This is a genomic window from Streptomyces sp. NPDC058457, from assembly GCF_042720695.1.
Classification (GTDB): domain Bacteria; phylum Actinomycetota; class Actinomycetes; order Streptomycetales; family Streptomycetaceae; genus Streptomyces.
Genome location: NZ_JBHXLU010000069.1, coordinates 1 through 57,671 on the forward strand (window position 1 = coordinate 1; position 57,671 = coordinate 57,671).

43 protein-coding genes, 1 tRNA gene, 1 pseudogene and 1 riboswitch (1 of these 46 running past the window's edge) are annotated in these 57,671 nt (G+C 71.6%); of the genes and pseudogenes, 15 read left to right on the plus strand and 30 right to left on the minus strand.

The features are described from left to right. Positions 1-111: 111 nt before the first annotated feature. The 4 genes from ACFWPS_RS38305 to ACFWPS_RS38320 all read right to left on the minus strand — a co-directional run bounded on the left by ACFWPS_RS38305 (position 112) and on the right by ACFWPS_RS38320 (position 3,357). Complete coding sequence (locus ACFWPS_RS38305) at positions 112-786, minus strand: hypothetical protein (RefSeq protein ID WP_383714260.1); 675 nt, start codon at positions 784-786, stop codon at positions 112-114. A 52-nt stretch (positions 787-838) separates the two neighbouring features. After that, positions 839-2,746 carry a hypothetical protein gene (locus tag ACFWPS_RS38310; RefSeq protein WP_383714263.1) on the minus strand — a complete coding sequence of 636 codons (1,908 nt, stop codon included), beginning with the start codon at positions 2,744-2,746 and terminating at the stop codon, positions 839-841. 101 nt (positions 2,747-2,847) lie between these two features. Then, complete coding sequence (locus ACFWPS_RS38315) at positions 2,848-3,066, minus strand: hypothetical protein (protein ID WP_189268007.1); 219 nt, start codon at positions 3,064-3,066, stop codon at positions 2,848-2,850. 75 nt (positions 3,067-3,141) lie between these two features. Beyond that, positions 3,142-3,357, minus strand: coding sequence for a hypothetical protein (locus ACFWPS_RS38320; RefSeq protein ID WP_150134605.1), 216 nt, complete (start codon positions 3,355-3,357; stop codon positions 3,142-3,144). A 230-nt stretch (positions 3,358-3,587) separates the two neighbouring features. On the opposite strand from ACFWPS_RS38320, the gene ACFWPS_RS38325 reads away from it, so the two are divergent. The 5 genes from ACFWPS_RS38325 (at position 3,588) to ACFWPS_RS38345 (ending at position 9,749) form a co-directional block, all read left to right on the plus strand. After that, positions 3,588-3,992, plus strand: a complete 405-nt coding sequence (locus tag ACFWPS_RS38325) for a helix-turn-helix domain-containing protein (RefSeq protein ID WP_383714266.1) — start codon at positions 3,588-3,590, stop codon at positions 3,990-3,992. Between the two features lie 153 nt (positions 3,993-4,145). Further along, positions 4,146-4,397, plus strand: a complete 252-nt coding sequence (locus tag ACFWPS_RS38330) for a hypothetical protein (protein ID WP_383714268.1) — start codon at positions 4,146-4,148, stop codon at positions 4,395-4,397. Between the two features lie 462 nt (positions 4,398-4,859). Continuing rightward, positions 4,860-5,987, plus strand: a complete 1,128-nt coding sequence (locus ACFWPS_RS38335; protein WP_383714271.1) for a tetratricopeptide repeat protein — start codon at positions 4,860-4,862, stop codon at positions 5,985-5,987. Between the two features lie 4 nt (positions 5,988-5,991). Beyond that, complete coding sequence (locus ACFWPS_RS38340) at positions 5,992-9,204, plus strand: CHAT domain-containing protein (protein WP_383714274.1); 3,213 nt, start codon at positions 5,992-5,994, stop codon at positions 9,202-9,204. Then, the gene (locus ACFWPS_RS38345) at positions 9,201-9,749 is read left to right on the plus strand and encodes a hypothetical protein (RefSeq protein ID WP_383714277.1); all 549 of its coding nucleotides are present in this window, start codon (positions 9,201-9,203) and stop codon (positions 9,747-9,749) included. The genes ACFWPS_RS38340 and ACFWPS_RS38345 overlap by 4 nt, the downstream gene beginning before the upstream one ends. Positions 9,750-9,994: 245 nt before the next feature. On the opposite strand, the gene ACFWPS_RS38350 is transcribed toward ACFWPS_RS38345, so the two are convergent. Beyond that, positions 9,995-10,077: transfer RNA gene (locus tag ACFWPS_RS38350), tRNA-Leu, on the minus strand. A 471-nt stretch (positions 10,078-10,548) separates the two neighbouring features. Here ACFWPS_RS38350 and ACFWPS_RS38355 point away from each other — a divergent pair. Then, entirely contained in the window at positions 10,549-11,322 is a 774-nt protein-coding gene (locus ACFWPS_RS38355) for an ABC transporter ATP-binding protein (protein WP_189268011.1), read from the plus strand. Beyond that, on the plus strand, positions 11,322-13,850 hold the full coding sequence (locus ACFWPS_RS38360; RefSeq protein WP_383714280.1) for an ABC transporter permease: 2,529 nt from the start codon (positions 11,322-11,324) through the stop codon (positions 13,848-13,850). Before ACFWPS_RS38355 ends, ACFWPS_RS38360 begins: the two co-directional genes overlap by 1 nt. A gap of 69 nt (positions 13,851-13,919) precedes the next feature. Here ACFWPS_RS38360 and ACFWPS_RS38365 read toward each other — a convergent pair whose 3' ends face one another. The 15 genes from ACFWPS_RS38365 to ACFWPS_RS38435 all read right to left on the minus strand — a co-directional run bounded on the left by ACFWPS_RS38365 (position 13,920) and on the right by ACFWPS_RS38435 (position 32,476). Continuing rightward, the gene (locus ACFWPS_RS38365; protein WP_383714283.1) at positions 13,920-15,218 is read right to left on the minus strand and encodes a class I SAM-dependent methyltransferase; all 1,299 of its coding nucleotides are present in this window, start codon (positions 15,216-15,218) and stop codon (positions 13,920-13,922) included. 253 nt (positions 15,219-15,471) lie between these two features. Beyond that, entirely contained in the window at positions 15,472-16,851 is a 1,380-nt protein-coding gene (locus ACFWPS_RS38370) for an NAD(P)/FAD-dependent oxidoreductase (protein WP_089102266.1), read from the minus strand. A gap of 468 nt (positions 16,852-17,319) precedes the next feature. Continuing rightward, positions 17,320-18,267 (minus strand): exopolyphosphatase, encoded by a 948-nt coding sequence (locus tag ACFWPS_RS38375; RefSeq protein ID WP_383714286.1) that lies wholly within the window; start codon positions 18,265-18,267, stop codon positions 17,320-17,322. Positions 18,268-18,667: 400 nt separating this feature from the next. Beyond that, complete coding sequence (locus tag ACFWPS_RS38380) at positions 18,668-19,186, minus strand: DUF501 domain-containing protein (RefSeq protein WP_383714288.1); 519 nt, start codon at positions 19,184-19,186, stop codon at positions 18,668-18,670. A 70-nt stretch (positions 19,187-19,256) separates the two neighbouring features. Beyond that, positions 19,257-19,733 (minus strand): septum formation initiator family protein, encoded by a 477-nt coding sequence (locus ACFWPS_RS38385; protein WP_383714290.1) that lies wholly within the window; start codon positions 19,731-19,733, stop codon positions 19,257-19,259. A 109-nt stretch (positions 19,734-19,842) separates the two neighbouring features. After that, positions 19,843-21,129, minus strand: a complete 1,287-nt coding sequence (gene eno, locus ACFWPS_RS38390; protein ID WP_089102262.1) for a phosphopyruvate hydratase — start codon at positions 21,127-21,129, stop codon at positions 19,843-19,845. A 378-nt stretch (positions 21,130-21,507) separates the two neighbouring features. After that, on the minus strand, positions 21,508-22,188 hold the full coding sequence (locus tag ACFWPS_RS38395) for a transglycosylase family protein (RefSeq protein ID WP_383714293.1): 681 nt from the start codon (positions 22,186-22,188) through the stop codon (positions 21,508-21,510). A 4-nt stretch (positions 22,189-22,192) separates the two neighbouring features. After that, positions 22,193-22,367: riboswitch (cyclic di-AMP (ydaO/yuaA leader) on the minus strand. Positions 22,368-22,576: 209 nt separating this feature from the next. Then, the gene (locus ACFWPS_RS38400; RefSeq protein ID WP_383714295.1) at positions 22,577-23,560 is read right to left on the minus strand and encodes a transglycosylase family protein; all 984 of its coding nucleotides are present in this window, start codon (positions 23,558-23,560) and stop codon (positions 22,577-22,579) included. A gap of 207 nt (positions 23,561-23,767) precedes the next feature. Beyond that, complete coding sequence (locus tag ACFWPS_RS38405) at positions 23,768-25,024, minus strand: cytochrome P450 (RefSeq protein WP_383714298.1); 1,257 nt, start codon at positions 25,022-25,024, stop codon at positions 23,768-23,770. Next, positions 25,021-25,956, minus strand: coding sequence for a nucleoside triphosphate pyrophosphohydrolase (locus tag ACFWPS_RS38410; RefSeq protein WP_383714369.1), 936 nt, complete (start codon positions 25,954-25,956; stop codon positions 25,021-25,023). The genes ACFWPS_RS38405 and ACFWPS_RS38410 overlap by 4 nt, the downstream gene beginning before the upstream one ends. Positions 25,957-26,201: 245 nt before the next feature. Further along, positions 26,202-26,849, minus strand: a complete 648-nt coding sequence (locus ACFWPS_RS38415; protein ID WP_383714301.1) for a SurA N-terminal domain-containing protein — start codon at positions 26,847-26,849, stop codon at positions 26,202-26,204. 159 nt (positions 26,850-27,008) lie between these two features. After that, positions 27,009-27,833, minus strand: a complete 825-nt coding sequence (locus ACFWPS_RS38420) for a glycoside hydrolase domain-containing protein (RefSeq protein ID WP_383714303.1) — start codon at positions 27,831-27,833, stop codon at positions 27,009-27,011. A 100-nt stretch (positions 27,834-27,933) separates the two neighbouring features. Further along, positions 27,934-29,421, minus strand: coding sequence for a serine/threonine-protein kinase (locus ACFWPS_RS38425; protein ID WP_275539771.1), 1,488 nt, complete (start codon positions 29,419-29,421; stop codon positions 27,934-27,936). 38 nt (positions 29,422-29,459) lie between these two features. After that, positions 29,460-30,080, minus strand: a complete 621-nt coding sequence (locus tag ACFWPS_RS38430; RefSeq protein ID WP_383714305.1) for a hypothetical protein — start codon at positions 30,078-30,080, stop codon at positions 29,460-29,462. Between the two features lie 203 nt (positions 30,081-30,283). Beyond that, positions 30,284-32,476 (minus strand): N-6 DNA methylase, encoded by a 2,193-nt coding sequence (locus ACFWPS_RS38435; RefSeq protein ID WP_383714307.1) that lies wholly within the window; start codon positions 32,474-32,476, stop codon positions 30,284-30,286. A gap of 182 nt (positions 32,477-32,658) precedes the next feature. On the opposite strand from ACFWPS_RS38435, the gene ACFWPS_RS38440 reads away from it, so the two are divergent. The 3 genes from ACFWPS_RS38440 (at position 32,659) to ACFWPS_RS38450 (ending at position 36,498) form a co-directional block, all read left to right on the plus strand. Beyond that, complete coding sequence (locus ACFWPS_RS38440; RefSeq protein ID WP_383714309.1) at positions 32,659-33,372, plus strand: hypothetical protein; 714 nt, start codon at positions 32,659-32,661, stop codon at positions 33,370-33,372. Positions 33,373-33,493: 121 nt separating this feature from the next. Continuing rightward, a complete protein-coding gene (locus ACFWPS_RS38445) occupies positions 33,494-35,377 on the plus strand; it encodes a M48 family metalloprotease (protein ID WP_383714310.1) in 1,884 nt (627 codons plus the stop codon). After that, the gene (locus ACFWPS_RS38450; RefSeq protein WP_383714313.1) at positions 35,374-36,498 is read left to right on the plus strand and encodes a hypothetical protein; all 1,125 of its coding nucleotides are present in this window, start codon (positions 35,374-35,376) and stop codon (positions 36,496-36,498) included. Before ACFWPS_RS38445 ends, ACFWPS_RS38450 begins: the two co-directional genes overlap by 4 nt. 25 nt (positions 36,499-36,523) lie before the next feature. On the opposite strand, the gene ACFWPS_RS38455 is transcribed toward ACFWPS_RS38450, so the two are convergent. Next, entirely contained in the window at positions 36,524-37,243 is a 720-nt protein-coding gene (locus tag ACFWPS_RS38455) for an HNH endonuclease family protein (protein ID WP_383714315.1), read from the minus strand. Between the two features lie 280 nt (positions 37,244-37,523). On the opposite strand from ACFWPS_RS38455, the pseudogene ACFWPS_RS38460 reads away from it, so the two are divergent. Then, positions 37,524-38,287 (plus strand): annotated as a pseudogene (locus tag ACFWPS_RS38460) (SDR family NAD(P)-dependent oxidoreductase). A gap of 62 nt (positions 38,288-38,349) precedes the next feature. On the opposite strand, the gene ACFWPS_RS38465 reads toward ACFWPS_RS38460, so the two are convergent. The 4 genes from ACFWPS_RS38465 to ACFWPS_RS38480 form a co-directional block, all read right to left on the minus strand. Beyond that, positions 38,350-38,706 (minus strand): MerR family transcriptional regulator, encoded by a 357-nt coding sequence (locus tag ACFWPS_RS38465; RefSeq protein ID WP_383714317.1) that lies wholly within the window; start codon positions 38,704-38,706, stop codon positions 38,350-38,352. 36 nt (positions 38,707-38,742) lie between these two features. Continuing rightward, entirely contained in the window at positions 38,743-42,300 is a 3,558-nt protein-coding gene (gene mfd / locus ACFWPS_RS38470; RefSeq protein ID WP_383714320.1) for a transcription-repair coupling factor, read from the minus strand. 429 nt (positions 42,301-42,729) lie between these two features. Continuing rightward, a complete protein-coding gene (locus ACFWPS_RS38475) occupies positions 42,730-45,309 on the minus strand; it encodes an ABC transporter permease (protein WP_383714322.1) in 2,580 nt (859 codons plus the stop codon). Beyond that, positions 45,306-46,094 (minus strand): ABC transporter ATP-binding protein, encoded by a 789-nt coding sequence (locus tag ACFWPS_RS38480; RefSeq protein WP_383714326.1) that lies wholly within the window; start codon positions 46,092-46,094, stop codon positions 45,306-45,308. The genes ACFWPS_RS38475 and ACFWPS_RS38480 overlap by 4 nt, the downstream gene beginning before the upstream one ends. A gap of 487 nt (positions 46,095-46,581) precedes the next feature. Here ACFWPS_RS38480 and ACFWPS_RS38485 point away from each other — a divergent pair, with 487 nt between their 5' ends. The 3 genes from ACFWPS_RS38485 (at position 46,582) to ACFWPS_RS38495 (ending at position 50,291) form a co-directional block, all read left to right on the plus strand. Beyond that, on the plus strand, positions 46,582-48,075 hold the full coding sequence (locus tag ACFWPS_RS38485; RefSeq protein ID WP_383714329.1) for an MFS transporter: 1,494 nt from the start codon (positions 46,582-46,584) through the stop codon (positions 48,073-48,075). Between the two features lie 189 nt (positions 48,076-48,264). Further along, a complete protein-coding gene (locus ACFWPS_RS38490) occupies positions 48,265-48,684 on the plus strand; it encodes a DUF485 domain-containing protein (protein WP_383714331.1) in 420 nt (139 codons plus the stop codon). 26 nt (positions 48,685-48,710) lie between these two features. Beyond that, positions 48,711-50,291: a cation acetate symporter gene (locus ACFWPS_RS38495; RefSeq protein ID WP_383714371.1), complete on the plus strand. Its 1,581-nt coding sequence runs from the start codon at positions 48,711-48,713 to the stop codon at positions 50,289-50,291. 183 nt (positions 50,292-50,474) lie between these two features. Here ACFWPS_RS38495 and ACFWPS_RS38500 read toward each other — a convergent pair whose 3' ends face one another. The 5 genes from ACFWPS_RS38500 to ACFWPS_RS38520 all read right to left on the minus strand — a co-directional run bounded on the left by ACFWPS_RS38500 (position 50,475) and on the right by ACFWPS_RS38520 (position 57,064). Next, a complete protein-coding gene (locus ACFWPS_RS38500; RefSeq protein WP_383714334.1) occupies positions 50,475-51,362 on the minus strand; it encodes a cellulose-binding protein in 888 nt (295 codons plus the stop codon). A gap of 157 nt (positions 51,363-51,519) precedes the next feature. Next, positions 51,520-52,077 (minus strand): dihydrofolate reductase family protein, encoded by a 558-nt coding sequence (locus ACFWPS_RS38505; protein WP_383714335.1) that lies wholly within the window; start codon positions 52,075-52,077, stop codon positions 51,520-51,522. Between the two features lie 91 nt (positions 52,078-52,168). After that, positions 52,169-53,107: an RNA polymerase subunit sigma-70 gene (locus ACFWPS_RS38510; protein ID WP_383714338.1), complete on the minus strand. Its 939-nt coding sequence runs from the start codon at positions 53,105-53,107 to the stop codon at positions 52,169-52,171. Between the two features lie 103 nt (positions 53,108-53,210). Continuing rightward, positions 53,211-56,069, minus strand: a complete 2,859-nt coding sequence (locus ACFWPS_RS38515) for an SUKH-4 family immunity protein (protein WP_383714341.1) — start codon at positions 56,067-56,069, stop codon at positions 53,211-53,213. Positions 56,070-56,077: 8 nt separating this feature from the next. After that, entirely contained in the window at positions 56,078-57,064 is a 987-nt protein-coding gene (locus ACFWPS_RS38520; protein WP_383714343.1) for an HNH endonuclease, read from the minus strand. Between the two features lie 298 nt (positions 57,065-57,362). Between ACFWPS_RS38520 and ACFWPS_RS38525 the strand changes: the two genes are divergently transcribed. After that, positions 57,363-57,671, plus strand: the 5' portion of a protein-coding gene (locus ACFWPS_RS38525; protein ID WP_383714345.1) for a YwqJ-related putative deaminase. The gene runs 228 nt beyond the window's last position; 309 of the gene's 537 nt are visible here — the first part of the coding sequence; the start codon lies at positions 57,363-57,365; its stop codon lies beyond the right edge, outside the window.

Sequence of the window (57,671 nt, forward strand, 5' to 3'; positions counted from 1 at the left end):
CCCCGTTACATTGGAGGGGGGTGTCGGGACGGGGTTCATGGCCCGCGGCCGGCCGCGGGGCCCGGGGGTGGGGGCCGCGGGCCCGGCGGCCTGTGCACGGGGTCGGACGGGTCAGTGGCCCGGCCAGCCGTCCAGGTGGCGGTGGAGGGTGACGTCCTTCTGCGGGTCGCCCTTCGGCGCGTTCGCGACCGCGTCGTGCAGGACGGCGGTGACCTCGGCGGCGAGCCCGTCGGCCTTCGTGCGCAGATCGGCGGCGGGCAGGGTGGAACGGGTCAGCTCGTCGAGCCGGCGGTGGATGTCGTCGAGCTTGCCGCGGGTGGCGTCGTCGAAACGCAGCGCGGTCGGCGTGGAGACCACGAACTGGTAGGCCCCGGCGAGGGTCTGACAGCCCGTGCACTCCTTGTTGGCGGCGTCGCTGAGGTTCACGGCGTTCAGGTGGGTGTGCTCCCCGGCGACCGTGACGATCTGGAAGGAGAGGGCCACCGAGCGGCAGTGGTCGTCCGCCGAGCAGCCGGCCGAGACGGCGTTGGCCTGGTTGCGCACGCCGGTGGCGTTCACCGTGCCGAACTGGCGGACCGTGAAGGAGTCCCTGGCCTGGGTGTGGTGCCCGCGGTCGGCGTGGCTGAAGACGTGGTCGGAGACGACCGCGGCGTGCGGGGCGGCGGTGGCCGCCTGCGCGGGTACGGCGGTGGCCGCCCCGGCGACCCCGGCGGCGAACAGGCCGATCCGGACGGCCCGCCGGGTGAGCGGACCTGGGGTGGTACGGGTTTTTCGGTGACTGCTCATGGAGTGCTCCTGTGCTCCGGTGCTGCTGCGGTAAGTGGTTGGCCGCCGCTCGTCAGGACGTGACCGGTGCCGGGCTCGGCGGGTCGCTGGCCGGCGGCGGGGACGGGCTGGGTGTCGGGGACACCGGGACGCTCTCCGACGGGGTGGGCGTCGGGGACTCCGGCACGCTCGCCGGCGGCGAGGACACCGGTTCGGTGACCGGTCCCGCGCTGGTCGGCGCCTGCGATGCGCTGGCGCCCTGCCCGGGACGGCCCGACACCGAGGCGGAGGGCGACGCCGAGGCGGACGCGCCCGGCGACGCCGCCCCGGCCGAGGGCGCGGCGCTCGCCCCGGCCGAGGCGGCCGGCACGCCGGACACGGTGTCCGAGGGCGCACCGGAGTCCTTCGGCCCGTCCGGGGTCGAGGCCTGCCGCGCCGGCGGCGGTTCCTCGGTCGGCACCCCCGGCTGGAGGATCGGTGCGATCGGCGGCTGCTTGGGCAGCGGCTTCGGGGTCACCCCGGACATCCAGGCGTAGCTGAGCCCGGTGAGCCCGGCGAGGGCGAGGGCGCAGATGGCCAGCCGAAGCCGGGGGCGGCCCGCCGTGGAACGTTTCGCGGCCCGGATGATGCGGCCGCCGATCTTCACGGACAGATAGACGACACCGGCCATCGGGCACAGCAGCATCACGCAGCCGATCGTCCCGACCAGGCCCTCGACTATCTTCCCGTCCACGAAGGCCGAGCCGGTGCCGAGGAGTTGCTCGGTCAGCGAGCGGGTCATCGTGGTGAGGATCCGCGGCAGGTTCCACAGCGCGTACCCGAGTTCGCCGATGATCAGCGGGACCATCGTGAGCACCCAGGTGGCGACGATGGCCCGCGCCGACTTCTTCAGCCCGGCGACCTCCTGGCGGGCCCGGTCCCCCCTCGGCCCCGGTACCAGGCCCAGCAGGATCGGCTTGATCTTGCCGTACAGGTCCGGGACCCCGGCCAGGTCGCCGAGGATGTAGTAGCCGTCCAGCCGTACGGCCGGCATCAGCTGTTCCATGATCTCGAAGTGCCCGAGATACACCGTGGCCAGGAAGAACTGTGCCCCGGTGGCGAAGTAGGCGCCGACCATGGCCAGCATGAAGACGACGTTGAAGTAGACGCCGCCCAGGTCGGTGCGGAGCCGGCCGGCCCGCCCGATCCGGTAGACGTCGGTGACGTCGGTGTACATCGAGGGCCAGATGAGGAAGAGCCCGCACCCGATGCAGCCGGGGCGGGCTCCGCCGTATCTGCACGCGGAGGCGTGTCCGAACTCGTGGAAGACGAGGGAGGCCACGGTGAGCACGAAGACGACGAGGATCAGGACCGGCTGGTCGAGCACCTCCAGGACGGGCTCGATCGCCCCGAAGAACCCGAACAGCCAGACGTCCATGGCGACGGCCGAGCCCAGCACCAGCGCGACCGCGGCCGGCCGGTGCAGCCACGCCAGCGAACGCGCGATCTTCGCCGTACGCCGTTCGTTGAAGATCACCCGGTGGCCCTTGAGGGCGAGCAGCAGGTCGGAGCGCGGGGCGTCGACCTCGTCGTCCTCCTGGCCCTCCGGGACCGTCACACCCAGCGGTTCCAGCTTCTTCTCGACGAGGAAGCGGATGTTCTCCCCGCTGACCTCGCGACCGAAGCGGGCGCTGACCCGGTGCGCGATGGCCTCGGCATCGCGGACGCCGTCGACCGACGACGCCACCAGGTACAGCAGCCTGGACAGCTGCACGACCTGCCCGTCCCCCCGACGGGCGATGTACTTGGGCTCGGTGAAACCCGACCCCTGGTACTCACCGTGCAGCCGCAGCCCCGCGCTCAGCCTCGGGGCCGGCGGCGGCTGGTCGACGACCGGCAGGGTGCCCGTCGCCACCTGCTCGTAGGTCACCGGCCAGCCGCCGGGTCCGGGCACCGGGCCCGTGTCATACAGTGCGGCGGCCCCGTCTCCGAGCACCGTCATATGTGGTCTCCCCCCGAGTCCCCATGGTGTTCCGCCCGGTGTTTCCCCCCCGACAGCCGGGGGCGCCACCGCCGGGGCGACGGCGGTGGCGCCCCTGGGAACTACTGGGTGACGCTGATCGTCTGCGCGGCCGACGACTCGGCGGACGACCAGGCGGAGTGGTCGTTCAGCGCGGCGGACTGGTTGGACGCGTCGATGTTCGCGATGTGCTTGGTGACGTTGACCGTCTTGCCGAAGCTGAACTTCAGGCGGCCGAGGGCCTCACGGCCCGGCAGCAGCTCGGCGGACTCGTTCTCCAGCTCGTTCATGTCCATGCTCATGACGGATGTCCCTTCGTTTCGTGTGCGATGAGGTTGAGGTCGATCTCGGTGCCGGCGCCGTGCGCCAGGGCGGTGCTACTGGGTGACGCTGATGGTCTGACCGGCGCCGGAGTCGGCCACCGACCACGACGAGTGGTCGTTCAGCGCGGCGGACTCGTTGTGGGCGCTGATGTTCGCGACGTGCTTGGTGACGTTGACCGTCTTGCCGAAGCCGAACTTCAGCCGGCCCAGGGCCTCACGACCCGGCAGCAGCTCCGCGGACTCGGCCTCGAGCTCATGGGCGTCCATCATGATCTTTTCCCCCTCAGGGATAGACATTTCCGATCGGACCGAGTCAGGTTCCCCCCGGACTCTGTCCAATCTGGTCGGACGTGCTGTCCAACGAGATTGGACACTAGGCCCTCGGGAACCCGCCGCGCAACCCCTTCTGAAAATCACCCTCTCGGCCTATCGCCGACCCGCCCGTAGAATCGGCCGCGACATGGCGGACTCCGCAGGTGGCGAGCAGGAAGTGACGGTCAGTGGCCAACGCACTGCAGCAGTTGATCCGTGAGCACCTCGACCGCAAGGGCTGGTCCTACGGCGACGTGGCGCGGCGCGGCGGCATCCCCCGCTCCACCGTGCACCACCTGGCCACCACCGACCGCGTGGTCCGGATGCCCCAGGCGACCACCCTGGAGGGCCTGGCCAAGGGGCTGGAACTCCCGCTGGAGGCGGTGCGCCGCGCCGCCGCCGAGGCCTGCGGGATCCACGTGTACGACACCTCGCCGGCCGCGGACCAGGGCCGCACCGCCGGCGCCGCCGACCCGGAGGTCGCACTGCTCATCGCGAGTGTCCAGAAGCTGTCGGCCGACGACCGCCGGCACGTCACCGCGCTCGTCGAGTCCCTGCTGGACCGTTCCTCCCGCCCCGCCGGGGACAAGTGACCGGGGCCGGACCACTCCCGGACGTTCTTCCGTCAAGTCGGAAAAAGAATCCGACTCCGCACGAAACCGTGAAGATCCAGGGCTAGTCTCTCGATCTGCCCGGGCCGCGAGAGCCGCACGACCACGGGCTCTCAGGGGGAAGATGTGTTGTTCGTGCACGGCGGACCCGCAACGGCCGTGGTCCGGAAACCCGACGGTGAGTCCGTCGTCCTGCTGTCCGGGGAACTGCCCGAGGTGCTGACCGACGCCTCGGTGACCGAGCTCCTGGACCTGGCCGCCGCCATCCTGGACCCGGGCGAACTCGCCCTCTTCGAGGAGTGCCTGCGCACCCTGCGCCGCAACGGCATGCGCGCGGGCCGCCGCATCGAGGCCGACGGGGCGGTCCTGACCGTCTACGAGGGGTGAGTCGACGCCGCCCACGAAAGACGCGGGAAGTGCCCGGAATCGGACTTGAACCGGCAGCCGGAGAAGCCCCCTGGAGGACCTTCCGTCCGAGCTGGGACATCTGACCGTCCGCATGGTCACGGCCAAGTCCGATGAGCGGAAGACGTTCTGGGGCACCTACGGGCCCTCGCCCCCGTCCGAAGTCGCGGCCTGCCGACGCACATCACCGTGTGCGCGCACGGTCTCGAGGAAGCCGACGTGCCAGCTCACAGGCAGGTGCACGAAACGACGTATTTATGGATCTCCGGTGTCCACCAGCCGATAGAGTTGCTAAACGACGCAACGGAGCGACCAGGAAGCGCCCGCTCGGCTGGGGTCATCCGCAGCCCCGGACGACACCTGACTCGGCTGTTGCAGTTGCCCGATGTGAGGTTCGTCGAGGGGGCCGGGGTGTCCGAACCAGGGCTTGATCTGATGTGGCTCATGGACGATCGGGATCGCACCCAGGAGAACCTCCGGCTGCTGGGCCAGGTCGATCACGCCGTCCCCGAGGAACTCGACCGCATTCTGGCTTCGCTGTCCGCCGAAGCCTCCACCGGATTACCTTCCGCGGTGCATCTGCTTGCGGTGGGGCTGGCGTCCGCCGGGCGCATGGACGAGGCGATCGCGGCCTTCCGCTCGGCCATCGAGCGCGCTCCCGATCGCCTCGAGTTCCGGCTGAACCTCGCAGTGGCTTACGTTCGCGTCGGTCAGGTCGACCTGGCGGCGGCCACGCTGGACCGAACGGCGGCGCTGGTCGACGCCGGTCAGGTCCGCCTCACCGGCGCGGACCAGGAGCAGATCCGTCGGGCGGTGCAGCGCAGGCGCGACGAACTCGCCGCGTGGGTGCGCTGGCGGGACGATCAGGTGAGGCTGACCCGGTTACGCGTCGGCATGCTGCGTGAGCGTCTCGCTCACGGTGAGGGCACTGCGAACGACCGGGTTCAGCTGGCAACCGCGTTGCTGAGGTCACGTCATGACTCCTCGACGGAGACCCTTGCGGAGGCGGCCGCCGTCCTGGAGGCGGTGCGCGCCGTCGAGCCGCGCCATGTCGAGGCCCTGGAGAGACTGGCCCACGTGTACGCGCTGCTGAACGACGACCGGTGCGATGTGGTGCTGCGCGAGTTGGAAGCCGTGGAGCCGAACTCGGCGGTACTGCGCGCGTTCACGGTGAGCGATCAGGACGCGGCGCACCACTTCAAGACCATGCGTGCCCGGGCCACGGCACTGTTCGAGCTCACCATCACCAGAGGTCCGGAAACCGAGGCCGCGCTCACCGAGTTGCGGGCCATCGTGCGGCAGGCGCCGGAAAACCGGGAGTACCGGGGCTTGCTGATGTTCGCCGAGCACGTCAACGGCAACGTGGCCCAGGCCATGGCGCTGGCCGAACTGCAGGACGCCCGGACCGACCTGTCGCATGCGGAGCACTTCAACCTCGCGCAGGTCTTCTGGGGCCAGGACGAGGCGCAAGGCCGGCGACATCTCACGGCCGCCTACCAGAAGGCATCCAGCGCCGAAGAGCGGCGAGACGTCGAAGAGATGCTTGTGCATCTGAGTGAACGACGGCGCTGACCGCATGGAGACCAAGGAGGCCGCGCTGGTCCGTGCGGCTGTGGCGGCCCAGGACTTGGACGAGATCGAGGCTCTGCTGCGTCGCGCGGTGCCCTTCGACGGAGGCGGGGTACTCCGCGAACTGGCCGCTCGGGAAGAGGAGTGCACCCTGACGGGCCGTGTCGCCGAGGCCCGACTCCTGGCGTACCTCCGTCCGGTCATCGAAAAGGCAGTACGCGCCTACGGCTTCCTCGCACCCGAGGTGTGGCACATCGACTCGCTCGATGCCTGGATCGACCACGCGGTCACACTGCCGTCCCTGCTCGACATGTTCCTCTCCGCCCGCGGCCATCGCGAGCTGTTCGGCAGTCACGGGTTCTCCCTGGCGCATCAGCTGGTGTTCGGCACCGGTGCCCAGCCGCGCAGCGACAAGCATGTGATGGCGGTGGTGGCGGTCGGTTTCGCGGCCGGTGACTTCGCAGACCGGGAGGTGGCCCGGCTGCTGTGGGCGGCCGTCAGCCGGAGAGCGGGCCGCATCGTCCACGCCCAGCGGCACATCGCGCGGGCGCGCGAGGGGCTCGGGCACGTGGCGGACGGTGAGGCGCGCCGCGGCGCGTACTTCTACCTGGCCGTCTCCTGCCACTCCGTGGGAGACCTGGATACCGCGATCGAGGCGTACACCTGCGCGCTGGACCGCGACGACGCGAGCCGGGACGTGGTCGGACGATACGCACTCGCCCGCTGTCTGCGCACGGCCGGCCGCACCGGCGAAGCCTTGGCCGCCCTGGGCGGTGTCGACTTCGACGCCCGGCAGCCGGGACCGCTTCCGGAGCACGAACTCCGCGCGCTGCACCTGCGTGGCACGCTTCATGAGGACGCGGAGGAATACGACGTCGCAGTCGCCGATCACGAGACGGCTGTCCACATGGCCCTTGCCCTGGGCGACCAACACCGCGAACTGCAGGCGCGGTTCTCGGCCTCCGGCGCCCTGAGCAAGGCGGGACGGCACCGCGAAGCGGTACGCGCGGCGGAGACAGCACTGCTGCGCGCCCGGCTGTGGGCAGACCCCCTGCGGCTCGCCGACGCTCACAACCGCCTCGGAGCCGCCCTGCTCGCCAAGGGGGACAAGGCCGCGGCGCGGGCCCAGTACGTCGCGGCGATGAATTGCCGTGGCGGTGTCGGGCCAGAGGGCGCCGGGGTCAGCGAGGCGATGAGCCTCTTCGGCCTCGGCGACACGGAGAAGGGCTCGGAAGACAATGACGGCACGGACGTCCTGTACCGGGCAGCGCTGGAGCACATGCGGTACGGCACCGATGCGCTGACGGGACTGACTCACTTCCTCCCGCGAGTGGTGCGGCCGGACCGTTCCCTGCCGGACGAGTACCTGTCCACGCTGCGCGCCGCGCTCAGACAGTCTGCAGCGAGTGGAAACTCATGGTCGTACGACAAACTGGCAGCCGTCCTCGCCGACCACCAGGCCGCCACCGGCCGGCGCACCCGGGCGATCGCCCTGCGGCGCGAACTGCTCGCGCGGGCCGAGGAGTTCGCCTCGCAGAGCTCCGCCGCGATCCGGGAGCGGAGCAAGCTCGCCGAGTTGCTCGCGACCGAGCCCGACGGGTGCCAGGAGGCGTTCGATCTGCTGTGGCACGCCCGGAACGCGCTCGACGAACAGGTGGACCAGACCCGGGTCGCGCAGCGCCGAAGCGAGATCCTGGCCCCGCACCTGCGCATCTACGACCTGCTCATCCATCTACTGGCTCACTCCGACGCGCCCCTGGCACTGCCTGACGCCCGAGACCGCGACGCCCTCGCCTTCGATCTGCACGAGGAGGCGAAGTCGCGCAGTTTCCTCGGCGACCTGTCCCGGGGAACCGTACCCGCCCCCACGGGGGTACCGCCCTCACTGCTGCGCCGCGAAGCGGATCTCCTCGTTGCCGAACGCCGACTGCAGCAGGCGCAATGGGTTCCCGGCACCCGGTCCGGCCGCACACGTTTCACTCGTCTTGAGGAGGTCCACGCGGAACTGACGGAGATCTGGGAGAAGGTGTACCCCTTCGCACCGGAGTACGTTCGTCTTCGCCGCGCCCAGCCCGTCGATCTGCCCCGCGCCCGGGATCTGCTCAGACGGTACGCACCGGACGGCGGCATGGCCCTCGTGTCGTATTTCGTCGGCCGCGACGAGACCACCTGTTTCGTACTACGGTCGGACGACGAGCGACTGCGGATCCACCGGATGGCCGTGGCGGACGGACAGCTGGCCCGCGTAGTGGATCAGCTGCGCCTGGCCTTCAACGGCGACCCGACCGCCTTTCCCCCGGTGGCGCCCCTGCGGGGCAGGCATCCCGAACGCCGCAGCCTCGCCTTCCTCGACGCCGTCGGGCCCGAACTCCTGTCGTTCACGGCACACATCTCCGGGCTGCCCTTGGTAGGCATCGCCCCGCACGGGCCGCTGCACCTCCTCCCGGTGCACGCCTTGCCCACCGGCGGCGGCGCCCGTCTGATCGACAGCGTGGCGACCGCGTACTGCCCGAGCCTGAGCACCCTGGCGCAGGTCATGGCGCGCGGGCGGACCGGCGACCGCCCTGACGCGAACGCGTTCGTCGCCGGCGTGGCCGCCCGGGAGGACAATGACCACGCCCTGTTCGAGCACGACGACTCCCTGCTCACCGCCGCGGGCTGGCCGGTGCGCTCGGTCTCGGGCACCGATGCCACGCGGGCTGCCGTCCTGGCCGGCCTCGCCGAAGCCGATGTGGCCCATCTGACCTGCCACGGCCACTTCGACCGGAGCGACCCACTCGACTCCGGACTGCTGCTCGCCCGGGGCGGTGCGAGGCCGAGCAAGGATGTCCGACGCCTGTCCGTGGCCCAACGCCGCGAACAGATGCTGACAGTGCGTGACCTCGCAGACGTCCGCACCCCGCTCCAGCTGCTGGTGCTGCGCGCGTGCTCGGCGGGAAGCCTCGGCCGGGAGAACACCGGTGACGAGTTCAGCGGGCTGGTGCGGGCTTTCCTGCACGCAGGCGCCGTCGGCATCATCGCCCCGATGTGGAACGTCGACCAGCACAGCTCGCACGTCTTCCTGACGCGCCTGTACCAGGAGCGGCACCGGCACCCCGGTCTGCCGCTGTGGCAGCTGTTACGGCAGACGCAGCACTGGATGCTCGGCCGCGACGACCAGCCCTGGCTGGCCCATCCCTACCACTGGGCGCCGTTCACGCTCGTAGGAGACTGGAGATGACCGTGAATCCTATCGACCAACTCGACGACCGCAGCACGCTCCTGGCCGTCCAGTACCTGGCAGAGGACCTGCAGGGCGGCAGGCCGACTGTCGTCCAGAGCGAGGCGGAAGCACGACACGTGCTGTCGTCCCTGCTCGCGCAGGCGGACATCCCGAATGCCTCTCCAGACGACCTCCTTCCGTCCCAGGACGTCGCACTGGCGGCGGCGCGGAGGGCGCTCGTGGCACTCAACGACGACGCCATCACCCACACACTGACCGCAGGACTCCTCGCGGAGCCCCCGGAGGACGAGCAGATGAGCGTCGAGGCGGCGCTGGCTGCCACGGCGGTCCTTGCCCTCCTGATCACCTGGCTGCAGACGAAGGTGGTACTCCGCATCCGTCGCAAGGGCGGCAAGACCGAGGTGGACTTCACGATCGACAAACAGGCCACAGACGGCCAAACCCTCAGGGAGATCGCGACCGCACTGGGCGCAGTGCTCGGGCTCCCCACCTCTGTCGATCCGTCAACGCCCGGCTCAGACCAGGAGAATGCACCCCGGTAAGCCATGCCCCCTGTCGTGTTGGCCCTCCGCCGTCTCGCAACACGCTTCGGAGCGTACACAGCCCGCAGGTCACCGCCGCTGGCGGGCGGTACAGGCACCTTGAGGTGCTCGTGTTTGTTCTCGCGGGGGGACCTGATGCCGAATCGGCACGGTATGGACCCGTGATCTCGCCGTGTCCCCGCGACACGAAAGAGAATGAGCACCTTCCGGCCGCTTTGGCAGGTCAGGTGCTCTTTTGCGGGAAGTGCCCGGAACCGGACTTGAACCGGTACGCCCGCGAGGGGCAGCGAGGTTTAAGCTCGCCGTGTCTGCATTCCACCATCCGGGCAGGCCATGGGCTCCGCTACGAGATTCCGACCCTATCGGGAGGCGTCCCCCGAACAGCGGACGGGCGACCCGATGTTGTCTTATTTTATTGACGTCTGAGGGAGCATCAGCCCCCGGAACGAGCCATCCGCACTTGCCAATAGCGTTACGCGCGGTGGGTGACCGCGTACACGGAATGACGGAATTTCACCGTCCGAACAAGGGGGCTCCACCCGTTCTCGACGAATGGGAACGCCCGATTCCGGATCATCAGGAACGTCAGGTTCCGGATCGCCGGGGGCGTCGGCCGGGTCCGGGCGGATGGTCCGGCCGGCCTCGGGGTCGGCCGTCATCCCCAGGTATGACTCGGCGCCCCCGCGGTCCGACCCGAGTCGCCCCCGGAACCGGAACTGCGGCTGACTACACGGGCCCGTACGGCCGGGACGATGGTGCAGTCCCCATGAAGCCGTCGTCCCGACAGGAGCACCCTTCCGTGTCCACCACACCCATCGCCGACCGGCGGACCACCTCCGTGGCCGCACGTGCCACGGACCTCTCGAAGATCTACGGCCAGGGCGAGACCCAGGTGGTCGCCCTGGACCGGGTCACCGTCGAGTTCCGGCAGGCCGAGTTCACCGCGATCATGGGGCCGTCCGGCTCCGGCAAGTCCACGCTGATGCACTGCGTGGCGGGCCTCGACACCTTCTCCTCCGGTTCCGTGCGGATCGGCGACACCGAGCTGGGCTCCCTCAAGGACAAGCAGCTGACCAAGCTGCGCCGGGACAAGATCGGCTTCATCTTCCAGGCGTTCAACCTGCTGCCGACGCTGACCGCCCTGGAGAACATCACGCTCCCGATGGACATCGCGGGGCGGAAACCGGACAAGCAGTGGCTGGACTCCGTCATCCAGATGGTCGGGCTGCGGGACCGGCTCGGCCACCGGCCCTCGCAGCTCTCCGGCGGCCAGCAGCAGCGCGTCGCCGTGGCCCGCGCCCTCGCCTCCCGGCCGGAGATCATCTTCGGCGACGAGCCGACCGGAAACCTCGACTCCCGCTCCGGCGCCGAGGTGCTGGGCTTCCTGCGCAACTCGGTGCGGGAGCTCGGCCAGACCGTCGTCATGGTCACCCACGACCCGGTGGCGGCGTCGTACGCGGACCGTGTCGTCTTCCTCGCGGACGGCCGGATCGTCGACGAGATGTACCGGCCGACCGCGGAGACCGTGCTCGACTTCATGAAGCAGTTCGACGCGAAGGGCCGTACCAGCTGATGTTCCGCACCGCCCTGCGCAACGTACTCGCGCACAAGGCCCGGCTGCTGATGACCGTGCTCGCCGTCATGCTCGGCGTCGCGTTCGTCTCCGGCACCCTGGTCTTCACCAACACCATCTCGGACGCCTTCCAGAACAGCTCCGCCAAGGGCTTCGAGGGCGTCGACGTGGCCGTCCAGGCCAGGTACCAGGACTCCGAGGGCGACACGCTCGGCAAGACGCCCGACCTCACCCAGGCCCTGCTCGACAAGGCGGCGAAGGTCCCCGGGGCCGCCACCGCCACCGGCGTCGTCTCCGGCTTCACCGCGATCGCCGACAAGGACGGCAAGCTGATCGGCGGCGGCTGGCAGTCCGAGGGCGGCAACTACTGGGGCGCCAAGGACACCCGTTACCCGCTGGTCAGCGGCCACGCGCCGAGCGGGAAGAACGAGGTGCTGATCGACTCCAGGACCGCCGGGCGGGCCGGCTACAAGGTCGGCGACACGGTGCGCATCTCCGTCGACGGCCCGGTCCTCACCCCCACCGTCGCCGGCATCTTCACCACCGACGACGGCAACGTGGCGGCCGGCGGCAGCCTCGCCCTGTTCGACACGGCGACCGCGCAGCAGCTGTTCGGCAAGAAGGGCGCGTACGACGAGATCGACGTGACCGCGAAGTCCGGTACCGGCCAGACCGCCCTCAAGTCCCAGCTGGACCAGGCCCTGCCGAAGAAGCTCGTCGAGACCACCACCGGCCACAAGCTCGCCGACGACCAGGCGAAGGCCATCTCCGCGGGCATGAGCGGCCTGCGCTCGGGTCTGCTGGTCTTCGCCGGCATCGCCCTGTTCGTCGGCACGTTCATCATCGCCAACACCTTCACCATGCTGGTCGCCCAGCGCACCAAGGAGCTCGCGCTGCTGCGGGCGGTCGGCGCCTCCCGCCGTCAGGTCACCCGCTCGGTGCTGATCGAGGCGTTCGTGGTCGGCGCGGTGGCCGGCGTGACCGGTCTGGTCGCCGGTATCGGCATCGGCGCCGGACTGCGCTCGCTGCTGGGCTCGATCGGCGCGACCGTCCCGGACGGCCCGCTGGTCGTCACCGCCGGCACGGTCGCGGCCGCGCTCGCCGTCGGCGTCGTCATCACCATGCTGGCCGCCTGGCTGCCCGGCCGCCGGGCCGCGAAGATCCCGCCGGTCGCCGCGATGAGCGCCCTGCACTCCGCCCCGACCACCAAGTCGCTGGTGCTGCGCAACACGGTCGGCGCACTGTTCTCGGCGGCGGGCGTGACGGTGATCCTGGCGGCGACCACGATGAGCGGCTCCGACGGCCAGGCGCCGATGGGTCTGGGCGCCGTCCTCCTCATCGTCGGTGTCTTCGTGCTCACCCCGCTGCTCTCCCGTCCGCTGATCGCGGCCGCGGCCCCGCTGCTGCGCGGGTTCGGCGTGGCCGGCAAGCTCGCCCGCCAGAACTCGGTGCGCAACCCGCGCCGTACCGCCGCCACCGCGTCCGCGCTGATGATCGGCCTGACCCTGATCACCGGCATGACGGTGATGGCGGGCAGTCTGCAGAAGTCCATCGACAAGATGGCGAGCGCGGCGATCCGCGCGGACTACGTGGTCTCGATGGCCAACGGCAACGCCCTCTCCCCCGGCGTCGCCAAGAAGGTCGCGGCCACCGACGGCGTCACCGCCTCCAGCCCGCTGAGCAACGCGGCCTCCCGAATCGACGGCAAGACCGAGTTCCTGACCGGCGTCAACGGCTCGGCGATCGGGAAGCTGACCGACCTCACGGTGGACAGCGGCACCTTCAGGGTCGGCGGCTCGGACGTCGTCGTGGACGACGACACGGCCAAGTCGCACGGCTGGAAGGCCGGTTCCGGCTTCACCGTGCACTACGAGGACGGGAAGGCACAGCGGCTGACGGTCGCCGCGGTCTACGAGGGCAACCAGCTCATCCGCGGCATCATGCTCGACAGCGCCGTCCTCACCCCGCACGAGACCGACCCCGCCGACATGCAGGTCATGGTCAAGACGGCGGACGGGGCGTCGAGCGCGACCAAGGACAAGCTGGAGAAGGCCCTCGGCTCCAACCCGGCGATCAAGGTCCAGGACAAGCAGGACCTGTCGAACTCCATCGCGCAGGCGTTCACGCTGATCCTGAACATGGTCTACGGCCTGCTCGCGATGGCGGTGATCGTCGCGGTCCTCGGGGTCATCAACACCCTGGCCATGTCGGTGTTCGAACGGTCCCAGGAGATCGGCATGCTCCGCGCGATCGGCCTGGACCGCAAGGCGGTCAAGCGGATGGTCCGCCTGGAGTCCCTGGTCATCTCCCTCTTCGGCGGGGTGCTGGGCATCGGCCTGGGCGTGTTCTTCGGCTGGGCGGCCGGTCAGCTGGTCGGCGCGAAGATGCCGACGTACGAACTGGTGCTGCCCTGGACCCGGATGGCGGTCTTCCTCCTCCTGGCCGCCACGGTCGGCGTCCTGGCGGCCCTGTGGCCGGCCCGCCGCGCGGCGAAGCTGAACGTGCTGGCGGCGATCAAGTCCGAGTAGCGGGCGGCGCGCGGCAGCAGGTACGGCGAAGGGGCCCCACAGCGAGCGTGGGGCCCCTTTCGGGTGCCGTCAGCTGTTCCAGGTGCGGGTGCGCAGCGGCAGCCCGGAGGCACCCGACTCCGGGGTCCGGACGGCCAGCACCTGGTTGACGCCGATGCGGTTGTGTTCGAAGCCGAGGGCGGAGGCGGCCATGTACAGCCGCCAGACGCGGGCCCGGCCGGGGCCGGCCAGCCGCATGGCCCGCGGCCACTCGGCCTCCAGGTTGACCACCCACTGGCGCAGGGTGCGGGCGTAGTGCTCACGGATCGACTCCACGTCCCGCACCTCGAACCCGGCCCGCTCCAGCTGGGTGACGGTGGTGCCGATCGGGGCGAGCTCGCCGTCCGGGAAGACGTAGGCGTCGATGAACCCGTCCACGTGGTACGTCGACTCGTCCCGCTGCGGCCGCCGTGCGATCTGGTGGTTGAGCAGCCGCCCGCCGGGCTTCAGCAGCCCGTACAGGTTCTCCGCGTACTCCAGGTACCGGTCGGCCCCCACGTGCTCCGCCATCCCGATCGACGAGACGGCGTCGTACGGCCCGTCCCGGACGTCCCGGTAGTCCTGGACCCTGATCTCCACCCGGTCCGTCAGACCCTCGTCGGCGACCCGTTTACGGGCGTACGCGGCCTGCTCCTGGGAGAGGGTCACCCCGACGACGCTCACGCCGTGCTCGCGGGCCGCGTGGATCGCCATGGAGCCCCAGCCGCAGCCGACGTCGAGCAGCCGCCGACCGGGGGTCAGGCCGAGCTTGGCGCAGACGAGTTCGAGCTTGTCGCGCTGGGCGGTCTCCAGCGTGTCCGCGTTTTCGACGGCGCCCCAGTATGCGCACGAGTACACCATCGACGGCCCGAGGACGATCTCGTAGAAGTCGTTCCCCACGTCGTAGTGGTGGCTGATGGCCCGCCTGTCGCTGTGGCGGGTGTGCAGGTGGCTCCGTCTGCGCACCTCCTCGCGGGGCGGGGCGGGCGGAACGGGCGGCCCTGCGAGCTTCAGCAGCTCGCCCACGGCGGCCCGTACGGCGGGCTCGCGCAGGGCCTGGAGGACCGTACGGCCGTCCTCCCCGCGTTCCCAGATCAGACCGGAGATCGCGGCGAGGGCGCTGTAGAGGTCGCCCTCGATGTCCAGGTCCCCGGCGACCCAGGCGCGGGCCAGGCCCAGTTCGCCCGGCTTGAACAAGATGCGGCGCAGGGCGCGGCGGTTGCGCACGACCAGCGTCGGCGCGTTTGGCGGTCCGGCCTGCGATCCGTCCCAGGCCCGCAGCCGCACCGGGAGCGGAACTCCCAGTACCTGCTCGGCAACACTCCTCAGCCGCGACGCGGCGTCGGCCATGGCGCACACCTCCAAGACGTCTATCCCGGATGCCGGTTACCACGTAAACACCGTGAGGGCAGCAGCACAGTCCCGCAAAGGAGTTACGACTGGGCAAAACCGTTGTATGCACCACGCACTGCCCGGCACTGCTCCCAGTTCTACTGCCCGCCCGTTGCCGCCCTGTTGCCCCCGCGCCCGAAAACGCCGAAGGACCTCCCGCACCACGGATGGCGGGAGGCCCTTCGGATGGTTCAGCGACCGTTGACCGGGGTCAGGAGGCCTTGGCCTTCTCCTCGGCCTTCGGGGCGGCGACCGGCGCAGGCTTGGCGGCCTCGTAGAACTCCTCGCGGGGGTTCTCCATGGCACCCAGGGACACGACCTCGCGCTTGAGGAACATGCCGAGGGTCCAGTCGGCGAAGATGCGGATCTTGCGGTTCCAGGTCGGCATGGCCAGACCGTGGTAGCCGCGGTGCATGTACCAGGCGAGACGGCCCTTGACCTTGATCTTCGTCTTGCCCAGGACGATCATCGCGACGCCCTTGTGCAGACCCAGACCGGCGACCGCGCCCTTGTTGGCGTGGCTGTACTCCTTCTGCGGGAAGCCCCGCATGCCGGAGACCACGTTGTCGCCGAGAACCTTGGCCTGACGCAGCGCGTGCTGCGCGTTCGGCGGGCACCAGGCGTTCTCCACACCGGCCTTGCGGGCGGCGACGTCCGGCACCTGGGCGTTGTCGCCCGCGGCCCAGATGTAGTCGGTGCCCTGCACCTGGAGGGTCGGCGCGGTGTCCACGTGACCGCGGGGGCCGAGCGGCAGGCCGAAGCGGGCCAGCGCCGGGTTCGGCTTCACACCCGCCGTCCAGACGATCGTGTTGGAGTCGACCTCGAGGCCGTTCTTCAGCACGACGTGCCCGTCGACGCAGGAGTCCATCGAGGTGGAGAGGTAGATCTCCACACCGCGGCTCTCCAGGTGCTCCTTGCCGTACAGGCCGAGCTTGGGGCCGACCTCGGGCAGGATCTTGTCGGCGGCGTCGACGAGGACGAAGCGCATGTCCTCGCGGGACACGTTCTTGTAGTACTTGGCCGCGTCGCGGGCCATGTCCTCGACCTCACCGATGGTCTCCGCGCCCGCGAAGCCACCGCCGATGAAGACGAAGGTGAGCGCCTTGCGGCGGATCTCCTCGTCGGTCGTGGAGTCGGCCTTGTCCAGCTGCTCCAGGACGTGGTTGCGCAGCCCGATGGACTCCTCGATGCCCTTCATGCCGATGCCCTGCTCGGCGAGGCCGGGGATCGGGAAGGTGCGGGAGACCGCGCCGAGGGCGATCACCAGGTAGTCGAAAGGCAGCTCGTACGACTCGCCCACCAGCGGCGCGATCGTGGCGACCTTGCGGTCCTGGTCGATGGTGGTGACCCGGCCGGTGAGGACCTCCGCCTTCGGCAGCACGCGTCGCAACGGGACGACGACATGCCGAGGGGAGATGCTGCCGGCGGCGGCTTCGGGGAGGAAGGGCTGGTAGGTCATGTACGACCGGGGGTCGACGACCGTGACGGTCGCCTCGCCGTAGCGCATCTTCTTGAGAATGCGCCGAGCTGCGTACAGGCCTACGTACCCACCGCCTACTACGAGGATCCTGGGACGCTCCGTGGTGCTCATGGCATCGAGTATCCACCCGCCCCAGGGGGGCCGCTCGTGCGCCCCTTCACAAGCTTCCACAGGGCCCGTGCTACACTCCGCCGCTCACGTGACGCAGGTCATGGTCAACAGCGGGAACCCACTTCCGATACGACCCGTTGTCAATGCCGCGTGAGCTGCCTCTCCAGGCTTCCGGGGGCACCGTGAGGGCACCCGATGTCACCCTCAAGAGCACCTCCCGGAACACCCCCTGGACGCCCTCCTGAGCACGCTCAAGGGCCCGTTCGGCCCCCGAACGGGCCAATGGGGCCCCTTGGACCCCTCACCTGCACCGAATTCCTTGTGAAGAACTTCACGAAGTTTCCCGGCGGGGTGTCGTGGCACGGCGTGTCACCTGCCGTTCCGGGTGCTCACCCGTCGTTTCACGTGCTCATCCGAGGCGCCGGAAGTCACCTCCCGACGCCGGAAGTCACCTCCGGGCGACGGGAGTCAGCTCTGGGCGACGGACCAGGCGATGCCGTCGAGGATGTCGTGCTCGCTCACCACGACCTCCGTCGCACCCACCCGTTCCATGATCGACTGGAGGACGAGGGCGCCGGCCCCGATGACGTCGACGCGGCCGGGGTGCATGGAGGGTACGGCCGCCCGCTCGGCGTGCGTCGACCGCAGCAGCCACTCGGTGATCTCCCGGACCCGGGGGTAGGGGATGCGGGAGTGGTGGATGGCGGCGGAGTCGTACTCCGGCAGGTCCTGGTGGATGGCGGAGAGCGTGGTGACGGACCCGGCGAGGCCGACCAGGGTGTGCGCCTCGCGCAGCGGGACGGTCTGCTCGGCGAGGTCGAGGGCACGCTCGATGTCGGCCCGCATCGCAGCGATCTCCGCCTCGGTGGGCGGGTCGCTGACATGACCCTCGTGCACGAGGTGCCGCTCGGTCATCCGCACACAGCCGACGTCCACGGAGCGCGCGGCCCGCACGTGCTCGTCCCCGACGACGAACTCGGTCGAGCCGCCGCCGATGTCCACGACGAGGAACGGCTTGGCGAGGTCGTCGCGTCCCGCCAGCTCCTTCGTCGCGCCGGTGAAGGAGAACTCGGCCTCCTGGTCGCCGCTGATGACCTCGGGCTCGACGCCGAGGATGTCGAGCACGCCGCGCACGAAGTCGTCCCGGTTCTCGGCGTCGCGGGACGCGGAGGTGGCCACGAACCGCAGCCGGTCCGCGCCGTACTCCTTGATGACCGCCGCGTACTCCCGGCAGGCCGCGAAGGTCCGTGCCAGCGCCTCCGGCGCGAGCCGCCCGGTCCGGTCGACCCCCTGCCCGAGCCGCACGATCACCATCCGCCGGTCCAGATCGACGAGCTCCCCCGTCTCCGGGTCGGCATCGGCGACGAGCAGCCGAATGGAGTTGGTACCGCAATCGATGGCGGCGACGCGGGTCATGGCGGTGGGTTCCTTGTCTGTTCGTGGCGGCTCGGCCGACCGAGCCGCGCCGACAACCGGCGAATCGACCGAGCCCTGCCGGCAACCATGCAACCGACCGGGCCGGGTCAGGTAGGCACCCTGCTCCAACGACCGAACCAGGCCGGCACCTATTCAATCGACCGAGCCGGGTCGACACCTGCTCCATCGACCGAGCCGGAGCGACACCTGCCCCATCGACCGAGCCAGGTCGGCACCTATTCAATCAACCGAGCCAGATCGGCACCTGCTCCAACGGCCGAGCCGGATCGGCACCTGCCCTGACTACCGAGTCGAGTCGGCACCTATTCAATCGACCGAGTCGGGTGGTGGGTGGGCGAAGGTCTTGGGGGGCCAGGGGGCGGAGCCCCCTGGAGGGTCGTCAGTCGCCGGTGACTACGCAGGCGCCCTTGGCCCACCACTCCGGCAGCATGGCGATCGCCTCGTCGCCGAGCGGGTTCACGCCGGGTCCGGCGGCCAGCGAGTGGGCCACCAGCACGTGCAGGCACTTCACCCGGTCCGGCATCCCCCCGGCGCTCGGAAAGCCCGTCAGCTCCTCGATCTCGTCCCGGCGCCGGATGTAGTCCTCGTGCGCGGCCCGGTACGCCGCCGCCAGCTCCGGATCGCTCTCCAGCCGCGCCGTCATCTCCTTCATCACGCCGTTGGCCTCAAGGGTGCCGATCGCGGACGCGGCCTTCGGGCACGTCAGGTAGTACAGCGTCGGGAACGGCGTCCCGTCCGGCAGCCGCGGTGCGGTCTCCACGACATCCGGCTGCCCGCACGGGCACCGGTGCGCGATCGCCCGCAGTCCGCGCGGCGGCCGCCCGAGCTGCTGCTTGAAGGCCTCGACGTCCGCGTCGGTCGGCTCGGTACGCGGAGTGGAGGGAGGAGCCGTTTCCATGCCTGTCTTTCTGCTCTGCTGCTCTGCTGCTCTGCTGCTCTGCGGCGTTACTGCGCCGCTGCTCTGCTGCTCACTGGTCGGACGCGTCGGACTTGTCGACGCCGTCCCAGACGTTCGCGTACCAGGGCCGGTCGGCCGCCCCGAGGTAGGCGTGCGCCTGCTTGGCGGTACCGGGGGCGATCACGACGTACCCGGTCTCCCCCGGCATCACATAGTGCAGCCGCTGCCGGATCTGCTGCTCGGCGTACGTGTCGTCCTGCCACCGCGCCTTGAGGTTCCGCAGCTGCTCGACCCGCTGCCGGGCCTGCTGCTGCTGGCGTTCGAGCTCGGAGATCTCGGCGCGCTGGGAGACGTACTGCCGCATCGGATAGGCGAGCGCGACGATCATCGTGCAGAGCACGATCGCGAGCAGCGCCGCACGGCCGGTGAGCCGGGAGCGGCGGGCCTGGCGCCTGGTCTGGGAGCGGTAGACCCGGGCCGCGGTCTGCTCGCCGAGCAGCTTGAGCCTGGTCGCGGTGGAGAACCGGTCCCGGTCCTTCACGGCCATGTCCCCGCCTCCCTGGGTCAACCCTGGTACGTGCGTACGTCCCCGGACACGGTACGGGACCGGGTACGGGGACGTACGTACGACTGGCTAAGCCTTAACCCTGTGAGGCTCAGCCCTTGAAGCGCGGGAAGGCGCTGCGGCCCGCGTACACCGCCGCGTCGTCGAGGATCTCCTCGATGCGCAGCAGCTGGTTGTACTTGGCGACGCGCTCGGAGCGGGCCGGGGCGCCGGTCTTGATCTGGCCGCAGTTGGTGGCGACGGCGAGGTCGGCGATGGTGACGTCCTCGGTCTCGCCGGAGCGGTGCGACATCATGCACTTGAAGCCGTTGCGCTGGGCGAGCTCGACGGCGTCCAGGGTCTCGGTCAGGGAACCGATCTGGTTCACCTTCACCAGCAGGGCGTTGGCGGTGCCCTCCTCGATGCCGCGGGCGAGGCGCTCCGGGTTGGTGACGAAGAGGTCGTCGCCGACGATCTGGACCTTGTCGCCCAGCTTGTCGGTGAGGACCTTCCAGCCGGCCCAGTCGTCCTCGAACAGCGGGTCCTCGATGGAGACCAGCGGGTACGCGGCGACGAGCTCCTCGTAGTACTCGGTCATCTCGGCGGCCGAGCGGGACTTGCCCTCGAACTCGTACTTGCCGTCCTTGTAGAACTCGGACGCGGCGACGTCGAGCGCAAGGGCGATCTGCTCGCCGGGGACGTAACCGGCCTGCTTGATCGCCTCCAGGATGAGGTCGAGCGCGGCGCGGTTGGACTCCAGGTTCGGCGCGAAGCCGCCCTCGTCGCCGAGACCGGTGGCCAGGCCCTTCGACTTCAGGACCTTCTTGAGGGTGTGGTAGACCTCGGCACCCCAGCGCAGCGCCTCGGAGAAGGACTCCGCGCCGATCGGGGCGATCATGAACTCCTGGATGTCGACGTTGGAGTCCGCGTGCGAGCCGCCGTTGAGGATGTTCATCATCGGGACGGGGAGCAGGTGCGCGTTCGGGCCACCGAGGTAGCGGAACAGCGGGAGGTCGGACGCCTCGGAAGCGGCGTGCGCGACGGCGAGGGAGACGCCGAGGATGGCGTTGGCGCCGAGCGAGCCCTTGTTGTCGGTGGCGTCCAGGTCGAACATGGCCTGGTCGATCAGGCGCTGCTCGGTGGCGTCGTAGCCGACCAGCTCCGGGCCGATCTGCTCGATGACGGCGAGGACGGCCTTCTCGACACCCTTGCCCAGGTAGCGGTTGGGGTCACCGTCACGGAGCTCGATGGCCTCGAAGGCACCGGTGGAGGCGCCGGACGGAACGGCGGCACGACCCGTGCTGCCGTCGTCGAGGCCGACCTCGACCTCGACCGTGGGGTTGCCTCGGGAGTCCAGGATTTCCCGGGCTACGACGACGTCGATGGACGGCACGAGCATCTCCTTCTTGGGATGTGACGCTGGTTGTGCGGGGCGCACGCGGGCCTTGCCGGCCCTTGCTCAGCCTTGCGACTAGAGCCTAACCGTCCCAGGGCCGTCGGCCGGCACGACCGACCGACCCGTGGACACACAGACGGTACTCATTGTTCACGTGCGGAACAAAGGGGGTCCCGATGAAGAACGGGAGAAGAGCGGGCCAAGAAGGTGACGGCAAAGAGAAACCCCGCCCCGGTGCGTACGGGGGAAAACGCACCGAGGCGGGGGCCCGTGGGGACGGGGGTGGCCCTCACGTGGTCTCCACTATGGGGACCACGGCTGTGTGGGCGCTGTGGTTCAGCTGGGCGCCTCCAGTGCTTACGGCGGCCGCCCCGCGTCCTGCTACTTCAGGTGCAGCTGCTGACCCGGGTAGATGAAGTCGGCGTCGGCGACGATGTCCTTGTTCAGCTTGAACAGCGCCGGCCAGCCACCCTTGACCTTGTGCTTCTCGGCGATCGAGCTGAGGGTGTCACCCTTGACGACCTTGTACTCGCCGTCGCCCTTCTTGACCTTCTTGCCGGCCGGGGTGGTGACGGTCTTGGTCGCGGCCGGACGCTCGGCGGAGCGGGAGGCGGCCTGCGTGTCGGTCGACCGGGTGGTCGTGCCGGCGCTGCTGCTCGACGAGGAGCCGGCGCTGCTGCCGGTGTAGGCGGCGCTGGACAGGCCCGTGCCGCAGACCGGCCAGGCACCCTTGCCCTGTGCGGCGAGCACCTTCTCGGCGATCTGGATCTGCTGCGCCTTGGTGGCCTGGTTGGCCTGCGCGGCGTACTGCGTGCCGCCGTACGCGGCCCAGGTGGAGGCGGAGAACTGCAGACCGCCGTAGTAGCCGTTGCCGGTGTTGATGGCCCAGTTGCCGCCGGACTCGCACTGGGCGACGGCGTCCCACTCGGAGGCGGTGGCGGCGGAAGCGCTGCCGGCCGCCATCAGCGGGGCAGCGACGGCGATGCCGGTGACACCGGCGACAGCGATGGCGCGGACGGCCTTGGACGGACGACGGTGCTTGCCCTTGCCGGAAAACAGCATGGATCGATCCCCTCACCGACGCCTGCGAGGTGAGCTGTCGGGTTCGGGCCGGTTGAGTTGCCCGGCCGCACACCCGTGTGTCGGTGCGCGGCTTCACCCCGAGCCGGATCGGCAGTCTCGACTACCGGTCCCGGCACTTACCTTGGGTCCCCCGCTCCTGCCTACGGCGCTTGACGCGTCGACTGTTCCCGGACGGCCGCTGGCAGGACTCGGCGTTGCGACGGCCGGGGCTCGTGGTGACGAGCGGCCTTGACCGTAAACAGGGCATCAGGTGAATTTCAAAGATGATCAGGGCTTCTGAGACTCATCCCACACTTTCACCAAACCGGACATTTAACTTCTAATCAGGGCGGCCAGGGGACGCCAACTCCCGCCACCTTTCGTCCGTTTAGCTACCGAGTTTCAGGGTCTGACCGGCGCTGATGTCGTTGGGGTCGGCACCGATGGCCGCCTCGTTCGCGGCATAGAGCGCACGCCATCCGCCGTCGAGGTCAAGGGAGTCGGCGATGGAGGCGAGGGTGTCGCCGGCGCGGACGGTGTAGGTGCCGCTGTCATGGGAGGCGTGGCGGCCGGAGGAGGTGGCACTCTGACCGTTTGTCACGCTTTCGTCCGCCGAGCCGCCCCGATGCTTGCCGGCGCTGCTGACGGCCCCCGTGTCGACCAGACTCCAAGAGCCTTCAGCCTGCCCCGAATTGTCCGAGTCGTCGGTCTCGGGGACAACGGGATTCCCACTCGCCTTCGAGGTACCCGAGCCAGAAGATTCCGACTTGTCCGTCTTGGTGGATTTGCTGGGAGTGTCCGTCTTGGAGTCACCGCTCGCACTCGGGGAGGGAGTGGCGGAGTCACCCCCGGAGTCCGCGGCGCCCGAGGAGGAGCCGGAATCGGAGGAGGAGGAAGAAGACGAATCCGACAGCCCGGAGGACGAGTCCGACGAGTCGGAGGAACCGGATGAATCACCCGAGTCGTCGAGTCCCGTGTCGACGTTCACCGAGGCGTCGTCGGACGAGAGCCCGGCGAGCAGCGCACAGGTCCGCCAGGGCTTGGTGCCCTGGTCGGCGAGTATCTTCTCGGCGACCGCTATCTGCTGCGAACGGCTCGCCTGGTCGGGCGTACCGGCGTAGTCCAGGCCCCCGTACTTGCTCCAGTCGTCCAGGGACATCTGCAGGCCGCCGTAGTAGCCGGTGCCGTTGTCGGCGCTCCAGGAGCCGCCGCTCTCGCACTCGGCCACCTGGTCCCAGGTGGAGCCGTCGGCCGCGTGGGCGCTCACCGCACCGAGGAGCGGGATGGCGATGGCGGAGCCGGTCACGCCGGCCGCGACGAGAAGAGCCGGAGCCTGACGGGGGCGACGGTGACGACCGTTCCCGGAGAGCATGCGGAAACCTTTCGAGCGACAGCGGTGACCGGCGCGGCGGGTCCCGCAGGGCGCCGCACTGATGGGTGAACGTATCGGCAGACGATCACTTGTCACAAGTTAATGCCGCGCAGATCACGTGAAGATCACAGACTTGAACGCTAGTCACGTTTTGCCCGTACGGGCCGGTAAGGGCTCGACAAGGGACTCCAGGGCTTCGGCAAGAGCTCAGCGACCTGCGGGCGTGAACTCCACGGGCAGCGTGCGCAGTCCGCGCATGATGAGCCCGCCGCGCCACCGCAACTCCCCTTCGTCCGCCGCGAGTCGCAGGTCAGGTAGGCGGGTGAGGAGGGTGGCGAGGGCGGTCTGGCCCTCCAGGCGGGCGAGCGGGGCGCCGAGGCAGTAGTGGATGCCGTGGCCGTATCCGAGGTGCTGGTTGTCCCGCCGTGAGAGATCGAGGGTGTCCGGCCGGGCGAACCGCTCCGGGTCCCGGTCCGCCGCGGCCAGGACGACCAGGACCGGGTCGCCGGGCGCGATGTGCTGCCCGCCGATGTCGACCGGCTCGGTGGCGAACCGCCAGGTGGCCAGCTCCACCGGCCCGTCGTAGCGCAGCAGTTCCTCGACACCGGTCTCCAGCAGCCCGCGCTCGCCGGCGGCGAGGGAGTCCTGCAGCCGGGCGCGCTGCTCGGGGTGGGTGAGCAGCGCGTACGTCCCGTTCCCGATCAGGTTGACGGTGGTCTCGAACCCTGCGAACAGCAGGATGAACGCCATCGCCGCGGCCTCGTTCTCGGTGAGGTGCTCACCGTGGTCCGAGGCCCGGATGAGCCCGGAGATGAGGTCCTCGCCGGGGGCCGGCTCGGCGGGCAGCGCCTGCCGCTTCCGGTGGATCAGCTCGGCCAGGTATCCCCGCATCTTCTTCACCGACCGCGCGACCCCGCCCCGCGGCCCGCCCCCGTGCCGGATCATCATGCCGGCCCAGTCCCGGAAGTCGTCCTGGTCCTCACGCGGGACGCCGAGCAGGTCGCAGATGGCGTAGATGGGGAGCGGGAAGGCGAACTCGTGGATGAGGTCGGCGGACCCGGAGGCCGCGAACCCGTCGATGAGCCGGTCGGTCAGCTCCTGCACCCGCGGCGCGAACTCGGCCACCCGGCGCGGTGTGAACGCCTTGCTCACCAGCCGCCGCAGCCGGGTGTGGTCGGGCGGATCGATGTTCAGCAGGTGCGTCATCAACTCGGCCTTGCGCTCCCCGGGGATGCCGGTCTTCCCCTTGGCGTGCGCGGGCTCGTCGTGATGCGCCGGGTTCTTGGAGAGCCTCGGATCGGCCAGCGCCTGCTTGGCGTCCCCGTATCGCGTGACCAGCCAGGCCTCCACCCCACTGGGCAGCCTGGTCCGCCGCACGGGCTCGTGCTCCCGCAGCCAGGCATAGGCGGGGTAGGGGTCGGCGGCGAACTCCCAGGTGAAGAGGTCAGGGGCGGCCGCGGTCACTTCTCCACTCCCTCCGTCGCCCGCACCGCGTCCCGGTAGGCCCGGGCCGCCGCCCGCAGTGCCGCCTCCGGGTCGACGCCCTCCGCCTCCGCGCGGGCCGCCAGCGCGAGCAGCTCGTAACCGATGCCCTGCTCCTGCGGCAGCAGCACCTCCAGCCCCGCCGTCCGCACCCGCGAGGCCAGCTTCGCCGCCAGCGCGAGACCCGGCTGCGCCAGGGGTATCCCGTCCGTCACCGACTCGCGCCGCTTCTCTATGGCCTTCGTGCGCAGCCAGTGCTCCTTGACCTCCTCCGGCGTCGCCGCGGTCTCGTCGCCGAAGACGTGCGGGTGGCGGTGGATGAGCTTCGCGACGATGCCTCCCGCCACGTCGTCGATCGAGAAGGGGGCGTCCGGGTCCTCCTCCGCGATCCGCGCGTGGAAGACGACCTGGAGCAGCACGTCGCCCAGTTCCTCCCGCAGTTCGTCGCGGTCGCCCTCCTCGATCGCCTCGACGAGTTCGTACGCCTCCTCGATGCCGTACTTCGCGAGGCCCTTGTGGGTCTGCCGGGACGACCAGGGGCACTCCGCGCGGATCCGGTCCATGACCTGGACGAGGTCGAGGAGGCGGGCACCGGGCAGGTCGTAGGAGGCGGGGAGCAGTTCCAGCTCGGGCATCCGGACGCGGCCGGAGCCGGCCAGGCGGGCCAGGCCGTCCGTCAGGGCGGGCTCGCCCTCGCCCGCCGCGACGACCACCACCGTCCGGCCGCCGGCGCAGGCGTCGACCAGTTCCTGGGCGGTGGGGGCGGCCTCGTCCACGGCCGTCCCGGCCTCCCGCAGGTACGGCAGCTGCGGATGCGCGCCGTCCGCGCACAGCACGCGGTCCGCCGCGCGCAGCGCCTGCCAGGCGGGCCAGGACAGCAGGCCGGGGGCGACCCGGTGGCTGGTGGTCAGCAGGACGACGCGGCCGGCGTCGGGCCGGGAGGTCGGAGCGGGTTCCGGTGCAGGTTCCGGAGCGGGTTCCGGGGTGGTGGGTTCGGGCCTGGTGGTGTTCACGCTCCGAACGTAACGCACCGCCCCCGCCGACCTCGCGGTTTGTCCACAGGGTGGGGGTGATCAAGTGATCGTATGACCGACGCGGAGGTGGCTCCCCCTGGCCTGCCCCCCGCGGCCTGCCCCAGTGGCTTCCCCTGCGCGGCCTCCTACGCCGACACCTGCGTCCCGGCCGACGTGACCTCCCGTACCCACGGCGTCTTGGCGTCCACCCGGCTGCTCTTCTGGACGTCCCAGGCGCCGTAGCGCGGGTTGAGGTCCACGTGGAGTTCCTTGGAGGCGCCGGCCAGAGCCTTCCAGAAGGCCGGCTGCGAGGTGTCGGTGCCGAGCGCCTGGGCGAGCTTCTTGGCCTCCACCTGGAAGCGGAGGTTGTCGTCCAGACGCTTGGGGGCGATGCCGTACTTCTGCAGCCAGGCGGTCTGCAGCGCCGCGGAGCCGCCGGCCTGCTGTTCGAGGCCGGAGCGCATCTCCTCGACCTCCTTGCGGGTGACGTTGACGCCCGCGTCCTGGGCGGCCCGGTGCAGCACCCGGTCGAGGACCATGTTGTACAGGGTGTCTCGGGTGAGGCTGCTGGTGGCGGACAGCACCTGCTGGTACTGCGTCTCGTCCGGCACCGCGGCGCGCTGGGCCTGGCGCACCTCGTTCACGCGGTTCTCCAGCTGCGAGACGGTGATCCGCTGGCCGCCCACGACGGCCGCAGCGCCCGGGTGCGCGTCGCTTCCGCAGGCGGTGAGGAAGGGGGCCGCGGCGGCGATCGCGGCGGAGAGGACGAGCGCGGTGCGACGGCGGCGGTGCAAGGATGCCTCCCGAGGAGATTGTGCGGCGGTGCACAAAGTCTTGCGGTGATCGATGGTAGGCAGTGGGCAAGCTCTGGCCAACCCATTCGACCAACGATTCACAGCCGTATCCGGCACCGCCGCACCACCCTCCGGAAGGGTTTGCGGTACGGATCCCGCTCAGCCCGTGATCGCCACCGGGGCGTCCCAGGCGTCGCGGTCCACGGTGATCGTGTAACCGCCGCGCGTCTCCTTGCTGTTCACCATGTACTGGTGGGCCCGGCTGTGCCCGGTGTACTGGGACGCGCCGAACGGCCAGTCCGTGGTCGTGGTGTTCTTCTGGTCCCACAGCGCGTACCAGAGGTTGCCCGGCAGGTCCGTCTTGTCCGTGGCGTTCGCGATCGCCTTGGCGCTGGAGCTGGTGAAGCCGTAGTAGCCCGCGCGGTACGTCTTCGCGTGGAGTTCCTTGTCGAAGGCGCGGACATACGTCAGCACGGCGTTGTTGCACGACGTGTTCGTCGTGTCGTACGCCTCCATGTCGAGGTAGATCGGGCTGCCCGCCTTCATGCCGAGGGCGGCGGCCTTGGACACGGCGTCGTCCGCCTCGGACTTGCCGACGGAGGCGGCGGTGGCGGCGCTGATCTTCTCGGAGCCGCCGGATCCGCAGGACGGCTGGGCGCCGACGTAGAGCGGGACGAGCTTCCAGCCCGCGGCGGTGACGGTCTTGACCCAGGAGGCGGTGAGGTTGGGCTGGGCGCAGCCGCGGTTCTTCCCGCCGATGTAGACGGCCGCGGCGCCGTAGAAGCCGGTGTTCCAGGCCTTCATCACGTCGGCGGTGGGCGCCTGGCAGGTGTCGAAGGCCCGGCCGGTGAACGTCTTCTGGGCGGGCCAGGTGGTGGCCGCCATGGAGGTCTGCGCGGCGATCCCGGCCCCGGCGACGACGGCGGTACCCGCGACGCCCCAGGTGATGTATCTGCGCTTCTTCGACTGCCGATGGCCGGCCATGCCGGAACCCCCTGTGTGTGCACTGTGCAGGAAAGACCGAGGAAAACGGACCGCAACCTATCAGGAGGCCGGAGCCGGTCGTCTGCCAGGCCGGTGACGGCTAGCCGCGTACCTGTCCCAGCCACTGCAACGTGCGCCGGACCTCCGCCGCCATCGGGTGTCCGGGTCCGTGCAGCCGCTCCAGGTCCATCAGCAGCCGGGCGAGCGTGTCGTGCGCGGCGGGCCGGTCGCCGAGCGCGAGCAGCAGATGCCCGATCCGGCGGCGCACGTCGTGCGCGAGCTGCGGATCGCCGGCCACGTACTGGTTCTCGTAGTACGGCAGCAGCGCGCGGTACTCCGCGAGTGCCGCCGCCGGTTCGCCGAGCTGTTCCAGGCACTGGGCGGTCTCGTAGCGGAAGCGCAGGACCTGCGGGTCGGCCTGGCCCGCCTCGGCGGCGCGTTCCTCGGCGAGCCGGCGCAGTTCGGGCAGCGCGCGCCGGTACTGCCCGTCGTCCATCAGGGTGGCCGCGTACTGCTTGCGCAGGGTGCGTACGACCGTGGAGCGCTCGCCGTGCCGGTCGGCGGCGACCGGCAGGATCGCGCCGAGGATGTCGACGGCCTGGGTGATGCGCCCCTCCCCGAGCAGCCGCTTGACCTCGTCGACGGCGGCGGCGACATCCGGTCTGTCCGGTACGGCGGCCACCGGGGCGGCGGGCCGGGGTGCGGGCGTCCGCGCCCGGTCCGGCCAGGGGGCGTGCGGGCGCAGGAAGGGGCGGGTGGGGTCCAGGGGCGCCCCGGAGGGCATCCCGCGCGGGGGCAGGAGCGACGCCAGGTTCTCGTAGACCTCCTGCGCGGACGCCGGCCGGTGCTGCGGGTCCTTGGCGAGCAGGCGCAGCACGAGGCTCTCGAGCGGCTCCGGGACCTCGGGGCGGATCCGGCGTACGGGCAGCGGCGGCTCGTACAGGTGCCGGTGGAGCACGCCGAGCGCCGTGGAACCCGCGAACGGCACCTCCCCGCTGAGCAGTTCGTGCAGCAGCACGCCGAGCGCGTACAGGTCGGTGTACGGGCCGACCGCGCCGCCCATCGCCTGCTCGGGCGCCATGTAGGCGGGCGAGCCGATCGGGGAGCCGGTGTGGGTGAGGCGGGTGGTGTCCGTGTCCATGACGGAGGCCACGCCCAGGTCGAGGACGGTGACCGTGCCGTCCTGCTTCACCATCACGTTGCGCGGCTTGAGGTCGCGGTGGACGATCGGCACCGCGTGCACGGCACTCAGCACGGCGCACAGCTGCGCGGCCACCGCCACGGCCCACTGCCACGGGTACGGGTCGTGCTCCGCCAGGTGGTCGGAGAGGTCGGCACCGTCCACGTACTGCATGACGAGGAAGAGCTCCTCGCCCTCGCTGCCCGCGTCGTGCACGGTGACCAGCCCGGGGTGGTCGACCTGCGCGGTCACCCGGCACTCCCGCAGGAACCGCCGGCGCAGCTCCTCCGCCTCCGCGCCCGCCACCTTGTCGGGGCGCAGCAGCTTCACGGCCACCCGCCGGTCGAGCCGCTGGTCGTACGCCGTCCACACCTGGCCCATGCCGCCCTGCCCGATGAGCGTGGACAGCTCGTAGCGGCCGGCGACGACACGTCCTGTCGCCACGGTCACCTTCCGCCCTCGTAGTCGCCCTCGTGGCGCCCGTCGTGCTTGCGCAGATAGTCGCTGAGCTCGTCGAGTTCGGCGCGTACCTGCTCGATCCGGGCGGGTGCCGGGCGCTGGGGCGGCGCGGGTATCGGAGGTTGCGGGAGCGGCGGCCGGGACATCGGGGGCACGGTGTGCGGGGGCGGGGTGTGCGGGGGCTGCGCGCCCAGGGGCGTCGTCCCCGTGACATACGGCGAGGCCGCGGGCGGGTAGCCGTACGTCTGCGCCGCGTACGCCTCGCGCTGCCGCTGGAAGTGGCGTACGTCGGCCGCGAGGTAGTAGACGACGGTGGCCAGGAGCGTGCCGAACAGCAGGGTGATCCCCAGGTAGCCGCCGGTGGTGTGCACGTCGTCGCCGGGTTCGACGGCCAGTAGCACGATGCTGAGGATGTCGGCCGCCGACACCGCCACCAGCAGGCCGAAGTCCGCCGATCTGCGGGTCACGACGGCCAGCCGCAGCATCATCACCCACGCCAGGAAGCCGACACTGAACACGCCCATCGCCACGAACACCACGCGCAACAGGACCAGTACCGCGTCGTGCGGCGGCCGCTGCACCGGCTGCGCATGGCCCTGGCCTTGCATGATCGCTCCTGTGTTGCCTGAAGTTCCCTGAAAAGGGCGTACGTGACCGTCCGGCGCCGTCCGCCCGCAGACAACATCGGTCGTGTGATGGTCGCTTCGAGCATATGGCCCGGCACGGACAACCGGTCCGGGTTGTACCGAACCGTTGTCGGACCGACTGCCGGGACGCGCCGGGCATGAATCGATCAATAGGCGATCAGGGATCAGTCGGGCGTGACGGTCCCGTCGGTGAGGCCGTCGTACATTCCGCGCACGAGGTGCTCCCCGAGCCGGTTCGCGTGGCGCAGCGCCCGCTCGAACTCGTCGAGTGCGCGGAAGCGCGCGCCGTAGCGCCGCTGTTCCTCCAAGGGGAGCCGGGGCAGCTGGAGCCGGCGCACGTCCAGCCGGGTCGCGGTGGAGGCATAGCTGCTGGCCTGCCGGTTGTTGGCGGTGCCCCGCAGGAAGCCGGCCAGGAACCACGGGTCGATGGCCGTGCGATCGGAGCGCAGGAGCACAAGGTTGCGCCCCAGGGCGGCGCCCGCCGTCGCATCGTCGATCACGCGCGCCACCGAACCGCCGCCGAGGACCGGTACGACGACGTCGCCCGGCTCGGTCAGCACGGCCTCCTCGTCGCTCTCGGGAAGCGTGCCCGAGGGTGCCGTCGCGGCGAGGACGTCGTGGTCGGTGAGCACGGGCACGCGCGCGTGGCCGCCGTTCCCGCCGGTGCGCAGCACCAGCGCGCCCGCGCGCGCGAGTTCGCCGACCGTGGTGAGCGGCCACCGCGCGGGCGGCGCCTGGCCGGCCGGCGGCGGGGTGAGGTCGGCGGTCAGGCGCAGCGTCACGCCGAACCGTTCGCGGACCGCCGTGAGCTGTTCCGGGCCGTCGGCCACGGCGGCCGGGGGCAGATGGCGGGCGGGGGCGAGGTCCACGTCGTCGTCGAGGAGTTCGATGACCGGCACCGAACGGGCCAGCCCCGGCCGTTCCACCGGCCCCCCGGCGCGCCCGAAGGCACGCCAGGCGTCCAGGACGGCGTCCCGTACCGCCGCCCAGTCCGGACCGCCCCGCCCTTCCCCGGCGAACCTCCCGGTGTCCACGAGCAGCACCTCGGGCGTGGCCGGCGTCCGGTCGGGCCGGCGCAGCACCCACAGGTGCAGCGGGATGCTGTACGGCGGCGCCGCCCCGACCGGGAGCGCGACGAGCGCCCTGAGCGCACCCCGGCGCAGCAGGTCGGCGCGGATCCGGCGCCCGGAACGGCGGGACGCGACGGCCGGCGGCATCAGCAGCACCGCGGTGCCGCCGTCGGCCAGCCGGGCCAGGGCGTGCTGCACCCAGGCCAGTTCCGACTCGGTGCGCGCGGGGAAGCCGTACTCCCAGCGGGCGTCGTAAGCCAGCTCGTCGTGGCCCCAGTTGCGCTCGTTGAACGGCGGGTGGCAGAGCACCGCGTCGGCGCGCAGCTCCGGGTGGGCGTCGGCGCGCAGGGTGTCGCCGGCGGCGCCGTGCACCCCGGCCCGGGAGTGCAGCGCGAGCCGCAGCGCGGTGAGCGCGGCGAGCTCGGGGGCGCTGTCCTGGGAGTAGAGCTCCTGGCCGGGGCGGACGTCCACGGCCCGCAGCAGGGCACCGGTCCCGCAGGCCGGGTCCAGCACGGTGCGGGCGGGGCCGGCCAGGTCGGCCATGAGACCGGCGAGGTCGGACGGGGTGAGCGTGTACTGGCGGGGGTTGGCGTCCAGGTGCCGGCCCAGCAGGAACTCGAAGGCCTGCCGGGCCCCGACCTCGGCGGCCAGCTCGGCGGCGCCGCGCAGGAGCGGGACGGACGGGAGGAGCTGGGGGCCGGTGGGGGTGCGGACGGCGGGGGTGGTGCGGACGGCGGGGGCGGCGGAGGCGACGGTCGGGCCGGGTGCCGTCGGCGCGGTGTTCACAGGGCGGGCGACCGCTTCGGTGTTCACACCCGCTGCGCCGCCGGGCCTGTTCACAGCCTCGGCGGCGCCCGCGGACCGGCCGCTGTGAACCGTGCGCTCCACTGCCCCGCCGAGGCGCGCGGTCAGCACCTGCTCCAGCGCGCCCGGCAGCATCGCGGCCATGCGCTCGTCCGAGCCGGCGCTCACGTCGAGCCAGACGGTGGGGCGTTCGTGGATCAGCAGCAGCGCACAGCCGGCGTGCACCAGCGCCGTCAGCGCGCCCTCGGGATGCCCGGCGAGCTGCTGCCAGACCCGCTCGCGCAGCGGGACCTCGGCGAGTTTGCCCTGGTCGCGCAGCCAGGACTCGACCTCGGTGAGCGCGAAGGACGGACTGGTCTCGGTACCGCCGACCGGCTTGGGGAAGTCGGCGTGCCGGCGGCGCCAGTTGCTGACGGCGGCGCGGCCCACTCCGGCGAGCCGTGCGATACCGGCCGCGGTCACCTCCGTGGCGTTGTCCTGCACGCGGCCTTGCTCCCCTCGTCCCAGGTGCCCAGGTGCCCCTCTGTGCACCGAGCATACCGATGTACACAAGATCTACCCCTTCACGGGCGTGCACACCACACATCATGTAATCCATGTTGACTCGGTTCACAGCCTCTGCTCTTATTGACCCACCACTCCAACCCACCCGAGAAGGACTCCTGATGCGTCTCCCGTCCCGTGCCGTGATGCTGATAGCCGTCGCGGCCCTTCCGCTGGCCCTGACCGCCTGCTCCTCCGGATCCACCGGGGCGACCGCCGACTCCGGTACCGGCACGAGCGCCAAGCCGGCCAAGGCGAAGGACCCCGACTCCGGTCTGCTCACGGGTACCCAGTTGAAGAAGGCGCTGGCGCCCGCCGCGGCCTTCCCGTCCGGGCTCACCCTCGAGTCCGACGGTTCCGCGGACAGCGGTGGCCGGTTCCTCTCCCCGGCCGGCCGCAAGACGGGCAAGCCGGACTGCACCAGGCTGGAGACCACGTCCTGGATCCAGGTGTCGGGCTACAAGGGCGGGGTGTCGTTCGCGCAGAACGGCTACGCGAGCAAGACCGAGGAAGTGGACCAGGAGATCGACGCCTTCCAGGGCGCCACGGCGACCGACGTGATGAAGGCGCTGCGGACCGTGGCCGCGGAGTGCGCCACGTACACGGACACCGACGCACACGCCAAGGTGAAGCTCACCGGCAGCTCCACGGCCGGACTCGGTGACGAGGCCTACACGATGACGCTGACGAGCGGCTACTGGGAGAACGGCACCACGCTGATCGCGGCCCGTTCCGGCGCCTCCGTGGTCACCGTGCTGTCCACTGCGGGCGGCGACAACGGTGCCGCGTCCGCGAAGAAGGTGACGACGACGATCCTGTCGACGCTGAAGAAGTAGGCGCCGCCGGCGGCCTGGTCCGAGCCCGGCGTCGACGCCCCACCACCGTCCCGTTCCCTCTCGTTCCGTTCCCTCTCGTTCCGTTCCCTCTCGTTCCGATCCGTTCCCGTGAAGGATGCCGATGCGCCTGACGTCCCGCCCCGCCGGCCGGGCGGCCGCCGGGGAAACCGCCGTACGAGAACGGGGCGTGCCCGGAACACCGCTGCGTGCCGGGCTCGTTCTCGGCCTGCTGCTCGGGTTCTACGTGCTGGCCCTGCTCCTCCTCGTCGCGCTGGCGGTCCTGGACGTCTTCCTGGCCCGGGGCGGGAGCTTCACCGTCATGGCCGTCGAGGGCTACCTCGGCTCGCTGGCGATCGCCTGGTGCGTGGTGCGGGTCGTCCTGCTCAGCCGCGGCCCCGGTGACGGGCAGGACGAGGTGCCCGGCGTGTCACTGGCGCCGCGGGAACAGCCGGAGCTGTGGCGGCGCGTGCGGGAGCTGGCCGAGCGGGTGGGCACCCGGCCGCCCACGGAGATCCGGGTGATCCCGGGGGCCAATGCCATGGTGCGGGAGGACGCCCGGTGGCTCGGGCTGGTCGCGGGCGAACGGCGGCTCTTCCTCGGCGTCGCCCTGCTGATCGGCCTGCCGGACGACGAACTGGACGCCGTGCTCGCGCACGAACTGGGCCACTACGCGCACGACGACACCCGGCTGGGCGGCCTGCTCTGGGCGCTGCACGGCAGACTGCTGCACACCACGCACACGTTGCGGCAGCGGGCCGCGCGTGAGGAGGCCGAGGAGAAGGCGAGGGCCGCCGCGCGGGCCGCCCGGCGCCGGGCGGCCGGCAAGCCGCCACCGGTGAAGCGGGAGCCGACGCGGGGCCCGGACCACTACCTGGCCCTCGTCTTCTCCGCGTACGCCCGGCTCTGTCTGCGCCTGACCGAGGCCGTCAGCCGCCGGCAGGAGTACGCGGCCGACCTCGTGGCCGCCCGGATCGCCGGACGGGACACCACGGCCGCCGCGCTGCGCCGCATCCCCGCGCTCGACGCCGCCGACGATCTCTACCTGCGCGAGTACGCCCTGATGGGCCGGGACGCCGGACTGCTGCCGCCGGAAGGGCAGTTCCACGGCGGGCTCGCCCTCCTGCTCGCGGACCCCGCACGCCGGGCGGAACTGGAAGCGTGGGCCCGCAGGCCGCTCCCGGAGGTGATTCCCGAGGAGAGGTCTCCGTACGACAGCCACCCGCCCACGGCCGACCGCATCGCGGTGCTGGAGGCACTCCCCGACGACGGACGCACCGCCACGCTCCCCCGGCGCCCCGCCCTCACGCTGCTCCGGGAGCCGGACCGCCTCCTCGCCGGACTGGAACGAGCCGTACTGGGCCGGGAGACGCTGTCCTGGCGGCGGGTGCCCTGGGCGGAACTGCCCGCGCAGACCCGGCGCGGGAGCTGGGCGCGGGAAGCGGGGCCGCTGCTGGGGGCCATGGCCCAGGCGGCCGGCGCGAGAGGCGTCGCCGTATCCGGAGTGACGCACCCCGACCACCCCGACCACCCCGACCACCTCGGCCACCTCGGCCGTCTTCTGGACCTGATCGACCACGGCCTGCTGTACGACGTCGCCGACCGGCTGCCCAGGTCGGAGCAGGCCGGCCGGAGCAGTGGCCGCGCGGCACGCGAGTTCGCCCGGACGGCCTTCCGCTCGGCCCTGCGGCAAATGGCCTTGCTCACCGCGCTGGACACCGGGCTGTGCCGGTGGGAGCTGTGCTGGTCCGGGCCCCCGGTCCGGGCGGTGGCGCCCGTACAGTTCGCCGAGGCGCTGGAGGAGGCCCTGGACCACGCGGTCGCCGATCCGCCCGGCACAGGCCCTCTGCGGGCCCTGCTGTCCGGCGGCGGCCGTGCTCCGACGGCTTCTTGGGCCGCCCCTTCGGCGGTCCCTTCGACGGTCCCTTCGGCCGCCTACCAGCCCGCCTGTCCGCCCGCCCATCCACCCGCCTCTTCCGGCGGCCCCTACCCGAAAGACCCGGTATGAACGTCCTGATCGACATAGCCGGCGCCGGCGTCCTCGCCTACGCGGCCGTCACCGTCCCGCGCAACGCCCGCAAGGCGCGGGCGCTCCGGGCGGAGGCGAAGGCCAAGGCGCCGGTCAACATCGACCCCGCCAAGTACGGGCTGGTGCCCGCCGCTCAGCTCGACAGCCGTTTCGCGGGCCCCGACCCCGAGGCCGACGCGGTCGCGCAGGCCGCCCTCGCCGGTGACTGGCGGCGGGCCGCCGCCTACCTGGCCGGGGCGGGCCGGGACTGGGACCTGCGGTGGTACCGGCTCGGCATCCTCACCCACGCCGCCGCCGAGGACGACACCTGGCTCAAGGCGTGGCGGACCGAGTACCCCGGCGATCCGGCCGCCGCCCTGGTGCACGCCGACGCGCTGGTCGTGCTCGCGGGCACCGTACGCGGTGCGAAGCTGGCGAAGCACACCACGGCGGAGCAGTTCGAGGGCTTCCACCGGCTGCTGGCCGAGGCGCTGCCCGCCTGCCAGGAGGCCGCCTGGATGGCACCCGAGGACCCCTGCCCCTGGATCGCGCAGCTCACCATCGCGCGGGGACTCAGCTGGTCGAACAACGACTTCCGGGCGCTGTGGGCCGAGGTCGGCGCACGCGATCCGCACCACTTCGGGGCGCACATGAGCGCTTTGCAGTACTGGTGTGCCAAGTGGAGCGGTTCGCACGAACTGATGTACGCGTTCGCCGAGCAGGCCGCGGCCTCCGCGCCGCAGGGCAGCCTGCTGTCCGTACTGCGCCTCTACGGGCTGATGGAGCACGCGTCCCGGGAGCCCAAGGCGCCCGTGTACAACCAGCCGTTCGTGCAGGCGGCCGTGGACGCCACGCTGGACGCCGTGGACCGGGCGCCGGCCGGGCACCACCGGCTGCCGACGGTGCGGCACCTGCTGGCGGACACCCTGTTCCAGACGGATCGGTACGCGGAGGCCGTCGAGCAGTTCCGGGCGGTCGGCGGATACGTCGGCAGCCCGCCGTGGTCGTACTCCGCCGACCCGGTCAAGGCGTTCGTCTTCGCCCGCACCAACACCTTCGTGGCCTGGGAGAAGGCGGGCCGCCCCGCCCCTCCGCCGCGCGGCCGCGCCCTGGGGTACTGACGCACGCGGCGGGGGCGGGGCCGGTTCAGCGCGCCTTGAAGCGTGACGGCGCCTTGGTCGGGTTGCCGCCCGAGGGGAGTTCCTGGCCCGCGCAGGTGGTGAGGACCTTCTTCATCGCGGCCTTCTCGGCGGCGGTGACCCACAGGCCGTACTTCTTCTTCACGGCGACCTGCGCGGCGACGTAGGTGCAGCGGTAGGACTTGTCGGGCGGCAGCCAGGTGGCGGTGTCGCCGTCGCCCTTGCCGCGGTTGGCGCTCGCGTCGACGGCGAGGAGGTTGAGCGGGTCGTTGGCCAGGGCTATGCGCTTGCTGGCGTCCCAGTACTTGGCGCCCGTCTGCCAGGCGTCCGAGAGCGCGACGAGGTGGTCTATGTCGACCAGGCTGCGACCGCGCTTGTAGGTGATCTCCTTGCCGGAGTAGGGGTCCGGCTCCAGCACGCCGGAGGAGACCTTGCAGTCGCCGTCGGTGAACTTCACCTCCTTGAGGTCGCGCCTGAGTATGTCGTCCCGGGTGTCACAGGAGTTGGAGTCGGTGTCCGCCCAGGCGGAGCCGAACTTCTCCCGGGAGTAACCGGTCTTCGGCGCCCGGCCCTTGACGGTCAGCGAGTCGGCGGCCGTCAGGGCCGCTCCGCCGCCGCCTCCCGCGCCCTGGGCTCCCGAACTCCCCTTGTCCTGCAGGTCCTTGCAGCCGGCCACCGCGAAGATCACGACGATCGCCAGGACCGCCCCGTCCCTCAGACGCGCCACGTGCGCCCCCTCATTTCTTGCCCCTGTCCGCCTCCGCACGGGCGGATTTCTGCTGGTCCCACGGTAACCGCCGCACGGTTCGGCCCAGATAGGGTGCAAAAGGATGCATACCCATAACTCGCTCTTGTCGGCAGCCGATTGACGCCCGGGGCGAAGCTCGGGCCGCACGTCTTCGCGCCCGCTCACTCCCCGCCGCGACCGAATGCCCCCGATGATGCACCTCACACCTACGAGGGGGGACTTGACCTTGACGCCGGTGTCAGGGTCCGACGATTCCGGCATGAGCGAGAACCTTCGCACCCAGGCCCCCCGTACCGTCGTCGTCACCGGTGCCGGCACCGGCATCGGCCGCGCCACGGCGCGCGCGTTCGCCGCCGAGGGCGCGCACGTGGTCGCCGTCGGCCGCCGGCCGGGCCCGCTCTCCGAAACCGCCGACGGACACCCCGGGATCACCGCGCTGCCCGCGGACATCACCGCCGAGGACGGGCCCGGCACCGTCGTACGGACGGCCTTGGAGCGCTACGGCCGTCTCGACGTGCTCGTCCACAACGCGGCGGTCGTCACCGCCGGCTCCCTGCGCACCTACACCCGCGCGGCCGTCCGGCCGCTGCTGGAGACGAACCTGATCGCTCCCGTGCTGCTCACCCAGGCCGCGCTCCCGGCGCTGGAGGAGAGCCGGGGTGTCGTGGTCAACGTGACGACGGCCGTCGGCCAGCGTGGCTGGCCGACCGGCAACTCCCTGTACGCGGCGGGAAAGGCCGCCCTCGAAGTGCTCACCCGCAGCTGGGCCGTCGAACTGGCCCCGCACGGGATCCGGGTGGTCGCGGTGGCCCCGGGCGCGATCGAGACACCGATCGCCGACCACTCCGGGACACCCCGGAGCAGCGGGCCGCCCTGCGCAAGTGGCAGCTCGACCACACCCCGCTCGGCCGGATCGGCCGTCCCGAGGAGGTCGCCTGGGCCATCACCCGGCTCGCCTCGCCGCAGGCGTCGTTCGTGACCGGCGTGGTGCTGCCGGTGGACGGCGGGGCGGTCGCCTCCTGATCCCGGCGTCCCGACGTCCCGGCGTCCCGACGTCCCGATCTCCCGGCGTCCGAGGGCGCCCGTCAGACCGTCTCGCCCGCCTCGCGCAGCGCCGCCGCCAGTCGCTCGCGTACCTCCGTCTGTGCCGCTATCCGCGCGTCCAGGACGGCCAGCCGGTCCCGGGCGATCCGCAGGCCCCGCGCCGAGGCGCGACCGGCGCTGACCTCGCCGTCCAGGCAGGGCAGGAAGGCCCGGACGTCGTCCAGGGTGAGGCCTGCCGCCAGCAGCCGGCGGATGTTGCGGACGCGTACGGCCGTACGGGCGTCGTACGCGCGATAGCCGTTGGCGGCGCGTGCGGAGGTGATCAGGCCCGCCTGTTCGTAGTGGCGCAGGGCCCGCGGTGTCGATCCGGTCGCCCGCGCCAGCTCACCGATCCGCACGTCCCGCGTCCCCGTCCCCCGCCACCTCGTCCCCCGTCACGACCCCAGGATCGAGGCGAGGAACTCCCCGACCCAGCCCAGCAGTTCCCGGCCGACCAGCGGCTTGCCGCCCACCTTCGCGGTCTTCGGGCGCGGTACCAGTACCTGGTGGACGGCCGGCTTGATGACGGTCCCGGGGTACAGGCGCTTGACCCGCAGCTCCTGCGACTCGCGCAACTCCACTGGTGCGAAGCGGATGTTGGTGCCCTGCAGGACGATCTCGCCGACTCCGCAGGCGCGGGCGAGCATCCGCAGTCCGGCGACCAGCAGCAGGTTCTCCACCGGCTCGGGCAGCTTGCCGTAGCGGTCGGTGAGTTCCTCGCGGACCGCCCTGATGTCCTCCTCCGAGTTGGCGGAGGCGATGGAACGGTAGGCCTGGAGGCGCAGCCGCTCGCCGGGCGCGTAGTCGTGCGGGACGTGCGCGTCGACGGGCAGCTCGATCTTGACCTCCAGCGGCGGCTCCTCCTCGATCCCGCCGGTCTCCAGCTGCCGCCGGTAGTCCGCGACGGCCTCGCCGACCATGCGCACGTACAGGTCGAAGCCGACGCCCGCGATGTGCCCGGACTGCTCGCCGCCGAGCAGGTTTCCGGCGCCGCGGATCTCCAGGTCCTTCATCGCCACGTACATGCCCGCGCCCATCTCGGTGTGCTGGGCGATGGTGGCGAGCCGTTCGTGCGCGGTCTCGGTCAGCGGCTTCTCCGGCGGGTACAGGAAGTACGCGTAGCCGCGCTCGCGGCCCCGGCCGACGCGGCCGCGCAGCTGGTGCAGCTGGGAGAGGCCGAAGGTGTCGCCGCGTTCGACGATGAGCGTGTTGGCGTTGGAGATGTCGATGCCGGACTCGACGATCGTGGTCGAGACGAGGACGTCGAACTTCTTCTCCCAGAAGTCGACGACGACCTGTTCGAGGGCCGACTCCGACATCTGGCCGTGGGCGGTCGCGATGCGCGCCTCGGGGACGATCTCACGCAGCCTGGCCGCCGCGCGGTCGATGGACTCCACCCGGTTGTGGATGTAGAAGACCTGGCCCTCGCGCAGCAGTTCACGGCGGATGGCGGCGCCGATCTGCTTCTCCTCGTACGGCCCGACGAAGGTGAGCACCGGGTGCCGCTCCTCCGGGGGCGTGGTGATCGTCGACATCTCGCGGATGCCGGTGACCGCCATCTCCAGGGTGCGCGGGATCGGGGTGGCGGACATGGTCAGTACGTCGACGTTGGCGCGCAGCTTCTTCAGCTGTTCCTTGTGCTCGACGCCGAAGCGCTGCTCCTCGTCGACGATGACCAGGCCGAGGTCCTTGAACTTGGTCTCCGTGGAGAAGAGGCGATGGGTGCCGATGACGACGTCGACCGCGCCCTCCTTGAGGCCCTCCAGGGTCGACTTCGCCTCGGTGTCGGTCTGGAACCGGGAGAGGGCCTTCACGCTCACCGGGAACTGCGAGTACCGCTCGGAGAACGTCCCGAAGTGCTGCTGCACCAGCAGGGTGGTGGGGACCAGGACGGCGACCTGCTTGCCGTCCTGTACGGCCTTGAAGGCGGCCCGTACGGCGATCTCGGTCTTGCCGTAGCCGACGTCGCCGCAGACCAGGCGGTCCATGGGGACGGACTTCTCCATGTCCTCCTTGACCTCGGCGATGGTGGTGAGCTGGTCGGGGGTCTCCGCGTACGGGAAGGCGTCCTCCAGTTCGCGCTGCCAGGGCGAGTCGCCGGCGAAGGCGTGGCCGGGGGCGGCCATGCGCGCGCTGTAGAGCTTGATCAGGTCGGCGGCGATCTCCTTGACGGCCTTCTTGGCGCGCGCCTTGGTCTTCGTCCAGTCCGCGCCGCCCAGGCGGTGCAGGGTGGGGGCCTCGCCACCGACGTACTTGGTGATCTGCTCCAGCTGGTCGGTGGGGATGTACAGCCGGTCGCCGGGCTGGCCGCGCTTGGCGGGGGCGTACTCGACGACCAGGTACTCGCGGGTGGCGCCCTGCACGGTGCGCTGCACCATCTCGATGTAGCGGCCGACGCCGTGCTGCTCGTGCACGATGTAGTCGCCCGGCTCCAGGCTGAGCGGGTCGATGGTCTTGCGGCGGCGGGCCGGCATCCGGGCGCCGTCCTTGCCGGCCGCCTTCTGGCCGGACAGGTCGGTCTCGGTGAGGACGGCGAGCCTGAGCGCAGGGTCGACGAAGCCGTAGTCGATCGAGCCGCACGACACGTGCACGACCGAGGGGCTCAGCTCTCCCAGGTCGACGTCGAGGCGGGCCGCGATGCCCTCGGCGCCGAGCACCTCGACGGTGCGGGAGGCGGGGCCGTGGCCCTCGGTGACGAACACCGTGCGCCAGCCGTCGGCCAGCCAGCCCTTGGTGTCGGCGAGCGCCTTCGCGGTGTCGCCGCGGTAGGTCTCGGGGGCGTGCATGCCCAGCTTGAGGGTGTCGGCCGCCCCCGCCGCGTCAGCGGCATACGTGAACGACTCGTCCGCCGCGAACGGCGACACCGACCACCACATCATGTCCCGCTCGCGCGCGCGGTCGCGGACGTCCGCGATCGACCACAGGGAGGCCGCGCCGACGTCGATGGGGGCCTCGCCGCCGCCCGCGGTGGCCGCCCAGGAGGCCTGCAGGAACTCCTGCGACGTGGCGACGAGGTCGGCGGCACGCGTACGCACCCGCTCCGGGTCGCACACGACGGCCATCGCGCCCTTGGGCAGCACGTCGAGCAGCAGTTCCATGTCGTCGACCAGGACCGGGGCGAGGGACTCCATGCCCTCGACCGCGATCCCCTCGGCGATCTTGTTGAGCAGTTCGCCCAGCTCGGGGTGGGCCTCGGCGAGGGCACGCGCGCGTGCGCGGACGTCGTCGGTCAGCAGCAACTCGCGGCAGGGCGGTGCCCACAGGCCGTGCTCGGCGACCTCCAGGGAGCGCTGGTCGGCGACCTTGAAGTAGCGGATCTCCTCGACGTCGTCGCCCCAGAACTCGACGCGCAGGGGGTGTTCCTCGGTGGGCGGGAAGACGTCCAGGATGCCGCCGCGGACGGCGAACTCGCCGCGCTTCTCGACGAGCTCCACGCGCGCGTAGGCGGCGGCCGCGAGGGCTTCCACGACCTCGTTCAGATCGGCGGTCTGCCCGGTGCGCAGCGCCACCGGCTCCAGGTCGCCGAGGCCCTTGACCTGCGGCTGGAGCACGGATCGGACGGGCGCGACGACGACGGAGACCGGGCCGGTCTCGGGGTCGTCGGGGCGGGGGTGGGCGAGGCGGCGCAGAACGGCGAGGCGGCGGCCGACGGTGTCGCTGCGGGGGCTGAGCCGCTCGTGCGGGAGCGTCTCCCAGGAGGGGTACTCGGCCACGCCCTCCGACGGCAGCAGGGTGCGCAGGGCCGCGGCGAGGTCCTCGGCCTCGCGGCCGGTGGCGGTGACCGCGAGCACGGGGCGGCCGGCCTCGCGGGCCAGGGCGGCGACCGCGAGGGGGCGGGCCGCGGGGGGGCCGACCAGGTCGACGTGCATGCGGTTGCCGTCCGCGGCCGCCTTGATCGCTTCCGCGAGGGCGGGGTCCTTGACGACGACGTCGAGCAGACCGTGCAGGCTCATTCAGGCGGCTTTCGTCGGGGGGTGGGCAACGCGAAGTGCCCGGCGCGGGCTGCGACCGGGGGGTCTCCAGCGTACGACTACGCGGGCGCGGGTGCCGGGGCTGTGGATAACCTCCGTCGCCCTGTGAGGTGCCGTGCGTCGCGGTGGCCGTACCAGGGGGCTCCGCCCCCTGGACCCCCGAAGCCTATGCCCACCCACCACCCGACTCGGCGAATCGAGAAGCGGGACTCGAAAGACAGACTCCAAAGACAAATTCGACAGACAAATTCCACAGACGAAGACACGCCCACCACCCGACTCGGGCAATCGAGACGCCGGGCACGACGGACACGAAGGACGAAGACGTGTGCCCGGCGCCGGGGTCCCTCAGGACTCCCGGCGCCGGGCGTTCCCCCGCAACCCCCGTATGCGGTGGTCTCCTCGGTTGGTTCAGTCCGTCGCGATCGCGTTCAGGACGTTCATGCGGCCCGCGCGGAACGCGGGGATCAGGGCGGCGAACAGGCCCACGAAGGCGGAACCGACGAAGACCCCGATGATCGTCGGCCAGGGGATCTCCAGGACCTTCAGGCCCTGCAGGGCGAGCAGCTTCTGGGCCGTGGCGCCCCAGCCCATGCCGAGGCCCAGACCCAGCAGGGCACCGAAGAGGGCGATCACCACCGACTCCATGCGGATCATGCGGCGCAGCTGGCGGCGGGAGAGGCCGATGGCCCGCATGAGGCCGATCTCGCGGGTCCGCTCGACCACCGAGAGGGCGAGGGTGTTCACGACACCGAGGACCGCGACGATGATCGCCAGGGCGAGCAGGCCGTAGATCAGGTTCAGCAGCTGGCCGATCTGGTCCTTGAGCGCCTGCTTGTAGTCGGTCTGGTCGCGCACGGTGTACTGCGGGTAGTCGTGGAGGGCGGTCTTGAGCGCCTTGTAGGCGCTGTCCTGCCGCCCGTCCTTGGCGGTGGCGAAGACCAGGTCGTCGAGCGGCATCTTGGCGGCCGGCACGTACTTGGCGAGCGTGGTGATGTTCGTGTACTTGGAGCCGGCGTCGATGAGGCCGTCGCTGCTGGTGATCGCCCGGACCGTGAGGTGGGCCGTGCGGCCGTCCTTGAACCTGACGGAGATCTTCGAGCCGAGGTGGATGCCGTGCGCCTCGGCGAACTTGTCGTACACGGACATCGAGTCGGGCAGGTAGGCGTCCTTGAGATCACCGGCGACGGTCTTGGTGCGCAGGTCGGTCGCGTACGTCGGGTCGGCCGCCGTGATGTCGGTGTCCTTCAGGGTCTTGCCGTCGGGCGTGGTGTAGTCGGCCGTGGTGGTGCGGTACTCGGTGACGCGCGCGAGTCCCGGTACGTCCTTGACGGCCTTGACCGCCTGCGGGGTGATCCGCTGGCCGCTGTCGGACTGGATGATGAAGTCCGTGCCGACGGTCTTGTCGAGTTGGTCGCTCGCGGAGGCGACCATGGAGGAGCCGACCACGGAGAGACAGGCGACGAGTGCCAGTCCGATCATCAGGGCGGCGCCGGTGGCGCCGGTGCGGCGCGGGTTGCGCAGCGCGTTGCGTTCGGCCATGCGCCCGACGGGGCCGAACATCCGCAGCAGGACGGCGCCCAGGACCCGTACGACAGCGCCCGCCAGCAGCGGTCCGATGACGACGAACCCGATGAGGGAGAGGACGATGCCGAGGCCGAGCCAGGCCGAGCCCTCCTTGGCCTGCTCGGTGGCCGAGGCCAGATAGAGGCTGTAGCCGCCCGCGCCGGTCAGCACCAGGCCGACCAGGGCGCGTATGCGGCCCGCCCTGGCGTCGGCGGGGGCGCCCGCGTCGCGCAGCGCGGCCATCGGGGAGACCTTGCCGGCGCGGCGCGCGGGCAGGTAGGCGGCGAGGACGGTGACGACGACGCCGAGGAGCAGGCCGAACACCGGGGTCGTCCAGGCGACCGTCAGATCACTGGTCGACAGGTGCATGCCCATGGAGCCCATCAGCTTCATCAGGCCGACCGCGATGCCGACGCCCGCGCCGACGCCCAGGATCGAGCCGGCCACGCCGAGCAGCAGGGCCTCGACGAGCACGGACCGGTTGACCTGGCCGCGGCTGGAGCCGACGGCCCGCATCAGGCCGATCTCGCGGGTGCGCTGGGCGACCAGCATCGAGAAGGTGTTGATGATCAGGAAGATGCCGACCAGGAAGGCGATCCCGGCGAAGCCGAGCATCGCGTACTTCATGACGCTCAGGAAGCTCTCGACGTCCTTCTGGTTGGCGTCGGCGGTCTCCTTGGCGGTCTGCACCTTGTAGGCGGAGCCGAGTTCGCCGATCACGTTCTTCTTCAGCTGCGGGTCGGTCACCCCGGCCGCGGCCGTCACGTTGACATTGGTGAAGACGCCGGTCTGCCCGACGAGCGCCTGCTGGGCGGTCCTGGTGTCCAGGTAGAAGATCGCGGCACCGGGGTTGGTGACGGTGAAGTCGGCGATGCCGGAGATCTTCGCGGTGTGCGTGCCCACCGCGCTGATGACGGCGAGTTCGTCGCCGAGCTTCAGGTGGTGCTTGTCGGCGGTGTCGGCGTCGACCATGATCTGGCCGGAGTTCTCCGGCGCCGCACCGGAGGTGATCTTCATGGTGCGGGCGTCGTTGGAGTTCCAGCTGCCGACGATGGTCGGCGCGCCGCTGGACGGCGACAGGCTGTCCTTGTCGGCGTTCACGACGGTCACGGACGTCGAGAAGACCGTCCCCTCGGCCGCCTTGACGCCGGCCGCCGCGCGGACCTTGCCGACCACCGAGGCCGGCATGACCGGCGGCCTGCCGTTGTCGGAGGTCGTCTGTCCGGTGTCGGAGGCGCCCTTGGCGCTGACCGTGACGTCGGACGAGGTAGCCGCGAACAGCTTGTCGAACGTCGTGTTCATGGTGTCGGTGAACACCAGCGTGCCGCACACGAACGCCACCGACAGCAGGACGGCGACCGCCGACAGGGCCATGCGCCCCTTGTGCGCGAAGAAGTTGCGCATCGAGGTCTTCATGACGGTCATGACGTACGCCCCCGCGCGTCGAAGTCCTTCATGCGGTCCAGGACGGTGTCCGCGGTCGGCTTGAACATCTCGTCGACGATCCGGCCGTCGGCGAGGTAGAGCACGCGGTCCGCGTAGGAGGCGGCGACCGGGTCGTGCGTGACCATCACGATCGTCTGGCCCAGCTCGTCCACGGAGCGGCGCAGGAAGCCGAGGACCTCCGCGCCCGCGCGGGAGTCGAGGTTTCCGGTCGGCTCGTCACCGAAGATGATCTCGGGGCGCGCGGCGAGGGCGCGGGCCACGGCCACGCGCTGCTGCTGACCGCCCGAGAGCTGTGTGGGGCGGTGCTTGAGCCGGTCCGCGAGCCCCACGGTCTCCACCACGCGCCCCAGCCACTCCTTGTCGGGCTTCCGCCCGGCGATGTCCATGGGGAGCGTGATGTTCTCCAGCGCGTTCAGCGTCGGCAGCAGGTTGAACGCCTGGAATATGAAACCGATCCGGTCCCGGCGCAGCTTCGTGAGCTTCTTGTCCTTCAGGCCGGTGATCTCGGTGTCGTCCAGGTAGATCTGACCGCTCGTCACGGTGTCGAGCCCGGCGAGGCAGTGCATCAGAGTGGACTTCCCGGACCCCGAGGGGCCCATGATCGCGGTGAACTGCCCCCGCGCGATGTCCACGTCGACATGGTCCAGGGCGACGACACGGGTCTCTCCGGCCCCGTACGCCTTGACGACCTGCCGCGCCCGCGCGGCAACGGCCGTACGCCCTCCAGTACCCCCGTGCCTGGGAATGGTCACAGCCGATGTCACGGTATGTCTCCTAAGTCGGTCAGCAAATGAGCAGCACTGTGCTGCGCCTTGCTGCGAAGCGGTTGGTACGCCGATGAGTCTGTCCGCACGCGGGCCTGTCCCGCGCTGGTGCGAAGCCCCGTCTTTCCGGGGGGAAAACCCCACCCCCGCCGGTTCGGTCAACCACCCCCGGCGGCGTAAGACCAGGTTAAGGACGGGCGGGGTGCCGTCTCCTCCTCCGGCGGTACGAACCCTCCCCGAGCCGTAGTACGGAGAACCCCCTAGGGGACGTCCACCGCCGGGTGGAGCCTTTCTCGGGGTTGCGCTCCACCCACCGGCCCAGGCAGCGTCCACCCTCCCGTCGCGGGAGGGTCAAGTCGCCGTGCACTCCGGCCAGGTGGCTACGGACTTCCACCTGGTGGACGCGTACTCCCGCCGTGCCGGAGCGGATGGGAAGCTGTCGTACGCGACATAGATACATGAGGAACACATCGGGAGGGGATCCGGCGTGGGGAACACGAAACCCGCGATACGCACGGCGGGACGCGAGGCCGCGACGGGCCGACGGGGGGCCGTGGTGGCCGCCCTGATGCTCGCCATGGCGCTGGCGGCACTCGACTCCACCGTCGTCTCCACCGCCGTACCCCAGATCGTCGGCGACCTCGGCGGCTTCTCGGTCTTCTCCTGGCTCTTCTCCGGCTACCTGCTGGCCGTCACCGTGACGCTGCCGGTGTACGGCAAGCTCTCCGACACCTTCGGCCGCAAGCCGGTGCTGGTCGCGGGCGCCGCGGTGTTCCTGCTGGGGTCGCTGCTGTGCGCGGTCGCCTGGAACATGGCCGCGCTGATCGCGTTCCGGATCGTGCAGGGCCTCGGCGGCGGGGCGCTGCAGGGCACCGTGCAGACCCTCGCGGCCGACCTGTACCCGCTGAAGGAACGCCCGAAGATCCAGTCGAAGCTGTCCACGGTGTGGGCGGTGTCGGCAGTCGCCGGGCCGGGGCTCGGCGGGGTGCTGGCCGCGTACGCGGACTGGCGGTGGATCTTCCTCGTCAACCTGCCGATCGGCGCGGCCGCGCTCTGGCTGATAGTGCGTCACCTCCACGAGCCGAAGCGCGCGCCGCGCACGCCCCCGCGGGTGGACTGGGCGGGTGCGCTGGCGGTCTTCGCGTGCGGGGGCGTACTGCTGACGGCGCTCGTGCAGGGCGGGGTGGCGTGGGCGTGGTGGTCCGCGCCGTCGTGCGCGCTGTTCGCCACCGGGTTCGCACTGGTGGGGCTCGTGGTGTGGATCGAGCGCCGGGCGGCGGAGCCGATCATCCCGGGGTGGGTGTGGCGGCGCCGTACGATCGCGGCCGTCAACCTCGCGCTCGGCGCGCTCGGCCTGCTGATGGTGGCGCCGACGGTGTTCCTGCCGACGTATGCGCAGTCGGTCCTCGGGCTCGCGCCGGTGGCCGCCGGGTTCGTGCTGTCGGTCTGGACGCTGAGCTGGCCGATCTCCGCGGCCCTCAGCCAGCACGTGTACCGGCGGATCGGCTTCCGCGACACCGCGCTGCTCGGCATCGGCGCGGCCGCGCTGATCCTGTTCGCGTTCCCCTTCCTGCCCTACCCGGGGTCGGCCTGGCAGCCGACGCTGCTGATGCTCCTGCTCGGCGGCGCGCTGGGCCTGTTCCAGCTGCCGCTGCTGGTGGGTGTGCAGTCGACGGTGGGCTGGGAGGAGCGGGGCACGACGACCGCGTCGGTGCTGTTCTGCCGGCAGACCGGCCAGACGATCGGGGCGGCGGTGTTCGGGGCGGTCGCCAACGGGGTGCTGGCGGCCCGGCTGGGCGGCGCGGGCGACCTCGACTCCGTCACGCGCGCGCTGGACGACGGAACGGTCCCCGAGGCCACCCGGCACGCCGTCGCGGCCGCGGTCCACGCGGTGTACTTCGGGGCGGCATGCGCGGCGGCGGTGGCGTTCGTGGTGCTCCTGTCGGTGGCACCGCGACGCTTCCCGGTCCTCAAAGACTGACTCCCGTCCCGGCGTTAACGCGGGTAACACCCGAGGTCAGACACGTTCGCGTGAAGTAAGCGCATACCGGCCGGCCAGTTGCCGAAAATGGCCGCGCACCCCGGATACCTGCGAGTAACGTGCGTCCCCCGCTCCCTCCTCTCCCTGCGGTCCGCCGCCACGGACCCGAGCCATGCAAGGAGCACCGGGATGTCCTACGACCCTTCCATGCCTTCCCCACCCGAGCCGCCAGACCTCACCTACCCCTGGCAGCCGCTGCCGCCTCAGCCGCCGAGACCCCGGCACGTACCCCACCGGGAGCCGGTCGGGCACCACAGCGACCTGCGGGTGCTGCGCGGCGCCTACCGCCTCCAGCGGCGCACCGCGACCCTCACCGCGCTCGGCTACTTCACGCTCTTCCTGGTGCTGTCGGCGTTCGCCCCGCGCGTGATGACGAGCACGGTCGCCGACGGCGTACCCGCGGGACTGCTCCTCGCACTCCTCCAGCTCCCCGTCACCTGGCTGGCGATCGCCCTCTACGAGCACACCGCGCGCCGCCACGTCGACCCGCTCGCCGACCGCATCCGCAGGACCGCGGAACTGGACGCCAGGCGCGGGGCCGCACGGTGACCGGCTTCGGCGGCTCCGCCCAGTCCATGTCCCTGGTCGCCTTCACCGTCGTCGCCACGCTCACCCTTCTGCTGTGCGTGCTGACCGGCCCGGACCGCGACGACCTCGACGAGTTCTACACCGGCTACGGCTCCCTCTCCCCGCTGCGCAACGGCCTGGCCATCGCCGGCGACTACATCTCGGGGGCCGGCGCCCTCGCCGGCGCCGGGGTGATCGCCCTGTGCGGCTACGACGGCGTCGTCCTCGCCCTCAGTACAGCCCTGTCGCTGATGCTGCTGATGTTCCTGCTGGCCGAACCGCTGCACAACGCGGGCCGGTTCACCATGGGCGACGCGCTGGCCCGCCGGATGCCCGGCCGGTCGGTACGGATCGCGGCCTGCGCGGTGACCATCGCCGCCCTGCTGCCGCTGATGCTGGTCCAGCTGGCCGGCGCCGGCCAGCTGATGGCCTTCGTCCTCGGCTTCTCCAACGAGACCGTGCAGACCGGCTGTGTCATCGGCCTCGGCGCCCTGATGATCAGCTACGCGGCCATCGGCGGCATGAAGGGCACCGCCCTCATCCAGATCCTCAAGATCGTGACCCTGCTCGGCTCCGGCACCGTCGTGGCCCTGCTGGTCCTGCACCGCTTCGACTGGGACCCGGGCGCCCTGCTCACCGCGGCGGCCAGGGGCAGCGGCGCCGGAACCGCCTACCTGCGCTCCGGCCTCCAGTTCACCGGCGGTCCCGCGCCCCGCCTGGACATGATCAGCTCGGAGCTGACCGTCGTCCTCGGCGGCGCCTGCCTGCCGCACATCACCATGCGCATGTACACCGCCTCCAGCGCCCGCCAGGTCCGCCGGTCGATGTCCTGGGCGGTGTCGTGCGTGGCCCTGTTCGTGCCGGTCGTCAGCGTCGTCGGCTTCGGCGCCACCGCCCTGGTCGGCCGCGCCGCCATCGTCGCCGCCGACCCGCAGGGCAACACCGCCTACCTGCTGGGCGCCCGCGCGGCGTTCGGAACCGACGTCTCGACGGCGGAGACCCTGCTCTTCACCACCGTCACCGCGGCGATCTTCCTGACCCTGCTCGCCTCCGTCGCCGGCATGATCCTCGCCTGCGCCAACTCCCTCGCCCACGACGTCTTCGCGACCCGCGTCCAGGACATGCCGGCCCGCCGCGAGATGACCCTGGCCCGCGTCTCCGCGCTCGCCATAGGAGTCCCCACGATCCTGCTGGCGACCCTGGTGCAGCACCACAGCCTGCAGCCCCTGATCACCCTCTCCTTCTGCCTCGGCGCCTCCGCCCTCGCCCCGGCCCTGGTCTACGGCCTCTTCTGGCGCCGTTACACCCGCACCGGCCTGCTGTGCACACTCGTCGGCGGCACCCTCACCGTGCTGCTCCTGATGCCCGGCACGAACCTGGTCTCGGGCTCGCCGGGCGCCGCCTTCCCGCACGCCGACTTCAACTGGTTCCCCTTCACCACCACCGGCCTCGTCTCCATCCCCGCCGGATTCCTCCTGGGCTGGCTGGGGACGGTCGCCTCCGGCCGGCGCAGGGCCGCGGAGCAGCGACGGCAGTACGAGGCCGTGGAGGGGTGGATCCTCGCGGGGGCGGTGCGGAGAGGAAGCTGAGCGCTCCGCGGGAAGTGCCGCAGGCGCTCCGCCCGAAAGTGCCGCTATGCGTTGTCGGTCGGCTGCGGCGCCGTCGTGGCTGGTCGCGCCCACGCGGCGGTAGCCGCATATGGATACAGCCCCGCGCCCCTTTCGGGGCGCTTCCGCGGCCCCGCTTGGGCGGAGCCAAGGGGGCGCGGGGCGCTATTCCGCCGCCGCGCGCCCCGTCAGGGACATGAGGCTGTCCCGCATGTGGTCCATGTGCGCCTGGACGTCGTCCCAGGTCTCGCCGTGCTCGCGCAGCACGCGCTCGGTCTCCCGCGCGATGCGCTCCTCACGGGTCCGGGCCTCCGCGAGGACCTCCGAGGCACGCGCGTGTGCCTCCTCCTGGGACCGGCGCGCCGACTCCTCGGACTCGACCAGGGCCCGCTCCGCCTCCGCCAGGGCGGCCTCGGCGCGGGCGATGCGTTCGGCGTTGTGCGCGTCGACCGCGGCGGCGCGCGCGGCCTCCTCGCGTTCCTCCCCGGCCCAGCGTTCGGCGTGCTCCTTGACCAGTTCGGCGAGCATCCCGGTGGTGCGCTGCCGCACCTCGCGCAACGCCGAAAGGGCCTCGCCCCGCCGCTCCTTGACCTCAAGGCGGGCGCCGATGCGGATGTCGTCCGCCTCGGCGCGCGCGGCGAGGAGCCACTGGCGGGCGCGTTCCTCGGTGTCCGCGCGGAGCGCGTCGGCCTGCTCCTGCACCGCACAGCGCGCGCTGTCGGCACGCGCCGCGGCCTCCGCGACCCCGTCCGTCAGCGCCCGCCGGGCGCCCTCGTGCAGGGCCCTGGCCTCCTCCACCACGAGCCGGAACACCCGGTGCGCGCGGTCCCCGAGCGCCTCGTACGTCTGCGGAGGGAGCTGTTCGACCTCGGCGCGCAGCCGCTCGGCCTCCGCCTCCATCTCCTTGGCGAGCACGGTGAGCCGCGCGGCACGCTCCCACGCGGCGTCCCGGTCCTCGCAGAGCGCCACCGTGAACGTGTCGACCTGATCGGGGCGGTAGCCACGCCCCCGGACGGTCACGAAGTCGTACGGCGACATCGATGCGCTGCTCACCTGGAACCCCTCTCCGCCGGACCCGCACGAAATGATGATTTCGCGGACATCTTGATGGATCGGACGTAAGTGTTCATAACGCGACACTCCGCATGGCGTGCTCGAAACACCGCACGCCACGCCAGGGGACTACGAGCACGTCAGGGGGCGTGCACGCTCAGCCGCGCGCCCTGCGGTAGCGGGTCAGCACCAGGGCGCCCACTCGTTCCGCCGCCAGGCACTCCAGTTCGGCGGGCGGGCCGCCGGCCGGGAACAGCGGCCGGCCGGCGCCGAGGACGGTGGGGAAGGTCAGCAGCCGGTACTCGTCGACCAGGCCGGCGGCCGCCAGAGCGTGGACGACACCGAGGCTGCCCATGACGACCACGTCCCGCTGCTCGGTCTTGACGGCGTCCAGGAGATCGCCGTCGACGAGACGGGAGTTCGCCCACGCGGACACGTCGGTCAGGGTGCGGGAGGCGACCAGCTTCGGCGCGGCGTTCAGGCGCGCGGAGAACGGGTCGTCGCGGCCCGGCCACAGGCGCGAGAAGGCCTCCCAGGTGGACCGCCCCAGCAGGACGACCCCCTCGTCCAGGGTGCGGCCCAGGCCGAACCTGTCCCCGGTGATCTCCTCCCGGCCGAACCGGAAGAGCCAGCCGCCGTACGGCGTGCCCTCGGAACCGTCCGGATCGGACACGATCCCGTCCAGGGTGGTGAACTGGATGACGACAACACTCATGACGGTTGTCCCTTCGCTCGATGGTCACCGGTACATACCGGCGGCACCGGGCGGGCTCATCGCCGTCCCCGGAAATTCTTTCCCGACCGCCTCAGCCGGCGGGAGGCGCGAGCGGCGCGGGCGGCTGCGCCGGTGCGCACGCCGTCAGCACGCGCGGGTCCGTGAACACGACGTTGCGCGCGACCCGGCCGCCGCCGGTGACCGTGAGGATCTGCACGGAGTGCAGCCGGTGCCCACCGCCCGGCTCCGGGGCGTACGCGACGAGCGCGGGCTGTCCGCCCGCGGTGCGGGAGCGCGTGCGCCAGCCGGTGCCACGGAGCCGGAACACCCGCTCCATGAACAGGCCGTAGTCGCCGCGGCCCCGGTACCACAGCGGCAGCGGCGGCATCTCCAGCACCGCGTCGTCGGTGAGCAGCCGCACCAGCGCGGGCACGTCGGCCGCCTCGAACGCCTGCTGATACCTCAGGACCGCCGCCCGCACCTCGGGATCGTCCGGCTCGCTCACCTCGTCCACCGCACCCGTCCGCGCGAGCGCGGCGCGCGCCCGCTGGAGTGCGCTGTTCACGGCCGGCACCGAGGTCTCCAACTGGTCGGCGACCTCGGCGGCGCTGAACTCCAGTACCTCGCGCAGCACCAGCACCGCCCGCTGCCGCGCGGGCAGCAGCTGGAGCGCCGCCACCAGCGCGAGCCGCAGATCCGCGCGCGCCTCCACATCGAAGCGCGCGTCGGGGAACGGCTCCAGCCACGGCACGTCCGGCGCGGGCGTGAGCGGCGCCTCCGGGTCCGTACCGGGCGCCCCGAGCCCCGACGGCAACGGCCGCCGCACGCGCCCCTGGAGCGCCGTCAGGCACACGTTCGTCGCGATCCGGTACAGCCAGGTCCGCACGGAGGCCCGCGCCGGGTCGTAGCGCTCACGGGCCTTCCAGGCCCGCAGCATGGTCTCCTGCACCAGGTCCTCGGCCTCGTGGAACGAGCCCAGCATCCGATAGCAGTACGCCACCAACTCGCCCCGGTACGGCTCGAAGTCCATCCGCCCATCATGCCCGCGCGGTACGACAGTCGGGCACGCGCGCGTGGGGGCCGGTCCGGCCTCCCGACCCGACCGGCCCCCGTACGGCCGTCCTACGCCCGCTCTACAGCAGCCCGTCCCACATCTGCTCCAGCAGCACCGACCACCAGCTCTCCGGCGAACCGAGCGCCGCCGGGTCCAGGGAGGCCAGCTGGGCCTGGAAGTCGACGGTCCAGCGGCCCGCCTGCTCCTGGTTCAGGCCGAACCTGAGCCGCCACATCCGGCCCAGCAGGGCCAGACAGCGGGCGAACTCCGGCAGCCCCGTGTTCACGAACTGCGGCGGCACGGACGCCCCGCCCGGCCCCGCCTCCACGGGCACGGCCACGATGTTCGCGGTGCCGTACTGCACACAGACCGCCTTGCCGAAGTCGGTCCCCATGACGAGGTACGACGCCGCGTCCGGCGCCGGCTGCAACCCGCGCTCCTGCGCCAGCTCCGCCAGCGTCGGCACCGGACGGCCCGGCTGCGCCTGCGCCCAGAAGAACGGCCCCATGTCCAGCGGCAGCCCCGCCGCCACCAGCGTGTGCGCCACGATCGGCGGCACGCCCTGCCGCGACACCGCCGCCTGCTCGAACCGGAACACGCCAGGACCGAACGCCGCCGCCAGCTCCTGCGCGATCGCCTCCGGCGGGACCGGCGGCGCCGCCTGCACCTGCGGCAACGGCGCCCGCACCGGCGCGGGCCGCGCGGGACCCGCCGCCACCTGGTGCAACTCGCCCTGATGCGCCAGCAACTGCCGCATCCCCTGCTGCCGACTCGCGTGGTCCGTCCCGTACGGTGCGATGCTCGCCAGCCGCGCCTGCGGCCACTGCTCCCGGATCATCCGCGCACAGTAGGCACCCGGCAGCTCGCACGACTCCAGCTCCGTGTGCAGCTCCAGCACCTGGTCCGGCGGCACGTTCATCGCCCGCAGCTCGTGGAAGATCTGCCACTCCGGGTGCGGGGTGCCCGGCGCCGAACGCCGGATCAGCTGCTGCTCCGAGCCGTCCTGCGCCCGGTAGCGCAGCACCGCCTGATAACCCGGCCCGACCGTCGGCTGCCCCTGCTGCGGCGGCGGGTAGCCGTAAGCCGGCGGCTGCTGCCCGGGCACGGGCTGACCGGGCATGGGCTGACCGGGAGGCGGCGGCACCGCACCGGCCGGCCTCGGGGGCGGCATCTGCGCGGCGCCCGGCGGCATACCGGGGGCACCCGGAGCGCCCACCGGAGGCGCGGCCAGCACGGTCTCCGCATGGTGCACCGGCGCGCCGCCCGGACCAGCGGGAACGCCCTGCGCGCCACCGGGCGCGGGAGGCGTGCCAGGGGCGCTGCCCGGGGGCTGAGGGGCGCCCGGCGCGGGAGGTACGCCCGGGGCGCCCGGCATGCCTTGCACACCCGGAGCGCCAGGCATACGCGGGGCGCCCGGAGGCTGCTGCGCGCCCGCGCCCATCCCGCCCGCGCCCATCCCGCTCGGGTCGACCAGCATAGTGGCCGCGCGATAGACGTCGCCCGGAGGCGTGCCACCCGGAGTACCCGGCGCACCGGGCGAGTTGGGGGCACCCGGCGGAGTCTGCGCGCCCGGCACCTGCGCCGCACCCGCACCCGCACCCGCACCCGCCGGACCTTCAGGCCCCTTGGGCCCCAACGCCGACACCATCTGCGTCGGCGCGTACCCGCCCACCGGCGCACCCGGCGCACCCGGCACGGGCGGCTGAGGCGTACCTCCGGGGTGGGCACCCGGCGCTCCCGGAGCGCCCGGCGGTGGCGGCGGCGCACCGGCCCCGCCACGCGCCCTGCGCGGCGGAGGTGCGGCCTTGCTCGTCGCGGCGTCCGCTATGTCACTGGCGTTGGGCGCGAGAGGCCGCCCCGGAGCGGCCGGGCCCGCCGGATTCGCCGGGGGCCGGGGCGCGCCCGGAGCACCGGCCGGAGCACCGGCGGGTGCCTGCGGAAAGCCGTAGCCCGGAGCGGCCGGCGCCTGCGGATAGCCGTAAGAAGGCGCGGGCGGGGTCGCGGGCGCACCCGGGGCCGCCGGTCCCTGTGGGTAGCCGTACGGCGGGGCGTCCTGCGGAGGCCGCGGAGGCGTGCCGCCCTGCGGCGCACCGCCCTGCACACCACTCGCGCCCGGCACACCCGGCACACCCGGCGCACTCGGCGCACTCGGGTCGTCGAGCGCCGGGGACACCGCCGTGCGGGGCAGTTGGCTGCCTCCCGCCATCAGCGCCGTCTCGGCATCTCCCAGGGCACCGTCGTCGGCATCGCTCAGCGGCGGTGCGAACACCGTCGCGGGCAGCGGAACGGAACGGTCCTCACCGGCATCGGCGTTCGTGTCCGTACCGGCCCAAGGAGTCCCACCGGCGGGCACGTTGTGCGCGCCCGGCGCACTCGACGGACCCTGCGCCCCGCCGGCCTCCGGCCAGGAGGCACCACCGTTCCCCGCCGGACCGGCCCCGGCGGCCGCCGCCGGCACTCCGGCCTGCGTCTCGGCAAGGCCGGCGGAGCCCGCCCCAGAGCCGAAGCCGGCACCGGCACCGGCACCGGCCGACGCCCCGTCACTCCCCGGGCGCCGATCCTGGATACCCAGCTTGTCCGCCGCCTCCTGGAGCCACTCCGGGGGGCTCAACAGGAACGACGTCTGGTTCAGGTCCACCCGGGCCGCAGGCGCCGGCACCGCGTCGGCGATCTCCGCCTCACGGCCGTACTCCTCCTCGTACCGGCGGATCACCTCGCCCACCGGCAGCGCCGGCCACAGCGTGGCCTCACCGCTGTCACGGGCGATGACCAGCCGCTGCCCGCCCGCGTCCGACCGCGGACCCTCCGCGCGGTCCTCGCCCCACACCACGAACCCGAGGCCGAACTCCCGCACCCGCACCTCACGGTGCTGGTACGCCGGCACATCGCCGTTGATCCACTCTTCCGCGCGCTCCTGCGCCTGCGCGAACGTCACCATGCCGGTCCTCACTCCCCCGAGCCGACCGAAGCGGCGCGCGCGAATCCACCGTCGACCATCAGGTTCGCCACCGTCTCCAACTCCGGCGGGGACCCCGCCAGCCGCGACAGGAACACGTCGAAGTCCTCACCGCAGGGCAGCAGCAGGCGCTCCACGCGCTCCGCCGGCGACCATCCCGGATCCACGTCACGCGCGTCGTCGTACGCGCAGAACCACACCGAACCCAGCCGGTCGCCCTTCACCTTCACCGCGAGCAGACCGCCCTGCACGAAGGTGACACCCAGGTAGTCCTTGGTCAGATGGTCGCGCAGGCACTTGTTGACGTACACGAGGTCGTTCACCGCGGCCTCGTCGCGGACCGTGAAGAACGGCTGGTCCAGCAGCAGTCCGAGGCCGGCGTCCAGAGCCGTGCCCACCGGCGCGCAGCCGCCCGCCGCCTTCAGGAACGAACGGTACGCACCCGGCAGCCGGTACCCGAGGTCCTCCTCGACCCCCTGCACCTGCGACTCCGACACCGCCACACCCGACTTCGGCAGTCCGAAGTGCGCCGGACGCGTCTCCTGCAACGGCCGCGTCCCCCGCTTGCCGTGGTCCACCCGCGACGTCGCCACCCCGCCGTGATGCCGCAGCAACGCCTTCACCTCGACCGGGACCAGCTCCAGCCGCCGCGACCCCACCACGTGATGCCACGTCCAGCCGTGCGGCGTCGCCACCGCCGGCACCGTGTCCCACAGTTCATGACCCGAAGCCGACAGCACCGCGTTCGCGGACACGAAGTCCGTCAACCGCAACTCGTCGACCCCGAAACCCTCCGGCGGATCGGCGATCTCCGCCGCCGCGCGCGCGTAGGGCGAGAAGTCGGGGTAGCCACGCTCGTCGATCCGTACCCCTCTCGGGTGACGTGCCGCCCGGACCGGATCCGGGAAATGCACGACCTGCCCGGCATAGGCCACGTTCGGCGGCGCGGCTTGCTGCCCGAGCCGACCTGTCGTCATGACGGTTGCCCCCTGCGGCACTCTGTACGAGCCGACACCACACCTCTGCGGCGCGCCACGGCCCGTATCCGGCTGTCTCTCCCACGTCCCAGACGCGTCGACCGCGCCCATCGCGGTGCCGACAGCCTATGCGGTACACGAACCCCGGTCATCGGCCCTCCGGTTCCGTGACCAGCCGTCACCCCGCCGTGACAGCCTGCCCAAACCCGGGCGTGTCGCACCGCCCCAGCTACCGCACCCGCCACCGGATTTGGCAGTCTGTGACTTTCGGGGGGATGCCCGGGAGGGGAAGACGATCATGAACGCCACACAGACAGGACCGCATACCGCCATGTCCGGCGCCACCCACGGCGCCCTCGACGGCGACCCCCGCATCGGCTGGAGCAGCAGCGAAATACCTCCCGCGCCCACCCTCCAGCACCGCCGCGACGGCATCCTGCCCACCGTCGCCGCCGCCCTCTCCGTCCGCGGCGCCACCCTCACCGGCACCGCCGCCCGCGGCGACCAGCCGCCCCCGCTGCACCCGCTGGTCCAGGAGTTCCTCGACACCCTCCCCAGCGGACAACGCGACCGCTTCACCGGCCGCTGCGCCGAAGCCATCCTCGTC

Bases quoted from the DNA above. Each gene is read 5' to 3' on its own strand.
- ACFWPS_RS38490 (WP_383714331.1), top strand. From the start codon at position 48,265: ATGTCCTACGACCCTTCCATGCCTTCCCCACCCGAGCCGCCAGACCTC.
- ACFWPS_RS38360 (WP_383714280.1), top strand. From the start codon at position 11,322: ATGTTCCGCACCGCCCTGCGCAACGTACTCGCGCACAAGGCCCGGCTG.
- ACFWPS_RS38450 (WP_383714313.1), top strand. From the start codon at position 35,374: ATGAACGTCCTGATCGACATAGCCGGCGCCGGCGTCCTCGCCTACGCG.
- ACFWPS_RS38510 (WP_383714338.1), bottom strand. From the start codon at position 53,107: ATGGACTTCGAGCCGTACCGGGGCGAGTTGGTGGCGTACTGCTATCGG.
- mfd (WP_383714320.1), bottom strand. From the start codon at position 42,300: ATGAGCCTGCACGGTCTGCTCGACGTCGTCGTCAAGGACCCCGCCCTC.
- ACFWPS_RS38515 (WP_383714341.1), bottom strand. From the start codon at position 56,069: ATGGTGACGTTCGCGCAGGCGCAGGAGCGCGCGGAAGAGTGGATCAAC.
- ACFWPS_RS38520 (WP_383714343.1), bottom strand. From the start codon at position 57,064: ATGACGACAGGTCGGCTCGGGCAGCAAGCCGCGCCGCCGAACGTGGCC.
- ACFWPS_RS38380 (WP_383714288.1), bottom strand. From the start codon at position 19,186: ATGGAAACGGCTCCTCCCTCCACTCCGCGTACCGAGCCGACCGACGCG.
- ACFWPS_RS38430 (WP_383714305.1), bottom strand. From the start codon at position 30,080: ATGCAAGGCCAGGGCCATGCGCAGCCGGTGCAGCGGCCGCCGCACGAC.
- ACFWPS_RS38365 (WP_383714283.1), bottom strand. From the start codon at position 15,218: ATGGCCGACGCCGCGTCGCGGCTGAGGAGTGTTGCCGAGCAGGTACTG.
- ACFWPS_RS38475 (WP_383714322.1), bottom strand. From the start codon at position 45,309: ATGACCGTCATGAAGACCTCGATGCGCAACTTCTTCGCGCACAAGGGG.
- ACFWPS_RS38400 (WP_383714295.1), bottom strand. From the start codon at position 23,560: ATGCTCTCCGGGAACGGTCGTCACCGTCGCCCCCGTCAGGCTCCGGCT.
- ACFWPS_RS38315 (WP_189268007.1), bottom strand. From the start codon at position 3,066: ATGAGCATGGACATGAACGAGCTGGAGAACGAGTCCGCCGAGCTGCTG.
- ACFWPS_RS38370 (WP_089102266.1), bottom strand. From the start codon at position 16,851: ATGAGCACCACGGAGCGTCCCAGGATCCTCGTAGTAGGCGGTGGGTAC.
- ACFWPS_RS38440 (WP_383714309.1), top strand. From the start codon at position 32,659: ATGCGTCTCCCGTCCCGTGCCGTGATGCTGATAGCCGTCGCGGCCCTT.
- ACFWPS_RS38420 (WP_383714303.1), bottom strand. From the start codon at position 27,833: ATGGCCGGCCATCGGCAGTCGAAGAAGCGCAGATACATCACCTGGGGC.
- ACFWPS_RS38320 (WP_150134605.1), bottom strand. From the start codon at position 3,357: ATGATGGACGCCCATGAGCTCGAGGCCGAGTCCGCGGAGCTGCTGCCG.
- ACFWPS_RS38385 (WP_383714290.1), bottom strand. From the start codon at position 19,733: ATGGCCGTGAAGGACCGGGACCGGTTCTCCACCGCGACCAGGCTCAAG.
- ACFWPS_RS38340 (WP_383714274.1), top strand. From the start codon at position 5,992: ATGGAGACCAAGGAGGCCGCGCTGGTCCGTGCGGCTGTGGCGGCCCAG.
- ACFWPS_RS38395 (WP_383714293.1), bottom strand. From the start codon at position 22,188: ATGCTGTTTTCCGGCAAGGGCAAGCACCGTCGTCCGTCCAAGGCCGTC.
- ACFWPS_RS38375 (WP_383714286.1), bottom strand. From the start codon at position 18,267: ATGACCCGCGTCGCCGCCATCGATTGCGGTACCAACTCCATTCGGCTG.
- ACFWPS_RS38310 (WP_383714263.1), bottom strand. From the start codon at position 2,746: ATGACGGTGCTCGGAGACGGGGCCGCCGCACTGTATGACACGGGCCCG.
- ACFWPS_RS38505 (WP_383714335.1), bottom strand. From the start codon at position 52,077: ATGAGTGTTGTCGTCATCCAGTTCACCACCCTGGACGGGATCGTGTCC.
- eno (WP_089102262.1), bottom strand. From the start codon at position 21,129: ATGCTCGTGCCGTCCATCGACGTCGTCGTAGCCCGGGAAATCCTGGAC.
- ACFWPS_RS38445 (WP_383714310.1), top strand. From the start codon at position 33,494: ATGCGCCTGACGTCCCGCCCCGCCGGCCGGGCGGCCGCCGGGGAAACC.
- ACFWPS_RS38305 (WP_383714260.1), bottom strand. From the start codon at position 786: ATGAGCAGTCACCGAAAAACCCGTACCACCCCAGGTCCGCTCACCCGG.
- ACFWPS_RS38335 (WP_383714271.1), top strand. From the start codon at position 4,860: ATGGACGATCGGGATCGCACCCAGGAGAACCTCCGGCTGCTGGGCCAG.
- ACFWPS_RS38345 (WP_383714277.1), top strand. From the start codon at position 9,201: ATGACCGTGAATCCTATCGACCAACTCGACGACCGCAGCACGCTCCTG.
- ACFWPS_RS38495 (WP_383714371.1), top strand. From the start codon at position 48,711: ATGTCCCTGGTCGCCTTCACCGTCGTCGCCACGCTCACCCTTCTGCTG.